Here is a 57,671-nt window from a genome sequence, read left to right on the forward strand (position 1 = left end):
GTCGGCTACCGGCTGGTGGCAGCCCGTCCATGAGCACACCGACGCCATCGCTGCGCCGGCGGGCGACCGTTGCCACGGTCGGCGTGATCGCTGCACTGTTGGTCGTGCTGGGTGTGGCCGGCGACCAGCTGGTCGGCGCACAACTCAACCGGGACCTACGGGCCAGGTCGCCGTAGGCGGTGCCATCCGGAGCGACTATTTGTACCCGGATGTCTTGGCCCTGCAATTGGGTGACGAGGGCGGCTGGACTCACCCCGGCGTCGACCAGATTGGCGGCACGGACGGCGGTGTTGTCGAGCCTGGCCCGTAGGTCCCGGTTGAGTTGTGCGCCGACCAGCTGGTCGCCGGCCACACCCAGCACGACCAACAGTGCAGCGATCACGCCGACCGTGGCAACGGTCGCCCGCCGGCGCAGCGATGGCGTCGGTGTGCTCATGGACGGGCTGCCACCAGCCGGTAGCCGACACCGCGGACGGTGTGCAGCATCCGCGGTCCGTGGGCCTCCAGCTTGCGGCGTAGTCCACTGACGTAAACCTCGACGAGGTTGGCGTCGTAGGCGTCGTAGCCCCAGACCGCCGTCAGAATCCGATCCTTGCTGATTGTCCGGCCACGCTGCTCGGCGAGGTAGCCGAGCAGCTTGAGTTCGGTGCCCGTCAGCTCAATCACGGCACCCGCGCGGCTCACCACCCCGGCGTCCATGTCGACCACCAAGTCGCCGATCTGTATCGCAGATGCCACCCGCCCGCGCCGTCGCAGCACCGCTGCGATACGGGAGACCAGCTCTGCCAGTTCGAACGGCTTGACCACATAGTCGTCGGCGCCGGTGTCCAGCCCGCGCAGTCGATCCTCGAGTGCGTCTTTGGCGGTGAGCAGGATGATTCCGGTGTCGCCGTAGCCGCGCACCACGTCGATCAGAGCGAACCCGTCCCGGCCTGGCAGCATCACGTCGAGCACCACCAAGTCCGGGCGGAACGCAGGCAATACGTCTTCGAGGCCGCGGCCGTCGACTCGTCCACCGCTGACGAATCCGGCGTCGGCAAGCGCCGCCACCACGGTCTCGCGGATCGCGTCGGAGTCCTCAACCACCAGCACCCTGGGTGCGCTGTTGTGCACCTTGCCATTGTGACCGCTCGGTCGCTGAAGCCGAGCTGAGCAAACGGGGTCCTGGCCCATGTTTTCAGCTGGGCTTCAGCATTGCGCCGCAACGTCGGTGGGGCAGTACAAACCTTGGCATTGCAGCGGTGCGCGACTCACGGAGGACACCATGACTGAATCGGAACACATCGAAGCGCCGGAACACATCGAAGTGTCTAGTGCTACCTCGACACCTAACCTGCCGCCCACTCTCGGCAAGCCGGGGCGGCGGGTGAGCAATCGCCCATGGTTCGCCCCGGCCGTCGCCGGTCTCGGCGGCCTGATCGTCGGTGGCCTTGCCGTCGCGGGCTCTGCGGGGCTGCTGGGCGTGGGCGGTCCTGGCCGATTGGCCTCTGCCCCAATCCCGCTCGCTGCCCCAGCCCCGCTTTGGCCGGCGCCGCCACCTCCGCCGTTGCCGCCGGGGCCGCCGCCGCCTCCGCAGGCGTGGGGACCGCCGCCTCCGGCGTGGGGACCACCGCCTCCGGCGTGGGGAGCGCCGACACACCCCGGGCGAGGAGTGCCGCAGCCCCCGGAGGGGGGAGCGCCGCAACCTCCCGGGCCAGGAGCGCCGCCGTCTCCGGGGTGGGGCCCACCACCACCTCCTGGCGGGCCCGTGGCACCGCCGGGACCGCCGCGCTGACCTGGTGATGGTGATGGTGCTGTTGCTCGCGGCGGTGGCCGCCCTGGCCTACTGGCTGGGTGCCCACCGCCGCGCAGACCACGACGACGCGGCCGGCTTGCGGCCGTGGTTACTGGCCGGCGGGGCGGCCTTGGGTGTCATCGTGCTGGTCAGCCTGCTTTCGGGTGGCCCGGGGCCGATCGGCGGGCCCGGGCCGTTGTGGGGGCCGGGCCCGATCTTCGGGCCGTAACGCATCCCGGCGCTGTGCTCAGGGGGCCAGACGCTGCGCCAGCAGTTCGGTGAACTCGGCGGCTTGCGCCGGGCTGTCCAACCCGTAACGGGCGGCGGTTGCACGGTCGCCGTCGTCATTGTGGCGCACCACAATTCCGGCACCCGACAGTTCGGCGACCGCATCGAACGCGTCCTCGTCGGTGATGTCATCGCCGAGAAACAGTGGTGTGCTCACCCCGGCCATTCGATCCAGTAGCCAGTGCAGCGTACGGCCCTTGTCCCAGTCGATCTCGGGGCGCAGTTCGATCACCTCGCGCCCGGTCGTGACCCGCAGTCCGCGGCGCCGACCGGTCTCGCGCACCGCTGCCAGTACCTCGCCGACCCGATCCCGGGCGGCGTTTCGGTAGTGCACGGCGACGGCGAAACGCTTGTTTTCCACCATGATTCCCGGGATCGCGCCGAGTTGATCGTTCAGTGAACCGGCCGCGTCGGCCAGCACCGACACCGCATCGACGGCGGTGTCGTTCTGGTGGTGGGCGCCGTCCGGCCCGATCAGCTCGAAGCCGTGACTGCCCGCATACCAGATCCCGGCCAGCCCCACCCGGGTCCGCACGTCGGCCAGATCGCGACCGGACAGCACCGCGACCGGACATCGGGCGGCCAACGCGGCCAACGCCTCCACCGCGCCGGCCACCGGCCGCGCCGCGTCGGGATCGTCGACGATCTCCGAGAGGGTCCCGTCGAAGTCGAAGAACACCGCCGGGTGATCGAGGTCACGCAACGCTCCGGCGGTCAAGGCCGTCATCGCATCGGGCAAGGCTGACATCGGCCGGTCGCCGGTACGCACGTGCACCGCGCTCGGGTCAGCCACCACCGCGTCGCCGCCGTCGCACCCCACCCCGATCACCAGGGCGAATCCGGCACTGCGAGCGGCGATTACCTGCGATTCGGAGTCGGTGAGCACCACGCAGCGGCCCGGCCGTATCGCCAGTCCGGCGGCGGCAGCCACCAGTTCGGCGCCTGAACCGTCGGAGTCATCGGGGGCCACCGCGGCCACCCGCACGCCGGCCTGTCGCAGCCGTTCGGTCAGTGCTGCCGTGTCGGCGCCACCGTCGAGCCGCAACAGCACCGCGTCATGCCGGCGCGGGTCGATTGTGACCGACATGCCAACCATGTCCACCACGGTGCCACAGCCGCGGTCCTACTAGCGTGGTAGGGGTCTAGAGAGTTCCCCGAACACAAGGAGAGCCCCGTGTCGTCCACTCCCGGAATCCTGGTCGGTGTCGACGGATCGCCGTCGTCGGTAGCGGCGGTCGACTGGGCGGCGCGTGACGCCGCGCTGCACAACCTGCCGCTCACCCTGGTCCACGTGCTGGCCTCCCCGGTGGTGATGACGTTTCCCGAGACCCCGATGCCGTCCGGCTACACCGAGTGGCAGCGTGACCAGGGCGAACGCTACCTGCGCGAGGCCGTTGAGATCGCCGAGGCGGCCGGCGCGACGCAGGTCGCAGCCGAGACCGTCGTGGGCTCCACGGTGCCGATGCTGGTGGACATGAGTCGCGAGGCCGCCCGCCTGGTGGTCGGATCGCGCGGGCACGGGCGGATGCGCCGGCTGCTGCTCGGCTCGGTCAGCTCGTCGCTGGTGCGGCACGCGCACTGCGCGGTCGTGGTCATCCACGAAGACCATCTGCGTCGCGACACCGCACCGGTGGTGGTCGGTATCGACGGCTCTCCGGTGTCGGAGGCCGCAACCGCGCTGGCGTTCGAAGAGGCTTCGTTGCGCGGGGTGGAACTGGTCGCGGTGTATGCATGGCACGACACCGGACTGCTGGACTTTCCCGGCATCGACACGGCGGCGATGGCATCCGAAGGCGAACTGGCCCTGGCCGAAAGACTGGCGGGCTGGCGGGAGCGCTACCCCGACGTCACGGTACGCCGCGTGGTGGTCGATGACCGGCCGGCCGACCAACTCGTCGATCAATCGCAGGAGGCTCAGCTACTGGTGGTGGGCAGCCACGGCCGCGGCGGCTTCACCGGCATGCTGCTGGGTTCGGTCAGCCAGGCAGTGGTGCAGTCGGCGCACGCGCCGGTCGCCGTGGTCCGACCGACCTGACGACGGCGTCAGCCGACCGATACCGGCTCGGACGACGACCGCAGCGTGGCGACCTGCTGCGCCGCCGGCGTCGGCCGCAACGGCACCCGCTGCGGCCACCAGAACCAGCGACCCAGCAGCGCGGCGATCGACGGTGTCATGAAGGAGCGGATCACCAGGGTGTCGATGAGCAGGCCCAGGCCGATGGTGGAGCCCACCTGACCGATCACCTTCAGGTCGGAGACGATCATCGACATCATCGTGAACGCGAACACCAGGCCCGCTGAGGTGACCACGGAGCCACTGCCACCCATGGCGCGGATGATGCCGGTCTTCAGCCCACCGTGCAGCTCTTCCTTCATTCGGGAGACCAGCAGCAGGTTGTAGTCCGAGCCGACCGCCAGCAGGATGATCACCGACATCGCCAGCACCATCCAGTGCAGGTGCAGGCCGATGATGTGCTGCCAGATCAGCACCGAGAGCCCGAACGAGGTGCCCAGTGAGAGCAGCACCGTCCCGACGATCACCGCCGAGGCCACCACCGCGCGGGTGATCAGCAGCATGATGATGAAGATCAGGCACAGTGAGGCGATGCCGGCGATGATCAGGTCATAGTGCGAGCCATCTTTCATGTCCTTGAACATGGCTGCGGTGCCGCCGAGATAGACCTTCGAGCCCTCCAGCGGGGTGCCTTTGAGCGCTTCGTGCACGGCGTGCTTGATCGGCGTGACGTGTGAGATGCCTTCTTCGGACATCGGGTCGCCCTCGTGGGAGATGATGAACCGCACCGAGTGTCCGTCGGGGGACAGGAACATCTTCATGCCGCGCTTGAAGTCGGGGTTGTCGAATGCCTCGGGCGGTAGATAGAACGAGTCGTCGTTCTTGGACTCGTCGAACGCCTTGCCCATGGCGTTCTGGCCTTCCATCATCTTCTCCATCTGAAGCTGCAGGCCCTCCATGGTGGACTGCATCTTCAGCTGGGTGGTCCGCATGTTTTCCATCGTCTCGATCATCGGCGGCATGATCTCGAGCATCCGGGGCATCAGCCGGTCGAGGTTGTCGATGTCGGGCAGCACCTTTTCGAAATCCTCGGTCATCTGGTCGAGGCCGTCCATCACGTCGAAGATCGACCGGATCGACCAGCAGATCGGGATGTCGAAGCAGTGCGGCTCCCAGTAGAAGTAGCTGCGCATCGGGCGCCACATGTCGTCGAAGTCCGCGATCGAGTCGCGCATCTTCTGGATGTCGTCGAGCATGTGGTGCATCTTGAGGTCCATGCTGTGCGTGGTCTCCGACATCGCGCGGGTGACCTCGAGCATCTGCTTCATGCTGTCGATCGAGACCTGCATGTCCTCGCCCATCTTGAGCATGTTGCGCATGCTGTCGAGCTGGTACTTCATGTTCAGTTGCTGGGTGGTGCCCTGCATGCTGATCGCGAACGGGATCGTGGTGTGTTCGATCGGCGTGCCCAGTGGCCGGGTGATGGTCTGCACCCGCCCGACGCCGGGCACCTCGAACACCCGCTTGGCGATCCGGTTGATCACCAGGAAGTCGGCCGGATTGCGCAGGTCGTGGTCGGTCTCGATCATCAGCAGTTCCGGGCTCATCCGGGCCTGGGAGAAGTGCCGGTCGGCGGCGGCGTAGCCGATGTTGGCCGGCACGTAGTCCGGCAGGTACTCCCGGTCGTTGTAGTTGGTCTGGTACCCAGGCAGCGTGAGCAGCCCGACCAGGCAGACCGCGGTGGTGGCCACCAGCACCGGCCCCGGCCAGCGCACGATCAGCGTGCCGATGCGCCGCCAGGTGCGGATCCGCATCGCACGCTTGGGCTCCAGCATGCCGAAGCGGCTGGCCACCGTGACCACCGCGGAACCGAAGGTGAGAGCGGCCACCACAATGACCAACATGCCGATCGCCAGCGGGACGCCCAGCGACTGGAAATAGGGCAGTCGGGTGAAGTGCAGGCAGAAGGTCGCCCCGGCGATGGTCAGCCCGGAACCCAGGATCACGTGCGCGGTGCCGTGATACATGGTGTGGAAGGCCGATTCCTTGTCCTCGCCGAGTGATCGGGCCTCCTGGTAGCGGCCGAGCAGGAAGATCGCATAGTCCGTCGAGGCGGCGATAGCCAGTGTCACCAGCAGATTCACCGCGAACGTCGACAGGCCGATGATGTTGTAGTAGGCCAGCACGGCCACCACGCCGCGGGCAGCGCTCAGCGAGAAGACCACCATGCCCAGCACCAACAGCACGGTGCCGACGGACCGGTAGATACTCAGCAGCATCGTGATGATCACCACGAACGTCAGCGCGGTGATGAGTTTCAGGCTTTTGTCGCCGGCGATGTGCTGATCGGCGTTGAGGGCGGCCCCGCCGGTGACGTAGGCGTGTACGCCCTCGGGGGCCGGGGTGTCGGCGATGATCTGCTGGACGGCCTCGACCGACTCGTTGGCCAGGGTCTCGCCCATGTTGCCGGCCAGATACACCTGAACATAGGCGGCCTTGCCGTCCGGGCTCTGGGATCCGGCTGCGGTCAGCGGGTCGCTCCAGAAGTCCTGGACGTGCTCGATATGGGTGGGGTCGGCCTCCATCTTGGCGACCAACTGGTCGTAGTACTTGTGCGCGTCGTCGCCCAGGGGCTGGTCGCCTTCGATCACGACCATGCCCGAGCTGTCCGACTTGAACTCGTCGAACACCTTTCCGATGCGCATCATCGCGATCATCGACGGAGCGTCGCGGGGGGCCATCGACACCGCGCGCATCTTTCCGACTTCATCGAGCTGCGGCACGATGACGTTCACCAGGACCGTGAGCGCCACCCAGGCCAGGATGATGGGCACAGCGAGCCGCCGGATCCAGGCCGGGATACCGGTGCGCTTGGGTGGTTGCGCGGCAGGCAGCGTGTCGGTGGGGGTGTCGTGGCTGGTGTGGTTGCTCATGCGGATTTCACAATGCAGAAGGTCTGGGCGCTGACGGGGCTGCTGGAGATGCGTTCGTCTTTGACTTCGCCGTCGATGGTGACCCGACAGCCGATGGTGGTGCCGTCACCTTGGGCGACGATGTTGGGGCTCACCGCCGGGTTGGTGGTCGACAGGGTCAGCGACCACGGCAGGCCGGCGCCGTCGACCCGCTGTGGCGTGGCATCGAGGTCCAGGTAGTTGATGTCGGCGTAGGTGCCGTCGGGGCTGAAGATGTCGTAGACCACGACTTTGGGGTGGAACGGCTTGGTGTCCTCGAACGGGGTGGACCCTGAGCCGCTGTCGTCGGCTCCGAAGAAACCGCGGACTCGCTGCACCGTGAACCCCCCTACCACGAGAACGGCGATGATGAGTAGGGGCAACCACGCACGTCTGACAGCGCCGAACATGAAAGCAGTGGCCTTTCGCATCGTGCCGGAATCTGACACAGATTAGTGCATCAAACTTCTTTTTCGCACCCACCCAGGGTTTTATCGCACATATGTTCGATACATTGGAGGGTATGGGCTGGGGTAACGGGCCGCCGAGCTGGGCGGAAATGGAGCGGGTGCTCGATGGTAAGCCTCGTCACACCGGTATTCCTGCCGGTATGTCTGCTGAGCACGGCCCGCCGGCCCCGCAGGTCGAGCCGCTCCGGCCAGCCGGGCGGGTAGTGCCCTACGCCGAGTTGCACGCACACTCGGCGTACAGCTTCCTGGACGGGGCCAGCAGCCCACAGGAGCTGGTTGCCGAGGCTGCCCGGCTGGGCCTGCGGGCGATCGCGCTGACCGATCACGACGGTCTGTACGGAGTGGTGCGCTTCGCCGAGGCGGCCGCCGAGTTGGATATGGCCACGGTGTTCGGCGCCGAGTTGTCGCTGGGGAGGGTGGCGCGCACTGATGACCCGGACCCACCAGGTCCGCACCTACTGGTGCTGGCCCGCGGCCCGGAGGGTTATCGGCGGTTGTCGCGGCAGATCGCCGCCGCGCACCTGGCCGGCGAGAAGGGCAAGCCGCGTTTCGATCTGGATGCGCTGACCGAGGCGGCGGGCGGGCACTGGCACATCCTGACCGGCTGCCGTAAGGGCCACGTTCGCCAGGCGCTGGCCACCGGGGGCCCGGATGCGGCCGCCGCCGCGCTGGCCGACCTGGTGGACCGGTTCGGGGCCGCGCGGGTCAGCGTGGAGCTGACCCGGCACTCCGATCCGTGCGACGACGAACGCAATGCGGCGCTGGCCGGCCTGGCGCCCCGGTTCGGGGTGGGGCTGGTAGCCACCACCGGCGCGCATTTCGCCCGGCCGGACCGGGGGCGGCTGGCAATGGCGCTGGGCGCGGTGCGGGCCCGACAGTCACTGGACGCCGCCGCCGGCCGGCTGGCTCCGCTGGGCGGCTCGCATCTGCGCTCCGGCGCAGAGATGGCCCGATTGTTCGCGGCACATCCGACGGCGGTGCCGGGGGCGGCCGAACTCGGTGAGCGGTGCGCTTTTCCGTTGACGCTGATCGCCCCCCGGCTGCCGCCGTTTGCCGTTCCAGACGGTCACACCGAGGACAGTTGGCTGCGGCAGCTCACCCTGGCCGGCGCGGTCGGGCGCTACGGCCCGCCCGAGCGCATGCCGGATGCCTACGCCCAGATCGAACGCGAGCTGGAAGTCATTGCTCAACTGGGTTTTTCCGGATATTTCCTGGTGGTGCACGACATCACCCAGTTCTGTCGGCGCAGCGACATCTTGTGTCAGGGCAGGGGATCGGCTGCCAACTCCGCGGTCTGCTACGCCCTCGGGATCACCGCGGTGGACCCGGTGGCCAACGGGCTGCTGTTCGAACGCTTTCTGTCGCCGGCTCGCGATGGCCCACCCGACATCGATATCGACATCGAATCGGATGAGCGGGAAAAGGTGATCCAGTACGTCTACGACAAATACGGCCGAGACCACGCCGCCCAGGTGGCCAACGTCATCACCTACCGGGGTCGCAGCGCCGTGCGGGACATGGCCCGCGCGCTGGGCTATTCGCCGGGGCAACAGGACGCCTGGAGCAAGCAGCTGAGCCGATGGGGCCGGCCTGGCCGGGAGGACTCCGATCTGCACGGCATCCCCGAACAGGTGATCGAGCTGGCCGACCAGGTCGCCGACCTGCCGCGGCATCTGGGCATCCACTCCGGAGGCATGGTGATCTGTGACCGCCCGATCGCCGACGTATGCCCGGTGGAATGGGCCCGGATGCCTGGACGAAGCGTGCTGCAGTGGGACAAGGACGACTGCGCGGCAATAGGTTTGGTGAAGTTCGACCTGCTGGGGCTGGGAATGCTGTCGGCATTGCACTACGCGATCGATCTGGTGGCGCAGCATTGCGGCGTCGAAGTGGATTTGGCCGCGATCGATCTGTCCGAGCCGGCGGTGTACGAGATGCTGGCCCGCGCCGACACGGTCGGAGTGTTCCAGGTGGAGTCGCGCGCGCAGATGGCCACCCTGCCGCGGCTGCGCCCCCGGGTGTTCTACGACCTGGTGGTGGAGGTGGCGCTGATCCGCCCCGGGCCGATCCAGGGCGGATCGGTGCATCCCTACATCCGCCGCCGCAACGGTATCGATCCGGTGACCTATGAGCATCCGTGCATGGCGAGGGCGCTGGAGAAAACCTTGGGAATCCCGCTGTTTCAAGAACAGCTGATGACGCTGGCGGTGGACTGCGCCGGATTCACCGCGGGCGAAGCCGACCAGTTGCGACGCGCGATGGGCTCCAAACGATCACCGGAGCGGATGCGCCGATTGCGTGACCGGTTCTACAGCGGCATGGCGGAGTGCCACGGCATCACCGGCGAGGTGGCGGACCGGATCTACGAGAAGCTGGAAGCCTTTGCCAACTACGGATTTCCGGAGAGTCACGCGATGAGTTTCGCGTCGCTGGTGTTCTACTCGGCCTGGTTCAAGCTGCACTACCCGGCGGCGTTCTGCGCCGCGCTGCTCCGCGCCCAACCGATGGGCTTCTATTCGCCGCAGTCACTGGTCGCCGACGCCCGCCGGCACGGGGTTGTGGTGCACCGGCCGGACGTCAACGCCAGCCTGGCGCACGCCACACTGGCCGAAGCCGGCACGCAGGTCCGGCTGGGGCTGAGCGCTGTACGTGGCATCGGTACCGACCTCGCCGAGCGGTTGGTGGCCGACCGTGAGGCCCACGGCCCATTTGCTTCGATGCTGGATCTGACTGCGCGGGTAAAGCTTTCAGTTCCCCAGGCTGAGGCGTTGGCAACCGCCGGCGCATTCGCCGGTTTCGGGGTGTCACGCCGGGAGGCGCTGTGGACGGCCGGAGCTGCGGCGGGGCAGCGGCCGGACCGGCTGCCGGGGGTGGGGGTTGCGACGCATACTCCGGTGTTGCCCGGGATGAGTGAGATCGAGTTGTCGGCGGCCGACGTATGGGCTACCGGGGTGTCCTGCGACAGCTTCCCGACCCAATTCCTGCGTGCCGATCTCGATGCGCTCGGGGTGATTCCGGCGGTGCGGCTGACCACGGTTCCCGACGGCACCCGGGTGCTGGTGGCCGGGGCGGTCACCCACCGGCAGCGGCCGTCCACTGCCCGCGGGGTGACGTTCGTCAACATCGAAGACGAGACCGGGATGGTCAATGTGCTGTGTACGCCCGGGGTATGGACGCGGCATCGCCGGCTGGCGCAGACGGCGACAGCGCTGCTGATCCGCGGGCGGGTGCAGAACGCCAGTGGGGCCATCACCGTGCTGGCCGATCGGTTAGGCGCCCTTGAGCTGGCGGTGAGTTCGCGATCCCGCGATTTTCGGTAGTACCCCGGCGGTCAGCGAGGTTCGACGCAGGAGAGCCGAAGCTGGACCTCCGCAGCAAGCCCGACGGTAACCTCCAGCCATGACCCTCAACTTGTCCGCCGACGAAGTCCTGACCACCACGCGATCGGTCCGCAAACGCCTCGATCTTGACAAGGCTGTTCCCCGCGAGGTGCTGATGGAGTGCCTCGAGATCGCCCTGCAGGCACCCACCGGATCCAACGCTCAGGGCTGGCAGTGGATGTTCGTCACCGACCCGGTCAAAAAGCAGGCGCTCGCCGACATCTACCGCACGAACGCCCTGCCGTACCTGAACCGGATGAAGCCTGACTACGGCGAGGGCGACGTGCGCAGCGAGCGGATGGAGTTCATCAGCGGCTCAGCCAGATATCTGGCCGAGAACCTGCAGGACGTGCCGGTGCTGATGATCCCGTGCCTGGAAGGCAAGCCCGAGACCGGGTCGCTGGGGTTCGGCGCATCGTTCTGGGCGTCGTTGTTCCCGGCTGCGTGGAGCTACTGCCTGGCGTTGCGCAACCGCGGACTTGGTTCCTGCTGGACGACCCTGCACCTGCTCGGGGACGGCGAGCAGCAGGCCGCCGAGGTGCTCGGCATCCCGTACGAGAACTACAGCCAGGGCGGGCTGTTCCCCATCGCCTACACCTTGGGCACCGACTTCAAGCCGGCCAAGCGACTGCCGGCCGAGCAGGTGGCGCACTTCGACACTTGGTGATCGCAAGCGCGGCGGAGCCGGGCGCAGCGGGTCACACCCCGTCGGCGAACCCGTGCTGGCGCCACGCCTCGTAGACCGCGACGGCGGCGGCGTTCGACAGGTTCAGTGAGCGCCGCCCGGCCAGCATCGGGATACGCACCCGCTCGGTGATGTGCGGGTCGGCCAGCGTCGCCTCGTCCAGGCCGGTGGGTTCGGGACCGAACATCAGCACGTCACCGGGCTCATAGCTCACATCGGTGTAGGGGGTGTGGGCGCCGGCGGTGAAGGCGAACACCCGGGCGCCATTGGATACACCCAGCGCCTCCCACGCCGCCGGCAGTGACGAGTGCACGCGCACCCAGGCCAGGTCGTGATAGTCCAAGCCGGCCCGCCGCAGCTTTGGTTCGGACAGGTCGAAGCCCATGGGTTCCACCAGATGAAGCTCCGCGCCGGTCGCCGCCACCATCCGAATCGCGTTGCCGGTGTTGGGCGGGATGCGGGGTGAATAGAACATCACTTTGAACACAACAGCATCCTTATATGACGGCACGCCGTGAAGCGACCGGCCTCCGGTCCCGCAGTCTGTTCGACTATCCCGCTGACGTGAAGTCCGCCCGCATCGCGCCAGATGCGCCTGACGCATGGCGGGAAAGCGCGGCCCGAACGCGGTGAACGCCGGCGTGCCGGAGGGGTACTCCAGGGGGATGTCCAAGCGCCTGAGTCCCCGATCATGGGGTCGACCATCGCCCCCGGCCTGTTTGCTCGACCGAAGTTCGTCAAGACACGCGCAGGTCTCGGAAAGTGTTCTGTTCAGTAAAAATTCTGGTCAGTCCTGCGGGCGACTGGCATACTCGTCGAATTGCTATGCCGTGAAACACACCGCAACCCGTTGTGCGGGTGCGATGTCCCGGAGAGTCCGATGAATGAGGCGCAGACGGTGAATTTCAGCCGAGCGGTCGGCGAATCGGCCGCCGACCGGTGACGCTCTTTGACCACCCGGAAGAGGTGGACCAGGCCTTTGACGCGTCAGCCGAACCAGCCGTGGACGCCCACAAGGCCCACAAGCCGGAAACCGCGGCGGTCAAACGTCCGTCGCGATGGTCGGTGCGCAATTGGCCGGTGCGCTGGAAGGTGCTGGCGATCGCGTTGCTGCCGTTGGCGCTGGCCGGGCTGTTCGGCGGACTGCGGATCTCCAATGCACTCACCGAGGCCAACCGGCTCCGATTGGTCGCCGACCGCGCCGAGATGATTCCGGCGATCACCAATTACATGTCGGCGTTGGGCGACGCGCTGGTGGCCGCTTCCTCCGACGGCGACGCCGAAGGGGCCCGGAAGAACTTCGAGAACCGCAAGTACGAGCTGCAGTCTCGCCTGTCGCACACCGATGTGGCGACCGATGTGCGGTCCGGGGTCGAGTCGCTGATCGAACGGGGCCAGGGGTTGCTGAGTTCGGTCTCGACCACCGGTATGGGCCTGCGCGAGGAGGTGACCGGCTACGCGCCGATCCTGCTGACCGCCGAGGACGCCATCAACGGGTCGGTGCGGGTGGACAGCGAGCGGATCCGGGCGCAGACCGAGGGCCTGAGCCGTGCCGTCGGCGCGCGGGGCCAGATGATGATGCAGGAACTGCTGGTGAATCGGGGTGGCGAGCTTCCCGATCCGGAGCTGCGCACCTCGATGATGACCTTGGCCGGTACCGAGCCGTCGACGCTGTTCGGGATGACCGAGGTACTCGGGGTGGACTCCCCGGACGCCAAATCGCTGCAACAGCAGCTGGTGATCCGGATGTCGATCATGTCCGACCCCGAGCAGGTGCTGCCCAACAACCCGGTGCTGCGCGACTCCATCCGTACCACTGATCAGATCGCCGCCCACCTCATCAGCGAGAACACCGGGGCCGTCACTGCGGCGGTGGAAGACCGGGCCGCGGACCGGCGGGCCGCCGCCCTGCGCGACATCGTGCTGGTGCTGGCCGCGATCGCGACCACGCTGCTGGCGGTGTGGCTGGTGGCGCGCTCGTTGGTGCGCCCACTGCGGACCCTGCGCGACAGCGCCTTGCGGGTCGCTCACGTCGACCTCGAACAGGAGATCGCCCGGTTGCGCGCCGGCGCGCCCGGTTCGGATCGCGACCCCGACCCGCTGCCGGTGTACACCACCGAGGAAGTGGGGCAGGTCGCCCACGCCGTCGACGAGCTGCACGCGCAGGCGCTCCTGCTTGCCGGTGATGAGGCACGGCTTCGGCGCCTGGTCAACGAGATGTTCGAGACGATGTCGCGGCGCAACCGGTCCCTGGTCGATCAGCAGTTGTCGCTGATCGACCGGCTGGAGCGTGATGAGGACGACCCGGACCGACTCGAAAGCCTGTTCCGGCTGGACCATCTGGCCGCCCGGATGCGGCGCAACGGCGCGAACCTGCTGGTGCTGGCCGGTGCGCGGGTGCCGCATGAGCGGGGCCGGCCGGTTCCGCTGGCGACCCTGATCAGCGCGGCCACCTCGGAGGTGGAGGGCTACGACCGGGTGCAGACGGTGCTGGTGCCCGACACCACCGTGATCGGCGCTGCCGCCGCGGACTGCATCCACCTGCTCGCGGAACTGATCGACAACGCGCTGCGCTATTCGGCGCCGACCGAGCCGGTCCGGGTGGTCGCTGGTCTCGAGAACGACGGCGGGGTAGTGGTCGAGGTCGTCGACGTCGGGTTGGGGATGACCGACGCCGACCTGCGGATGGCCAACATGCGGCTGGCGGCCGGCGGCGAGTTCAGCCCGGAGAACGCCCGCCACATGGGTCTGTTCGTGATCTCCCGGCTGGCGGCTCGCCACGAGATCGAGGTCCGGCTGTTCCCGGCCTCGCAGGGATCTCGCGGCATCACCGCCGAGGTGTATCTGCCGCCGCACCTGCTGACCGTCAGGCCCCTCGAGCAGCCGTCGCCGGCACTCGCGTCGCCCGCCGAGCCCTATCTCGCTCCCGCCGAGCAGCCGCAACCCGCACCGCACGGGTATGAAGCCGAACCATACGAGTACGAGTACGAGTACGAGCCCGAGCAGTCGTATGCGCCCTACGAGGAAGCCGAGCCAGCCGAGCCCGGTCCCGTCGTTTCGCTGCTGCCGCGACGTACCCCGGGATCCAGTGGCATCACCGGCGTGCCCGCCGAACAACCGGCGCAGCCGCCCACCGCCCCCGAGCGAGTACGCCGCGAGCTGCCGCAACCGTGGTGGGAAGCTGAGGATCAGGGCGCAGGGCAGTCGGACGCGCCGGCCCCGAACCCGCACCGGGCACCCGCACCGGTGGTCGAGAAGTTCGCGCCCGCTGATACGTCAGGGTATTTCGCCGCGCGTGCCCGGGCCGGCACCCCTGCCCCCGAGCCCGAGCCCGAGCCCGAGCCCGCCACCGAGACCGACTCGATCTATCAGCGGATGCTCTCGGAGTCGGTGGGCATCGACCCCAACGAGCCCAGCCTGCGCGCCGACCTGGACTGGCAGTCGGTCTGGGACCGCGGCTGGTCGGTAGCCGCCGAAGTGGAAAACGTGCCGGTGGTCGCCCACACCGAACACGGTCTTCCGGTCCGCGAGCCCGGCGCCCGGCTGGTGCCCGGCTCAGCCGCGGCAGAGGGGCCGCCGGAGGCGGAGTACGGCCCCCATGCCGGCGCACCCGATCCGGGCGAGGCAGAACAGCCGGTAACATCCAACGGCGTACCGCCTCAGCCCGTCCACGAGCCAGTGGAACGGGATCCCGCGGCGATCCGCACGTCGATCAGCCGTCACTTCGGCGGAGTGCACGCCGCGCGGTCGCATGCCCGGGAAACCGGCCTGGACACGGGCCCGGAAAAGGGCGGGGAAAATGGCCTCGACACCGACCAGGGACAGAACCAGTCATGACTTTCCCAAGCGATCCCACCGCGCAGCGCCGTACCGCCGAAAGCTCGCTGGACTGGCTGGTATCCAATTTCGCCCGCGAGGTGCCCGGGGTGTCGCACGCGGTGCTGGTGTCGGTCGACGGTCTGACGGTGGCGGCCAGTGAGCACCTGCCCACTGAGCGGGCCGATCAGCTTGCGGCGGTGGCCTCCGGGCTGGCCAGCCTGGCGACCGGGGCGTCGCAGTTGTTCGAAGGCGGCCGGGTACTGCAGTCGGTGGTGGAGATGGAACACGGCTACCTGCTGCTGATGCGCGTCGGCGACGGCTCGCATCTGGCGACGTTGGCGAGCGCGTCGTGCGACATCGGCCAGATCGGCTACGAGATGGCGGTTCTGGTGGAACGAGTCGGAGCGGTGGTCTCATCGGCGCGCCGGTCGGCGCCGTCGCGGGGCGGCCACTCGTGAGGTGCCGGTGAATGGTGATGGAAATCCCCGAGCGTTGGTCGCGGCCGCAGACGCCGGAGGGCCCAGAGGCCCCAGAGGCCCTAGAGAACCCGGAAACTGAGGCCAATTTGGTCCGGCCGTACACGCTGACCGCCGGTCGAACCCACACCGACGTGCCGTTGCCGCTGGAGGCCCCGGTGCAGACCCTGCGAGCGGCCCAGCCCAACCAATGGCCGATCAGCGATCCGCGGGGGCGGATCGTCGAACTGTGTCAGGGGGCGCCGTCGGTCGCCGAGATCTCTGCCCGACTGAACCTGCCGTTGGGCGTCGCGCGGGTGCTGGTGGGTGATCTGGTCACGTCGGGATACCTTCGGGTGCGTGCCACACTGACCGAGGCGTCCAGCCGGGACGAACGCCGAGACCTGATAGGAAGGACCCTTCGTGGCCTACGCGCGCTCGGATAGGCCCTCGGACAGGTCCTGGGATAGGCCGGCTCCGCGAGACGCTGCCTCGACGAAGATCGTCATCGCCGGCGGGTTCGGGGTCGGCAAGACCACGTTCGTCGGCACGGTCTCGGAGATCATGCCGTTACGGACCGAAGCGCTGGTCACTGATGCTTCGGCCGGAGTCGACGGCCTGGAGGCCACCCCGGACAAGCGGACCACCACGGTGGCGATGGACTTCGGTCGCATCACGCTGGCCGACGACTTGGTGCTCTACCTGTTCGGTACGCCGGGCCAGCGGCGGTTCTGGTTCATGTGGGATGACCTGGTGCGTGGCGCGATCGGTGCGATCATCCTGGTCGACTGCCGCCGGCTGCAGGACAGCTTCGCCGCGGTGGACTTCTTCGAACACCGCAATCTGCCTTTCCTGATCGCGGTCAACGAGTTCGACGGCGCGCCGCGTTATCCGGTCGCCGCGGTGCGCAAGGCCCTGGCGCTGGCCGAACACATCCCGGTGATCGCCGTCGACGCGCGCGACCCCCGCTCGGCCCGCGACGCCCTCATCGCGATCAGCGAATACGCGTTGTCCACCCTGGCGCCGCAGGCTTGAGCGACGCACCGGAGTGACGCCAACCCAAACGAAGCCCGCTAGCGCTTGAGCCGGATCTTCCACCACACCAGCACGGTGTAGCACACCGACAGCAGCGCCAGCATGCCCATGTCGAGCAGCCAGATGCCCTTGGTGTGGTCCCAGAGCCGGTCTTTGGGGATCTGCGGCGCGTTCATCAGGGTGTTGAAGTCGACGGTCGACCCGCCCGCCGCGTACCCCCAGCGTGCCGGGGTGAGCCAGGACAACTGGTCGAGCCCGGTCCGGCCGCCGACCGGGATCATTCCGCTGGACAGCACCAGCTGCGACATGATCGACACCACCAGCATCGGCATGATCTGTTCGTTGGACTGCGCGAACGCCGACAGGGCCAAACCGAGAATCGCCGAGGCCACGCAGGTGCCGGCCACCCCGAGGAACAGCTCGAAGTTCACGCTGCCGAACAGCAGTGCGTCACGCGCGGGGCCGCCCTTGCCCACCACCACGATCGTGGTGGCGATGGCGGCCTGGATCGTGGCGAATACGCAGAACACCGCGATCTTGGCCAGCAGGTAGGCCACCGTCGACAGCCCGACGGCCTGCTCTCTTCGGAAGATCGGGCGTTCGCCGATCAGGTCGCGGATGGTCAGCGCTGTCCCCATGAAAACAGCGCCGATGTTGAGCAGCACCATGATGTACCGCGGTTCGGTGGGCGCATCGGGGGCCGGTACGCCCAGTCCATGGCTGCCTTCGACGGTCAGCGACAAAATGCCCACGATGAACGGCAGCAGGGCCAGGAAGATCGAGTAGCCACGGTCGGAGACGATCAGCCGGATCTGGCGGCGCGCGATCGTCGAGAGCTGTTTGAGCAGGCTGGTGGCCGCCGGCTTTCCGAGATCGGCGGGTGGCGTCTCGGCCACCGACGCCGAGGACCGCTGGCCGCCCTCGCGCTCCAGGAAGCGCCGGTTGGCTTCGTCGGGATCGGCACCGACGTTGGCGAAGATGTCGGCCCAGTTTTCGGCGCCCATGGCCGGGAAGACTTCTTTGGGCGGGCCGCAGTAGGCCATCTTGCCGCCGGGGGCGAGCAACAGTATCTGGTCGCAGACATCGAGGTAGGCCACCGAGTGGGTGACCACCATGACCACGCGACCGGCGTCGGCCAGGCCGCGCAGCATCAGCATGACCTGGCGGTCCAGTGCCGGGTCCAGGCCTGATGTCGGTTCGTCGAGCAGCAACAACGAGGGCCCGGTCAGCAGTTCCAACGCCACCGAGGCGCGTTTGCGCTGACCGCCGGAGAGCTTGTCCACCCGTGTCTCGGCGTGCTTGGTCATCTCCAGTTCCTCGAGCACCCGAGCGACCGCCTGATCGCGGTCGGCTTGGCTGCTGTCGGGCGGCAACCGTAGCTCGGCTGCGTAGCCGAGCGCCTGGTTGACCGTCAGCTGGCGGTGTACCACGTCGTCCTGGGGGACCATCCCGATTCTGCTGCGCAGCGAGGCGTAGTCGGCGTGGATGTTGTGCCCCTCGAAGAGGGTGGTGCCGGAACTGGGGCTGGTGTAGCCGGCGATCAGCCGGGCCAACGTGGTCTTGCCCGCACCCGAGCCACCGATGATTGCGGTGAGGGTGCCCGGCCGGGCATTCAGGGAGATGTTGTTGAGCAGCCGCTTGCCGCCCTCGACGTCGAAGCAGACATCGCGCACTTCAAGGCCGCCGCTGCCGGGGGTGGCATCGGTGCGACGCACCAGGGTGCCGCCGTGAAACTCCAGGTCGACGTTACCGATAGTGACGATGTCGCCCTCGGACAGGATCGCCGATCCGATGCGGACACCGTTGACGAACGTGCCGTTGATGCTTCGGCTGTCGCGGATCTCGGTGCCCAGCGGCGTCGGGATCAGCATGGCGTGGTGACGGGAGGCCAGCACGTCGGAGATCACGACATCGTTGTCGGTGGCGCGGCCGATGGTCAGTGCTCCGGCCGGCGCGTTGGGTGCTGACGCCGACGACGGCCTCAGGATGTCAATCATGCGGGTGGCGATATTGCCGACTTCGGGCGGCGTCGCCGACACCGGTGCCATCCGGGTGGCGGGCTGGCGCGGGGGGAAAACCTCGGCGGGCGCCACCGGCGCTGCGGGCGGTTGATACCCGGGACGCAGTGCCGCCTCGGGGGCCGGGTTGGGCGAAGCGGACTGATATGCCGGCGGCCGGTGCGGAGCGGGCGGCGCGGAATAGGGTGCTGGACCGGTCGGCGGCCGGTAGGACTGCTGCTGCACACCGGGGTGCCCGGCCGACCGCGGATCTGCATACGGCGCGGGTTCGGGCGGCGCCGGCCAACCCGAGGGCTGAGGCGGCCGGGCCGGGCGTGCGATACCGGGCTGCGGTACCTGGATCGAGACGGTCTGCGGCGGCCGACCGGCCTGGCCCTGGTGGCGTCCCACCTCAAAGGAGACCCGCGGCCCGTCCGGGTTGCCGAGGTTGACGGCCTGTCCGTCGCGGATTTCGACGACGGGCACCCGCTGGCCGTTGACATAAATGCCGTTCAAAGAGCCGTTGTCGATCCCCAACCACCTGCCCTGCTCGAAGCGCAGCAGTAGGTGAGCGCGCGAGACCAGCGGATGCGGGATGCGGACGTCAGCCCGCAGGTCGCGTCCGATGACCACGTCGTGGCCTGCGGAGAACGTGCCTTGTGACCCGTCATGGCGGACGGTCAGCACCGGCGGGGCTGGGTGACTCATTGTCGTCAACTCTAGCGAGTTAGGTCCGGTGCGCCCGTAACGACGCAGTGCGTGCGCCGGTAGATCGTCGGCATGCACTGGTTGCAGTGCGTGCACTCCGACAGCGTCGTCGACTCCTCCGCGATCCGGTTGACCAGGTCCGGCTCGGCGAGCAATGCTCGGGCCATCGCGACGAACTCGAATCCCTCGGCCATCGCCTGATCCATCGTGGCGCGGTTGGTGATGCCGCCCAACAGGATCAGCGGCAGCGACAGTTCCGCGCGGAAAAGTCGCGCACTGTCCAGCAGATAGGCGTCGGTATAGGGGTATTCGCGCAGGAACTTCTTGCCGGTCATCCGCATGCCCCAGCTCAACGGCGGGGGGAAGACGCTCGCGAATTCCTTCACCGGGGCGTCCCCGCGGAACAGGTACATCGGGTTGACCAGCGAGCTGCCCGCCGTGAGTTCCAACGCGTCCAGGCCGCCGTCGTCCTGCAGCCACTTCGCGGTGGTCAGCGACTCATCGAGGCTGATACCGCCGCGGACCCCGTCGGCCATGTTCAGTTTGGCCGTCACCGCGATCTGTCCGCCCACCGCCTTATGCACGGCCGCCACGATGCCGCGGGCCACCTTGGCCCGGTTGGCCAGCGACCCGCCGAACTCGTCGGAGCGGCGGTTGATCAGCGGAGAAAGGAACGAACTCGCCAGGTAGTTGTGGCCGAGATGGATCTCCACGGCGTCGAACCCGGCATCCACGGCGTAGCGTGCGGCGTCGGCGTGCTGGGCGATGACCTGGTCGATGTCGTCGCGGGTGGCCTTCTTGGCGAAACGCATGCCGATCGGGTTGAAGAATCGCACCGGGGCCAGGGCACGGGCCTTGTTGGAGCGCGCGTCGGCGACCGGTCCGGCGTGACCGATCTGGGCGCTGACCAGGGCCCCCTCGGCGTGCACCGCATCAGTGAGCCGACGCAGCCCGGCGACCGCCTCCGGGCGCATCCACAGCCCGTCGTCGGAGGTGCGGCCACCCTGGGAGACCGCGCAGTAGGCCACGGTGGTCATGCCCACGCCGCCGGCGGCCGGCAGCCGGTGATACTCAATGAGATCGTCGGAGGCCAGCGCGCCAGGCGTGCGGTTCTCGAACGTCGCAGCCTTGATGATCCGGTTGCGCAAGGTGATCGGGCCGAGTTTGGCGGGACTGAAGACGTCGGGGACGGGCTCGGGAACGGGCATAGCGGGAGCCTACAATCGGCGCCCGGCGAATAGTCGCCGTGCGCACTGGGAAGATCCGTGCCGTCGCCTCCAACAGGCCGGAACTCAGCGGCTACATGCCACAATGTCCGGCGTGGGTGCGATTACGTTGGACGGCAAGGCCACGCGCGACGAGATCTTCGTCGACCTTCAGGCACGGGTGGCGGCGTTGTCCGCCGCCGGCCGCACGCCCGGTCTGGGCACCATTCTGGTCGGGGACGACCCCGGGTCGCATGCCTACGTGCGCGGCAAGCACGCCGACTGCGCAAAGGTCGGCATCACCTCGATCCGTCGCGACCTGCCCGCCGACTGCAGTCCGGCCCAGCTCAACGACACCATCGACGAGCTGAACGCCAACGACGAGTGCACCGGCTACATCGTGCAGCTGCCGCTGCCCAAGCAGTTGGACGAGAACGCCGCACTCGAGCGCGTCGACCCGGCGAAGGACGCCGACGGGCTGCATCCGACCAACCTGGGTCGGCTGGTGCTGGGCACCCCGGCGGCGCTGCCGTGCACCCCGCGCGGCATCGTGCACCTGCTGCGCCGCTATGACGTGCCGATCGCCGGCGCCCACGTCGTGGTGATCGGACGTGGGGTGACGGTCGGGCGGCCGCTGGGACTGCTGCTGACGCGCCGGTCGGAGAATGCCACCGTCACGCTGTGCCACACCGGGACCCGCGATCTTGCGGAGCTGACCCGCCAGGCCGACATCATCGTCGCCGCGGTCGGGGTGCCGCACATGCTCACCGCCGACATGGTGCGGCCGGGGGCGGCCGTCGTCGACGTAGGGGTGTCGCGTACCGACGCCGGGCTGGTCGGCGACGTACATCCCGACGTGTGGGAGGTGGCGGGCCACGTGTCGCCCAATCCCGGCGGGGTGGGTCCGCTGACCCGGGCGTTCCTGCTGACCAACGTCGTGGAAAGAGTCGAGAGCACGCTGTGAAGCTCGTCGATGTCCGTCGGGTGATCGCCGCGCAGTGGCCGATCCTGCTGGTCGGGCTGATCTTCACAGCGGCATTCGTGCTGGCCGGCGCGAACTTCTGGCGGCGTGGCGCGTTGCTGATCGGGATCGGCACCGGGGTGGCAGCCGCGCTGCGCCTGGTGCTGTCCGAGGACCGGGCCGGGCTGCTGGTGCTACGCGACCGGGGTCTGGACTTCGCGACCATGACGACCGCGGCGACGGTGATGCTCTACGTCGCGGCCACGATCGACCCGCTCGGGACCAGCTAGTCGTTTTTGACCCGTCCGACAATTTCCGCCGGTGCGACGGCGCGTATTCGCCCGTCTCCCAGCCGGATCGGCCGCCGTGTTTGATGGCCCGGCTCTGCGGGAACACGTGTGTCCGGTCGGCCGGTGCGGGTCGGCGGTGTCGGTTGCCGCGTCGTCGATATGACGTGCGCCCCTGAAGTCGCTTTGTGCAGCGGAGGAACAGATGAGCGACGTTGAGCTGATTCCGGATATCGATCACATCCGGTCGCACTACGACCGATCCAACGAGTTCTTCCGGCTCTGGCTGGATCCGACCATGACCTACAGCTGCGCCTATTTCGAGCGCGAGGACATGACGCTCGAACAGGCTCAGATGGCCAAGGTGGACCTGGCATTGGGCAAGTTGGGACTGCGGCCCGGGATGACACTGCTCGACATCGGTTGCGGTTGGGGATCCACCATGCGGCGAGCCGTCGAGAGGTACGACGTCAACGTCATCGGGCTGACACTCAGCGAAAACCAGGTGGTTCATTGCGAACAGAAATTAGCTGAGATGGACAGTCCGCGCCGCAAACAGGTGCGGTTGCAGGGCTGGGAGGAATTCGACGAACCGGTGGATCGCATCGTGTCGCTCGGCGCCTTTGAGCACTTCGCCGACGGCGTCGGCACCTACGAGCGCTACGACGATTTCTTCACCATGTGCCACCGTGTGTTGCCCGACGACGGCGTGATGCTGCTGCATTCCATTGTGGTGCCCACCGCCGAAGAGGGCGAGCGGCGGGGACTGAAAAAGACGATGTCGCTGCTGCGCTTCATCCATTTCATCCTGACCGAGATCTATCCCGGGGGCCGCTTGCCGCAGATCTCGATCGTCGACGAGCACGCCACCCGCTGCGGCTTTTCGATCACTCGCCATCAGTTGATCGGGTCGAACTATGTACGCACGTTGGACACCTGGGCCAAGGCACTCGAAGCGCACAGAGACCAGGCGGTCGAGCTCAAAGGCGAGCAGACCTACGAAACGTTTCTGAAGTACCTGACGGGCTGCCGGGAACTGTTCCGTGACGGTTACACCGACGTCTGCCAGTTCACGATGGAAAAGCCAGTGGCATAAGAGATTCGGAGGACATGGTGACACCGATGACTGATCTCAGGCCGTACTACGAAGAGTCTCAAGCGGCATATGACATCTCCGACGACTTCTTCGGGCTGTTCCTCGATCCGACGATGGCCTACACCTGTGCGTACTTCGAGCGCGACGACATGACGCTGGAGGAGGCGCAGAACGCCAAGTATGACTTGGTATTGCGCAAGCTCAACCTCGAGCCGGGGATGACGGTGTTGGACGTCGGCTGTGGGTGGGGGGCGGGGCTGGTCCGGGCGGTGACGAAGTTCGACGTCAACGTCATCGGAATCACGCTCAGTCGCAACCACTGCGCGCGCAGCGCGGCCACGTTGGCAAGGATCGGTACCCAGCGTCGTGCGGAGGCGCGGCTGCAGGGTTGGGAAGAGTTCGACGAGAAGGTTGATCGGATCTTCACCATCGAGGCGTTCGACGCGTTCAAGAAGGCCCGCTACGCCGCGTTCTTCGAACGCGCCTACGACATGCTGCCCGACGACGGTCGAATGGTGTTCCACAGCATATTCACCTACCCGCAGACCTACTGGCGTGAGCATGGCATCAAGGTGACGATGAGCGATCTGCGTTTCGTCCGATTCCTCGGAAAGGAGATCTTTCCCGGTGGGGAGATGGCGGGGCGCGACGACATCTACGAATACTCGCAAGGCGCCGGATTTCGTATTCAGGACGCCTTTTTGATGCCGGAGCACTACATCCGGACCCTGGACATGTGGGCGGACAATCTGCGGCGCAACCGCGAACGCGCCATCGCCATCCAGTCAGAGGAAGTGTACGAGCGCTACCTGCGCTATCTGACCGGCTGTGCTGACCTCTTCCGCAGAGGAATCAGCAATGTCGGGCAGTTCATCCTGACCAAATAGCGTCGCTGGAAGCGAGGCGCGGACATGGCCCGAATGACTCGGCTCTGCACTGGGAGTGGCCTTCCCGAGGTCGTGGTCACCGGTGTCGCGATGACGACTGCGCTGGCAACGGACGCCGAGGACACCTGGAAGAGACTGCTGGACGGGCAGAGCGGCATTCGTAAGCTCGACGACCCCTTCGTCGAGCGGTTCGACCTCCCGGTGCGTATCGGTGGGCATCTGCTCGAGGACTTCGACCACGAGTTGAACCGCAAGGAACTGCACCGGCTGTCCTACCTGCAGAAAATGGCGGTGGTCCTGGGTCGCCGGGTCTGGGCGAATGCCGGCTTGCCGGAGGTGGATCCGCGCCGATTGCTGGTGTCGATCGGCACCGGTCTCGGCTCGCCGGAAGAACTGGTCTGGGGCTACCAAGGCATGGTGGAACGGGGTATGAAGTCGGTCTCGCCGCTGGGAGTGCAGAAGTACATGCCCAACGCGGCAGCCGCTGCCGTGGGCCTGGAGCGTGGCGCCAAAGCGGGGGTTTTCACCCCGATCTCGGCGTGTGCTTCCGGCGCCGAAGGTATCGCGCAGGCCTGGCGGAACATCGTCTACGACGAGGCCGACATCGCGATCTGCGGCGGAGTCGAGACCAAGATCGAAGCGGTCCCCATCGCGGGATTCGCCGCAATGCGCATCGTGTTGTCCACCCACAACGACGACCCGGCCGGCGCGTGCCGGCCATTCGATGCCGACCGCAGCGGGTTCGTGTTCGGCGAGGCCGGCGCGTTGATGGTCATCGAGACTCTTGAGCATGCAAAGGCGCGTGGCGCAACCATTCTCGCCCGGCTGATGGGCGCCGGTATCACCTCCGACGGCTACCACATTGTGGCGCCCGACCCGCGGGGCGAACGCGCGGGTTGCGCGATCGCCCGAGCGATCGATCTCGCGGGCCTGGCACCGACGGATATCGACCACATCAACGCACACGCCACCGGAACCAAGATCGGCGATCTGGCCGAGGCCCAGGCGATCAACAACGCCATGGGAGCGCATCGAGCCGCGGTGTATGCACCGAAATCCGCTCTCGGGCATTCGGTCGGGGCAGTTGGCGCGGTGGAGGCGATTCTGACGGTGCTCGCGCTGCGGGATGGCGTAGTCCCGCCGACGCTGAACCTGCACCGGCTCGACCCGGAGATCGATTTGGACGTCGTCGCCGGTGATGCACGGGCCGGCGACTACCGGTACGCGATCAGCAACTCCTTCGGATTCGGCGGCCACAATGTGGCGCTTGCATTCGGAAAGTTCTAAAACGGGAGCCGTTTTGAGGTCTCCCGGTCAGCTGCCTCGAGCCTGGCGCCGTGTCACGCGGCTAGAACCCGGGGATAGCGGGAATGGCCGGGACTTCACCGGACAGGCCGGGAATGCCGACCGACATCCCCGGGATCTGCGGCAGATCCGGCACCTGTCCGCTGGCCAGCTGAGAGAGCATCTGGGGGCAGTAGATCTGCACGGCGATCTCGGTGAACATCTGCGCCATCTGGGGCGACATGCTGGGTCCGCCGCCCAGGCCCGCGACTGGGGCTGCCACCGACGCGGCGGTGCCGGCGGGTTCGGTCAGCATCGGGCACACGGATTGGCCCAGAGCAGCCGTTGCGGCGGGGTCACCGACCGGGACGCCGGCCCCGGCCAGATCGGACAGGAACGAGGTGTCTACCGGGCTTGCCTGCGCCGGTGCCGCCAATCCCGCGGTGGCGATCAGACCTACTAGGCCCGCCCCCGTCTTGCTCATGAAGCCTCGCATGCATCCCCCTCGTTATGGTCCGGCGCCGAGCGGAGGCCGGGATTTGTCCGAACGTTCTTGTTGAAATCCTGCATCAAAGCGGTAACACCGGCGAGTCGGCCGGGTCACGGTTTGCCTACGGCGCTATCTCGTCCCGGCCGATGACGCCATTTCGGGACGTTGAGCCGAGTCGAGGCTCAAGGCCGGGACCTGCCGGTCCAACCTTGGTGTTTCCTCTCCAAATCCGGACGGCTAGCAACATAAATTGGATTATGGTCGTCGGCTCGGAGAAAAGCCCTGGTCGATGGAAGTTTCTACAGTAGAAAGTTTGAGTTATTCAGGGTTACTTCAGGATTTCATCATGTAAGCGTTACGGTGCTGCAAGGCAATAAGCCGTCCTGTGCCGGTCGGAGGTCGCCATGAAGGTAAGCCCCACGTTTCACACTCTGGGAGTTGCGGCAGTGGCCGCGACCAGCGCCGCCGCGGTGATCGCTGCACCGGTCATGACGCCGGCCATGGCGTCCGCGATCTCCGAGGCGCGCACGGTGACCGCCGAGGTGGCGCTGCTCGACAACGTCGCCCTGGTCATGGGTGGCACCGGAACCCCCATCCCGGGGACGTGGGACTTTCACTGGGCGGATCAATTCCTCTCCCACCTCGGGTACGACGGCTACACCATGCAGGGCGTGTTCACCCCCGAAGGCCTGTACCCGGGCACCGGGGTCAAGAGCCTGCCACTCGACACCTCGATCGATCAGGGTGTGCGGATGCTCGACGCGACGATTCGCGACCGCATCGCGGCCGGCGACCAGGTGGTGGTCTACGGCGTCTCGCAGAGCGCCGTCATCTCGTCTTTGGAGATGAACCAGCTGCTCAGCTCCGGCAATGCCCCCGACCCTGACCAGTTGTCGTTCGTCTTGATCGCCAATGAGATGTTCCCCAACGGTGGCCTGCTGTCGCGCTTCGCCATTCCCGAAGTCCCGCTGTACATCCCGTCGATGGGGATCGACTTCTACGGGGCCACCCCCGACACCCCCTACGCGACCGACATCTATATCGCCGAATACGACGGGTTCGCCGATTTCCCGCGCTATCCGTTGAACTTTCTGTCGACGCTCAATGCCGTGCTGGGGATCGCGCTGGTGCATGGCCCCGGCTACAGCCGGCCGGATTCCATGGACAGCGCACAGCTGTTGCTGGGATCCACCAACTACGACGGGCCGCTGACCCTGCCCGACGGCGCCTCGGCCGCCCTCAACACCGACTACTACATGATTCCGACGGAGATCCTTCCGCTGCTGCAGCCGCTGCTGGGAATCCCGGTACTGGGCGAGCCGCTGTATGACCTGCTGGAGCCCGTCACCCGGATCCTGGTGGACCTGGGCTACGGCAACGTCGACACCTACGTCGACGGCGTCTTGACCCATGGCGGCTGGGACCAGGGCCCGGCGAATGTGCTCACCACCTACGGCGTGTTCCCGGACATCGACATCATGACGCTGCTGAACTCGCTGTGGCAGGGCGCGCAGCATGGCTTCAACGACTTCATCTACGACCTCGGGCACCTGTCGCTGGGGAATCCGGCCGACGCACTCGGATCGCCGTTAGATTTCGCGCTGCCCAGTCTGCTCGACGTCGTCAACGCGTTCTCCAGTGCGGCCTCCACGCTGTATTCGGTGCTGCTGCCGACCGCGGACATCGTCAACGCCTTGCTGACCACCATGCCCGCCTACGACATCAGCATGTTCTTCAACGCATTCGGCAACGGCGACGACCTGCTGACCACCCTGACGAACGCCATCGGAATGCCGATCGCAGCCGACGCCGGACTGATCCCCACAGCCATCGGGTTCGAACTGATGAGCGTGATGAGCGCGTTCCCGTCGATCGCCGACGACTTTGCCGACTTGTTCAGCGCCTAGCGGTAATCGCCTTCGCCCGAAGGGCTTTGGCTGCGGCTACTTGGCCAAGGTGAACTGGTTGACGTCGAAGCGGCCTTCCCGGAACTCCCTGGCGCAGCCGGTCAGGTAACGCATGTAGCGCTCGTAGACCTCTGCGGACTGAAGCGCGATGGCCTCGCACTCGTGCGCTTCCAGCGCCTGCGCCCAGTGGTCCAGGGTCATGGCGTAGTGCTGCTGCAGTGACTGGATCCGGTTCACCGTGAACCCGGCCTTGACGGCGTGCTCTTTGACCAGCGCCACCGACGGCAGCTCGCCGCCGGGGAAGATCTCGGTCATCAGGAAGATCTGAAATGCCGCCAGGTCGTCCGTCAGCGGCATTCCGTACTCGACCATTTGTTGCGGGGACAAGCCGCAGATGGTGTGCAGCATCATCACCCCGTCGCTCGGCATCACCCGGTGGGCCATCGCAAAGAAGTCGTTGTAGCGGTCGTAGCCGAAGTGCTCGAACGCCCCGATCGACACGATCCGATCGACCGGCTCGTCGAACTCCTCCCAACCGGCCAGCAGCACTCGTCGGCTGCGTGGGGAGTCCATCGCGGCGAACATCGATTGCACGTGGACGGCCTGGTGCTTGCTCAGTGTCAGACCGACCACGTTGACGTCGTACCGTTCGATCGCCCGCGCCATGGTGGCGCCCCAACCGCAGCCCACGTCGAGCAGGGTCATGCCCGGGCGCAGGCCGAGCTTGCCGAGTGAAAGATCGATCTTGGCGAGTTGGGCTTCCTCCAGCGTCAAGTCGTAGCGCCGGAAGTAGGCACAGCTGTAGGTCTGGGTCGGGTCCAGGAAGAGCCGGAAGAAGTCATCCGACAGGTCGTAATGGGCTTGGACGTCAGCGAAATGTGGAGTCAGGCGGCGAGTCATATCGGTTGGCCCTTCGGACGGCCGGGGCCATGTCAGGTGCCAACCGTAGGGCCCCCTGGTTCCGGCCGACCGAAGCGGCATACCCACTGCCGGCCGGCATAAACACTTGCTGGCGCTAGGAATCCGAGCGCGTGGCCCGGGCGCACACCGTGATGTAGGGCAGTGCCAGTCCGGTGGACCCGACCAACGACGGATGGGTGGCCAGCAGGTTGCGAACCTGGTCCAGTGTCTTGGTGCGGACCGCGTCCGGTGAGGTGATGCAGTAGCTGCGGGAAGCGACCAGATCGATCACGGCCTGCGGCGTCAGGTAGTTGGTCCACTCCACCTGGTGGCTTTCGATATCGCCGAACGGCGCGGGCAGACTCACCCCGGCGTCGACCACGTCGCGGGCGTCCTCTCGGCCGATGATCGCGCCGAGTTCCTTTACCCAGCCCAGCCGTTCGTCGCGGGTGTTCCAGACCAGTCCCAGACGGCCGCCGGGCCGCAGCACCCTGACCAACTCGGGGATGGCCCGAGCGGGGTCGAACCAATGCCAGGCCTGGGCCACCAGCACCGCGTCGACGCTGTTGTCCGGCAGTGGGATCTGCTCAGCGGACCCGAGCAGCGCCGGGGTGTCCGGCAGGGCGCTGGCCAGCACCTCGAGCATTTCGGCGATCGGGTCTACCGCCACCACGTCCAGGCCGCGCTCGACCAGCCGGGCGGTGAGCTTGCCGGTGCCGGCGCCCAGGTCCAGGACGTCGCGGGCGCCCGGCGGCAGCAGCCAGTCGATCGCCTCCGGCGGGTAGGACGGACGGCCCCGCTCGTAGGCGGCGGCCTGCGACCCGAACGACAATGAGCGGTCGCGGCGGCCCTGCTCGGACGGGCTCACCGTCGGCGTTCCCGCGCCGAGCTCGCCAAGTCCAAGGTCTGGCGGATCAGCTCGCCGACTCGGGCGGTGTCCAGCAGGAAGCCGTCGTGTCCGCAGTCGGAGTCGAGCACCTGCAGTCCGTCGCAGCCGGGCAGCAGCTCGGCCAACTCGGCCTGCAACCGCAGCGGGTACAGCCGGTCCGAGGTGATCCCGGCGACCACCGCGGGAACCGGGCAACCACGCAACGCTGCGGCCACCCCACCGCGCCCGGCGCCCACGTCGTAGCTGGACAGCGAGTCGCTCAGGACCACGTAGCTGCCCGCGTCGAACCGCGACACCAGCTTGTCGCCCTGATGTTCCAGGTAGCTCTGCACCGCGTAGCGTCCACCGTCGGCCGGATCCTCCCCGTCCTGGGCAGCATTGGCGAATCGCAGGTCCAGCTCTGCCTCACCGCGGTAGGTCAGGTGCGCGATGCGCCGGGCGATGGCCAGGCCGGCGTCGGGACTGCGGCCGGTGCCGTGGTAGTCGCCGCCCTGCCAGTCCGGGTCGGCCTTGATGGCCGCGATCTGGGTGCTCTGGGTGCCGATCTGGTCGGCGGTGGCCCGGGCGCCGACAGCCAGCAGCAAGCCAGCGCCGACCTGATCCGGGTGGCCCACCATCCACTCCAGGCCGCGGGCGCCACCCATCGAACCGCCCAGCACGGCGGCCACCTCGGTGATACCCAGCGCGGACAGCGCGGCGATGTCAGCCTCGACCTGGTCGCGAATTTTGATGGCGGGAAACTTTGAGCCCCAAGGCTTCCCGTCGCGGGCCAGGGATCCCGGGCCGGTCGACCCGCGGCAGCCGCCCAACACATTGGTGGCCACCGCACACCAGCGGTCGGTGTCGATCGGAGCGCCGGGGCCGATCACCCCGTCCCACCAGCCCGGGGTGGGATGGCCCGGCCCGGCGGGCCCGGTGACGTGCGAATCCCCGGTCAGCGCATGCAGCACCATGACGACGTTGTCGCGCTGGGGCGACAGCTCGCCCCAGCGCTGAACGGCGATGTGGACGTCATCGAGCACCGCGCCGCTCTGCAGCGTCAGCGACCCGATGGCGACCACGCCGGTCTCTCCCTCGGCGGGCAGCAGCTGCCTGGACACGTCGGAGATCGTCACCGGGGACCGCCTCAACGGGCCGCCAGCGCCGACGAGTCGCCGAGCTGTGCCGAGGCCGCGGCGAAGCCGAGTTCGAGGTCGGCCAGGATGTCCGCGATGCCCTCGATGCCGACCGCCAGCCGCACCAGGCCCGGAGTGACACCGCTGGCCAGCTGCTCTTCGGCGCTGAGCTGGGCGTGCGTCGTCGACGCCGGGTGAATCACCAGCGAGCGCACGTCACCGATGTTGGCGACGTGGCTGTGCAGCTTCAGTGCGTTGACGAATGCCTTGCCCGCCTCGATACCGCCGGCGAGCTCGAACGACAGCACGCCGCCGACGCCCTTGGGCGCCAGTTGCTGGGCCCTTGCGTGCCACGGCGAGCTCGACAGGCCCGCGTAGTTGACACTCAGCACGTCATCGCGGGATTCCAGGAACTCCGCGACCCGCTGGGCGTTGGCGACGTGACGCTCGACCCGCAGACTCAATGTCTCCAGACCCTGGGCGATCAGGAAGGCGTTGAACGGCGAGACCGCCGAGCCCAGATCGCGCAGCAGCTGCACGCGGGCCTTCAGCGCGAACGCCGGCGCGCCCAGGTCGGCGAAGACCACCCCGTGGTAGCTCGGGTCGGGGGTGGTGAACCCCGGGTGGCGGCCCTGCGTCCAGTCGAAGTTCCCACCGTCGACGATCACGCCCGCGATCGCCGAGCCGTGGCCGCCCAGGTACTTGGTGGCCGAGTGCACCACGATGTCGGCACCGTGGGCCAGTGGCTGGATCAGGTAGGGGGTGGCCACGGTGTTGTCGACGATCAGCGGCACACCGTTGTCGTGGGCCACGCCCGACACACCCGGGATGTCCAGCACGTCGATCTTCGGGTTGGAGATGGTCTCGGCGAAGAAGGCCTTGGTGTTGGGCCGCGCCGCCGCCCGCCAGGACTCCAGGTCGTCGGGGTCTTCGACGAAGGTGGTCTCGATGCCCAGCTTGGCCAGCGAGTAGTGCAGCAGGTTGTAGGTGCCGCCGTACAGGCGCGGGCTGGACACGATGTGGTCGCCTGCGCCGGCGAGATTGAGGATCGCGAAGGTGGCCGCGGCTTGTCCGGAGGACACCAGCAGGGCGGCGACCCCGCCTTCGAGTGCGGCGATCCGCTGTTCGACGACGTCGGTCGTCGGGTTCATCAGCCGGGTGTAGATGTTGCCCGGCTCCTCTAGGCCGAACAGCTTGGCCGCGTGCTCGGTGTTGTTGAACGTGTAGGAGGTGGTCTGGTAGATCGGCAACGCTCGGGCGTTGGTGGCCGCGTCGGGTACCTGCCCCGCGTGGACCTGCTTGGTCTCGAACGACCAGTGCGAACTGGGGTCGATGTTGTTGTCGGCGGTCATTGCTGAATGGTTTCCTCGGTGTGTTGTCGCTGGGTGACGTGCGGATCAGGCGTGGGTTCAGCGACAACAGCAACGGGTGAGCGGGCGCAAGGAGGCACGCATCAGGTTCCCCTGTCTACTCGGGGGGCCCGTTGTGGCGGACCCGCGCTTGCCGCGTAGCCGATAGTGGCTACTCAACCCGGTCATCACCCGGGGCACCCCACCGCGGTTGGAGGGTTGCCGGCCAGCAAGCCGGGGCTTCGCGCTGGCACTCATGACCGTGACGCAGCCTATCGCATGCCATGGAGGTGTCGCCACCTGCTCACCGGCGGCGAGCGCCGCGGAGCGGTGCGCGATACTGATGCCGCCGTGTACAACGCGGGACAATCGAACACCTCAGACCTGACGCCGGGAGAACAGCCATGTGCGCCGACCAGCCGACCATCATCTACACGCTGACCGACGAGGCGCCGCTGTTGGCGACGTACTCGTTTCTGCCGATCGTGCAGGCCTTCACCGGGCCCGCGGGTATCGACGTCCAAGCCAGTGACATCTCGCTTGCGGCCCGCATCCTGGCCGCATTCCCGGACTGTCTGACCGAAGACCAGCGAGTGCCGGACAACCTGGCCGAACTCGGCCGGCTGACCCAGCTGCCCGACACCACGATCATCAAGCTGCCCAACATCAGCGCCTCGGTGCCGCAGCTGGTCTCCGCCATCAAGGAGCTGCAGGGCAAGGGCTACAAATTGCCCGACTACCCCGAGGACCCCAAGACCGACGCTGAGCGCGACATTCACGACCGCTACGCGAAGTGCCTGGGCAGTGCGGTGAACCCGGTACTGCGGGAAGGCAACTCAGACCGTCGCGCGCCCAAGGCGGTCAAGGAGTACGCGCGCAAGCACCCGCACAGCATGGGCGAGTGGTCACAGGCCTCGCGCACTCATGTGGCGACGATGCGCCACGGCGACTTCTATCACGGTGAGAAGTCGATGACGCTGGACCGCGACCGCGACGTCAAGATGCAGCTGACGACCAAGAGCGGCAAGACGATGGTGCTCAAGGAGAAGGTGTCGCTGCTCAGCGGCACGGTCATCGACTCGATGTTCATGAGCGTGCGCGCGCTGCGCGAGTTCTACGAGGAGCAGATGGAGGACGCCCGCAAGACCGGTGTGATGTTCTCCCTGCACGTCAAGGCGACCATGATGAAGGTCAGCCACCCGATCGTGTTCGGCCATGCCATCAAGGTGTTCTACAAGGACGCATTCGCCAAGCACCAGAAGCTCTTCGACGACTTGGGCGTCAATGTCAACAACGGTCTGGTCGACCTCTACAACAAGATCGAGACCCTGCCGGCCTCCCAGCGTGAGGAGGTCATCGAGGATATGCACGCCTGCCACGAGCACCGCCCCGAACTGGCGATGGTGGACTCGGCCAACGGCATCACCAACTTCCACTCGCCCTCGGATGTGATCGTCGACGCCTCGATGCCGGCGATGATCCGGGCCGGCGGCAAGATGTACGGCGCCGACGGACGGCAGAAGGACACCAAGGCCGTCAACCCCGAGTCGACGTTCGCGCGGATCTACCAGGAGCTGATCAACTTCTGCAAGACCCACGGCCAGTTCGACCCGGCCACCATGGGCACCGTCCCCAACGTCGGGTTGATGGCGCAGAAGGCCGAGGAGTACGGCAGCCACGACAAGACGTTCGAGGTCCCCGAATCCGGCGTCGCCGACATCGTGGACCTGGCCACCGGTGAGGTGCTGCTGACCCAGAAGGTGGAGGCCGGCGACATCTGGCGGCTGTGCACGGTCACCGACGCGGCCATCCAGGACTGGGTGAAGCTGGCCGTCCAGCGGGCCCGGGCGTCGGGCATGACCGTGGTGTTCTGGCTGGACACCGAGCGGCCGCACGAGGCGGAGCTGCGCAAGAAGGTCAAGGCCTACCTGGCGGACTACGACACCGAGGGCCTGGAGATCCAGATCATGCCGCAGGTGTGGGCCATGCGGTACACCCTGGAGCGGCTGATCCGCGGTCAGGACACCATCGCCGCCACCGGCAACATCCTGCGCGACTACCTCACCGATCTGTTCCCGATCCTGGAGCTGGGCACCAGCGCCAAGATGCTGTCGATCGTGCCGTTGATGGCCGGCGGCGGGATGTACGAGACCGGCGCGGGCGGTTCCGCCCCCAAGCACGTCAAGCAGCTGGTGGAGGAGAACCACCTGCGCTGGGACTCGCTCGGCGAGTTCCTGGCGCTGGGCGCCAGCTTCGACGACCTGGGTGCCAAGACCGGCAACGTCCACGCCAAGATCTTGGGACAGACTCTGGACTCCGCTATCGGCAAGCTGCTGGACGCCAACAAGAGTCCGTCGCGCAAGACCGGCGAGCTCGACAACCGCGGCAGCCAGTTCTACCTCGCCAAGTACTGGGCCGAAGAGCTTGCTGCCCAGACCGAGGACCCCGAACTGGCCAAGCATTTCGCCGCCCTGTCGGACACCCTGGACAAGAACGAGGACGCCATCCTCAATGAGCTGAACGTGGTGCAGGGCAAGGCGGTGGACATCGGCGGCTACTACGCGCCGGACCACGACCTGACGTCGGCGGTCATGCGGCCCAGCCGGACGCTCAACGCAGCGATCGACGCCAAGGACTGACTCGGCAGCCGAACTGCCGGCGGGCTCACTCCAGGATGCAGAGGACCTCGTCGAGGGTGGCGGTGCCGTCCACGTGGCCCAGTCGTGTGGTGTCGAACATCGCCGGGCCGGTGGCAGCACGGTCGGTCAGCAGGTAGCGGCCGGCATCGGGGGAGCGACGCACAGTGTCCTCGGCGGCGCAGGTGCCGGTCAGCTTTACCGCGTCGGTGAAGTTGATGCCGATCTGGAACACCTGCGGTTCGGCGTGCAGTCCGCCGGTCAGTCGGGTGATGAGGTTCTCCGGGGCAAAGAACCGCCAGCCGGAGTCCAGCCGCAACCAGTAGCGGCCACCGATCCCGGCACTGATCTCCGTACCCGGATCGGTGAACTCCAGAAAGGGATACCGCTGCGCCAGCAGCACCCGATCTTCGGCTGTCAGGCCGGTGTCGATGGCCAGGAAGCGTCCGACGCGCGCCACGTCCAGGCAGCAGTTCAGGAACGAGTTCAGGGTCTGCTCGGTGCCGGCTCGATCGGACCCGGTGCGCACGCTGACCGTCACCTCAGCCTCGGGCGGCCCGGCCACCAGGGTGTGCACCACCGCTTCGGGGTAGCTCGAGGCTGCCTCAAGCATGGCCGGAACCGAAAAGTCTCGGTTGGATTCGATGCGCTGCCGCTCGTCGTCGGGAACGTCGGTGCGCGCCACCAGGCGCCGGCACAGCGTGAACGCTTCGTCGTGGTTGCCCAGCCACGACGCGCACACCGCGCGCTCGTCGGTCGCGCGGAAGTTGTAGACCCCCGCATCGACCCAAAGGTTGTCGTCGGGCATCGGATCTGCTCGGCTTGCCTGGCGAAGAGGTGACCGAGCTGGTAGCGCCCCGCGGAGCGGTAGGCGAACGCCAGGCAATACAGCGGTTCGGCACGGGTCGGCCGAAACTCCCAGGCCCGTAGGTAGGCGGCCTGCACTTCCGGCCACGGTTCGCCGAGCACCTCCATGGCGCCGGCTTTGCGGTACAGCGAGAAGTAGACCTCTTCGTCGTAGCCCCCCATTTGAGTCCGCCGTTCGTACCAGGGGACTGCGGCGGCGTAATCCTCCAGATCGAAGCAGCTCTGCGCCAGATAAAAGACCGACCGCGAGTCCTCGGGATTGCGTTCGACCTCGGCCAGTAGGAGATCCCGGTCGCGCGCGTACTTCTGCGGGTCCAGGTTGCGGGCGCCCAGCCGCCGCGATTCGATCGCGAAGTCGCGGTCGAGGCGGGAAATGACGTGGTCTTCATCGCATTCGACGTACTCGTGGACCACACCCACGTAGCGCACCGGCAGCCCGTCGCGGAACAGCTGCGGGCGCCAGCCTCTGACGGCTTCCTGCCGGATCCGCAGCTCGTAGATGTCGGCGTCCAGGCCGGTGAAATCGGGTGTGCCCACGATCGTGTCGTCGGCGTCGATCACCAGGATGTAGTCGCAGCGGCCCTGCGCCAGGGTCAGTGCCTCGGTGCGGTTGTGCCCGAAGTTGCGCCAGGGCCGTTCGTAGAGCTCGCCCGGAATGCCCAGGGCCGCCATGTGGTCGCGGATCACCTGCGGGGTTCCGTCCTGGGAGCCGGTGTCGACGATCACCCACGCACTGATGTAGGGCGCGGTGGCGCTCAGCACCTCCGCAATGATGTGGGCCTCGTCGCGCACGATCATGTTCAGGCAGATCGTGGGGGTGTTCACCGGATCGGACACGGTCGGCAGATTACCCGGTGCCTGGGGGGCTGGATTTCGCAGTCGGCGGTGGTCAGGGAGTCCGGCGTGCGACAATTCGCTGGTAAGGCGATGACGATGTAGGAATCCGGTGTGAATCCGGCGGTTCAGCCGAAGCTGGGACCGCCGCTTCAATTCCGGAGCGGTCCCGCCACTGTCATCGGGGGAGTGACCTCACCCGAGAGCCAGACACTCACGTCGTCGCAACCTCCGATTCGGGGCGGGTAACCCGAGAGAGCTGACGACCGTGACCGCGCCGATCTGGATCGCGTCTCCACCCGAAGTCCACTCGACATTGCTGTCGGCGGGCCCCGGGGCTGGTCCGCTGTTGGCGTCGGCTGCCGCATGGAGCACGCTGAGCGCCGAATACAGTGCGGTCGCCGACGAGTTGACGGCACTGCTGGGGGCAGTGCAGGCTGGGGCGTGGCAGGGTCCCAGCGCCGAAGCGTATGTCGCGGCGAATCTGCCGTATCTGGCGTGGCTGATCCAGGCCGGGGTCGTCAGCGCCCTGACCGCCACCGCCCAGCAGGCCGCGGCCGCCGCCTACAGCACCGCACTGGCCGCGATGCCGACGCTGGGTGAGCTCGCGGCCAACCACGCCACCCACGCGGTGCTGGTGGCCGCCAACTTCTTCGGTGTCAACACCATCCCGATCACGCTCAATGAGGCCGACTACGGCCGGATGTGGCTGCAGGCCGCCACCGTGATGACCACCTATCAGGCCGCCTCGGGCACCGCGGTGGCGTCGAGCCCGCAGACGTCGGCAGCGCCACAGATCGTCAAGGCGCAGTCCGCGGACGCCAGCCAGCCGCAGCTCCCGCCCGATCGACAGAACGAGATCATGGAATGGCTGCAGAACAGCGGCTACACCGACTTCTACAACAATGTGCTGCAGCCGATGATCGACGAGCTGGCGGCCAACCCGTTCTTCCAGTCGCTATTCGGCGGGTTCGATCCCTGGCTGCCGATCCTGGGCAACCCGCTGAGCTTTCTGAGTCCCTACAACCTCGCGTTCGCGATCGGCTATCCGATGGACTTCGGCTCGTTCGCCGCCTACCTGTCGCAGACCTTCGCCTTCATCGGCGCCGACATCGCGGCGGCGTTCGCCTCCGGTAACCCCAGCACCATCGCGTTCACGCTGATGTTCACCGCAGTGGAAGCGGTCGGCACGATCATCACCGACGTGGTTGCGCTGCTCAAGACGCTGCTGGAGCAGGCTCTGGTGCTGATTCCGGTTGTGCTGCCGATGCTGACCGCCGCATTGGCGCCACTGGCCGCGGCGCCTTTGGCCGGATTGGCGGGGTTGTCCGGCCTGGCTGCGCTGCATGCGGTTCCGGTTCCGGTGGTTCCGGTCATGCCCCCGCCGTTCGCCGGCCTGACGGTCGCTCCGACGCCGCCGGTTCCCGCTCCGGCCCCGGCCCCCGCTCCGGCGCCCGCTCTTGCACCGCCGCCGCCCGCAGCGCCGCCGGCGCTCCCTCCGCCGCCCGCACCACCGCTGACCCCGGGGGACAGTCTGGCCGCGATGTATCTGGTCGCCGGCGCGAGCCAGCAGGCCCGTCGGGCCGCGGGCACCAGTGCTCGCCGACGCAAGGCCGCGGAGCCCGAGGCCGCCGCGGCGCCGGTGGACGCCGTGGTCGCCGAGGAGAAGGTCAAGGCCCGCCGGCGGCGGCGCGCAAAGGCCGACATGCTCGGCCGCGGGTACGAATACATGGACTTGGACGACGCCTCGGATGCCGTGCTGCCGAGTGGACTCACTGCCCTGGCGGCCGACGCCTTCGGCGGCGGTGCCACCACTCCGATGACGCCGGGCACCTGGATGCCGGAGTATCAGCGCGGTCTGCGGTAAGACTCCAGGTAAGACGGCAGCGCGATCGCCGGGTCGAGGTCGGCGGCCGGTTCCGGGCGTCCGGCGACCATTCGCAGCGGGACCACTCCCGCCCAGTACGGCAGAGTGACGTCCTCGGGTTCGTCGTTGGGGCCGCCGTCGCGCACCGAGGCGGACACCTTCACCAGGTCGAGCGCCAGCACCGCAGTGGCCGCCAGTTCCCGGCGGTTGGGCGGCCGGGCGTCGGCGGCCCGGCCGGGTGCGACGTGATCGAGCAGTGCGTCGAGCCCGAGCCGCTTCTCGGCCTCGTCATCGACCAGGCGGGCGGCGCCGATGACGACCACCGAGCGGTAGGCCATCGAATGGTGCAGCGCCGAGCGGGCCAGCACCAGCCCGTCGACCAGGGTGGCGGTGACGCAGACCGGCAGACCGCCCGGGCCGGCCGCCAGCACCGGGCCGCTGCCGGTGGAGCCGTGCAGATACAGCGTCTCGTCGACCCGCGCGTGCGTGGTCGGCAGCACCACCGGATGGCCGTCGCGGGCGTATCCCAGGTGACAGATCAGCGCCTCGTCCAGGATGCGGCGCACGGTGTCGCGGTCGTAGCGGGCCCGTTCCCGATACCGGGTGGGGGTGGTCTGGGGTGTCGGTGCGTAGGACACGGGGTTGCCTCCATTAATGTACTAGTGCAATATAGGAGATGTGCCAGTACAATATAGCATTGCCGGTGGGGGGGCCGAGGCCATCGCGGCGAGCGTCGAGGAGGGCATCGCGCGCGGCGCGTTGGCGCCCGGGGCCGCACTGCCGCCGATCCGCGGGCTGGCCCAGCAGCTCGGGGTGAACCCGAACACCGTCGCCGCCGCCTACCGGCTGTTGCGCGACCGCGGCGCGGTCGAAAGCTCCGGTCGCCGTGGCACCCGGGTGCGTGATCGGCCGGCGACCACACCGCGCTCGCTGCGCGGGCTGGCCGTGCCGCCGGGCGTGCGGGATCTGTCGACCGGAAACCCCAACCCGGCGCTGTTGCCCGCTATCGCCGCTGTGCCGGCGCGCCCCGGACCGGTGGTGCTCTACGGGCATCCGCCGATCGCGTCGGCACTGGCTGAGCATGCCGCGGCCGAGCTGGCCGCCGACGGTGTACCGGCCGACCACCTCGCGGTCACCTCCGGGGCCCTGGACGGAATCGAGCGGGTGCTCAGCGCCCACCTGCGTCCCGGTGACCGGGTGGCCGTCGAAGATCCGGGGTGGCCCAACCTGCTCGATTTGCTCGGCGCGCTGGGGCTGACACCGGAGCCGGTCGGAGTCGATGACGACGGCCCGCTGCCTGCCGACCTGGCCCGGGCGCTGCAACGGGGGGTGCGTGCTGTGGTGGTGACAAGTCGCGCCCAAAATCCGACCGGCGCAGCCGTTTCGGCGGAGCGAGCAGATGCCCTAGGGGCATTGCTGGCAGATTCGGAGGTGCTACTGGTCGAAGACGACCACGGGGCGGCGATCGCCGGGGTGCCGTTGCATCCGCTGGCGGGCGTGAGCCGGCACTGGGCGTTCATTCGGTCGGCGGCCAAGGCGTATGGCCCGGATCTGCGGCTGGCGGTGCTGGCCGGTGACCAGCGCACCGTCGAACGGGTGCAGGGTCGCCAGCGGCTGGGACCGGGCTGGGTCAGCCACCTGCTGCAGAACCTGGCTGTCGAGCTGTGGCGCGACGACGCAGCGACGCGGCGGGTGGCCGAGGCCGAAGCCGCCTACCGCGCGGCCCGCCTCGGGCTGTGCGCGGCGCTGGCCGACCGGGGCGTGATCGCGCACGGCCGGTCCGGGCTCAACGTATGGATCCCGGTGCCCGACGAGGCGGTGGCGATGACGGCGTTGTTCGCCGCAGGCTGGGCCGCGGCCCCGGGGGCGCGGTTCCGGATTCGGGCCACTGCGGGCCTGCGGGTGACCATCGCCGAGCTGGCCCCCGCCGACGTCGACGCGCTGGCCGACGCGGTCGCCGCTGCAGTGCGCGGCCCAGGCCGGGCCAGCGTGTAGTCGCGCTTTCCGGGCGTTGCGCGCCGTAGCGTGCGATAATGCCCCGGTACGGCAACGATGGTGCAGGAAGCCGGTGTGAATCCGGCACGGTCCCGCCACTGTGATCGGGGAGCGACCCTCAACTGCCACGGCTCTGATGGAGCTGGAAGGCGAGGCGAGCGTTGATCCGAGAGTCAGGACACTCACATCGTCGCATCCTGCGACCCGGGGCGGTGTACCCCGAGAGAGCTGACAAACCCCCATGTTGCGCCCTTTTCGGGTGGCATCCGGCGGTGCGCGATGACTGCACCGATCTGGATGGCCTCTCCGCCAGAAGTACATTCAACGTCACTGTCGGCCGGCCCCGGGGCCGGACCACTATTGTCATCGGCTGCGGCGTGGAGCGCGTTGAGCACTGAATACGCCGCGATCGCCGATGAGTTGACGGCGGTGCTGGGTGCGGTGCAGGCCGGCGCGTGGCAGGGGCCGTCCGCCGAGGCGTTCGTGGCCGCCAACGCCCCCTATCTGGCCTGGCTGCTGCGTGCCGTCACCAACAGTGCCGCCACCGCGGCGCAGCAGGAGACGGCGGCCGCGGGCTACACCGCCGCGCTCGCGGCGATGCCGACCATGGCTGAGCTGGTCGCCAACCATGTGACCCACGCGGTGTTGGTGGGCACGAATTTCTTTGGTGTCAACACGATTCCGATCGCGCTGAACGAGGCCGACTACGCGCGGATGTGGGCGCAGGCCGCAGCCGTGATGACCGTCTATCAGGCGGTAGCCGGCGCGGCGGTCGCGACCGCCGCGGCGGCCCAGACCGAGCCGGCGCCGATGGTGCTCAAGACGCCCGGCAGCGCGGCGGACACCGCGCCGGATCCACCGCAGTGGTTCCTGGACTTCGCCAAATGGCTCGAAAGCCTGGTGCCCAGCCCGCCCTATCCCGACAGCAGCCAGTACCCGCTGTACGTCGAGTTGCAGGMGTTCTTCGCCAAGATCGGCTACACCGGTCTCGGCGATCCGTTCGCAGACTTCTTTGCCAGCCTGCAGGCCGGCTCGCCGCTGTTGCCGCCGTGGCCGGTTCCCGGTTCCTGGCTGGGTTGGACCGGCAACCCGTTCAGCTTCTTCAACCCCGCCAGTTTGGCCTATGTCTTCTCGGTGCCGCTGGACCCCGGCTCCTACTTCGCGTTCACCAGCATCGTGATCATCGACGACGTGATCGCGATGATGTACACGGCGCTGTTCAATCCCCAGGCGCTGGGTGTGGTGGTGCCGTTGGCGATGGTCGAGATCGTCACGTCCACCATCGGCAACACCATTCAGGCGCTGAACTATCTGATCACCCAGACGGCGTTGCTGCCGGCGCTGGCCGCCACGATGGCCGGCACGACCGTGCTCGGATCTGCGGGAGTGATCGGCGGTCTGGGTATCGGGGCGATGGCACATCATGCGTTGGCCGCTGCGGTGCCGCCGCCTCCTGCGCCCCCGCCGGGACTGGCGATGGCTTCGCCGCCGGCACCGGCTCCCGCTCCGGCTCCTGCTCCGGCTCCCGCGCCCGCCCCTGCGCCGGCACCGGCAGCAGCTGCCCCTCCGCCGCCCGGAGCGCCGCCGCCGACTCCGGCGGGACCACCGTCGGTCACGATGCCTGCCTACATGTACATGGTCGGGGGCCTGGACATGGGCGCTCGTCGAGGCTCAGGCACCAGCTCGCGTAAGAAGGCGGCGCCGAAGCCGGACAGTGCGGCGGCGCCCGTGGAGGAATCGGCAGAGCAGAAGGCCCCGCAGCGCCGTCGGCGTAAGGCCAAGGTCGGCATGCTCGGCCGCGGCTATGAGTATATGGACTTGGAGCCGGAGCCGAGGGAACTTGCGGGGGCGGTCGCTTCGAGTAGAGGCGTCGGTTCGCACGGCTTCGCCGGTGGGACCCATCGGGTGGCCAGTGCGCGCCCGAGCGGGCTGACCGCCCTGGCCGACAACGGGTTCGGCGGTGGGGCGATCAGCCCGATGATGCCCAACACCTGGCCGGCAGAGCCGGACTAGCCGGACCGGCGGCGTTGCAATTGCAGCCAGGGCTGTGCCCGCCCTCCGCGCACAGCCCTGGCTGCAAAATCAACTGCTCCTAGGTGCCTGGTCTCGCTAACCGCCGGGTTTGTTGCGGCGGTCCAGCTTCGGCTCTCCTTCGTCGAGTCTCGCTAACCGCCGGGTTTGTTGCGGCGGTCCAGCTTCGGCTCTCCTTCGTCGAGTCTCGCTAACCGCCGCAGCGGATCCGGTTCCCGCCGCGGTCCAGCGGGTCCGGCCCCAGGCCCAGGTACTTCTCGCGCAGCTTGTCCCACAGCTCCAGCTGACCCCACTCGGGCTCGTCGCGCATCTGCTGGTCGTTGGTGAGGAACGGGTTCGGCAGCATCACGGTCATCATCTGCTCGTCGCGCCCGTTGAACAGGCGCACGCCCCACGACTGGGGGTTGCCGTCCTTGCCGATGCGCCGGTACAGCTCGGCGCGGGTGCATCTCCGAATGCGGCCCAGCTCGTTTCCGCTGGCCCGGTGCTTGCCGATGCACAGGTGAAAGTGCCAGCGGCCGAAGTCGATGGTGGCGTAGCCGTCGAGCATGCCGATCTTGCGCGGCGCGTTGGGTGCGGCCACTTCCCAGGCCGCGCCTTCCATGATGATGCCGAACCAGATCTCGTTCCAGTACTCGTCGAAGCACAGGTGCAGCAGATCCAGCAGGCTCTGCTGATCGGTCGGCAGCGGCCAGCGTTGTTCGCGACCGCGGTCTTCGGTGTCGACGATCGGGGGATCGGCGACGACGGTGCCGGTGCTCTCGGTCATGGGAATCCCTTCCTTCATGGGTTCAGGCGAACCTGGGGCTTGTGGGTCAATGCGCAATCACCGCACAGTCCGCCGCCGGGCGTGCGATAGAACAGGCAACAGCTGGTCCGCCGATAATCCGTGCTGGAGTCGTCGAAACATACTGTGCCGTTAAGGTATTCGGTCTCGCACATGTTGCGTGCGAGTTCCCAGCTCGGTTCGTCCGCCAGATTTCCACCGTGATGCCAGCACAGGGCGCGGGCGGCACCCAGGGCTGCGGAGGCGGCATTGCCGTCCAGCAGTCGTTGCGAGATCGGACCGAGCTGGCGCACCGCGGCGGCCAATGGTGTCAGGTGCCCAGCCAGGATCATCTCGGCCAGCATCGGCTCCAGATCCTCATTGCCCGACGAGCCCTGCCAGGCCATCGGGTTCGGCAGGTGAAGCCGGATGCTGCCGCCGCAGTCGGAGTACCAGAGTTGATCGGGATCCAGATCGACCAGCAGCCCGTGCTCGGCGAGCCCGCCCAGCCCGATCGACCACAGCCGCGCCGCATATCCGAGGTAGAAGGTGGACACCGCCACGCGAACATCCGATGCGCCGATGCGGTCCTGCACGCCGGCAACCACGCTGGCCAGCAGGTCGGGGTCGGTGTAGAGCTGCGTCACCGGACGCCAGTCGGCGTCGTCAGCGGCCCCGGTCGAGACCGCGAAATAGGAGCTGACGGTGGACAACTCGGCCAGTGCCGTCAGCGTCCGATCCTGGGGGATGCAGCGATGCGAGGTTGCGGGCAGAGTGCGCAGCCGCTGCGTTAGGTCGCGCAGTGCAATGGCCTGGTTGCCGCCGGCGGTACGCAGCGTGATGGCAGCGGGATCGGTTGCTGTGAAAACGATTTCGGCGGGCTCGCCGAGGTCCCAGCCTTCCCGCGACAGCACCCGCGTCAGGGCGGAGCGCAACGGCTCTGCAGCGTCGACGCGGGCGATGCGTGCCGCGCCATCGCTGTCGGCGCGGGTAGTGAGCTCGAACATGCCGCTAGCCGGGTCGAAACGCAGGGTGTCGTTGCCGAACATGTCCCCAATGCGCCCGGACAACATCAGCTCTTCGCCTACGGTGTCCACCAGGGTGCCCGCCGGATCCATCAGCCACACCCGATCAGCCACCCGCAGTGCCAATTCCAGATCGTGGGTGCTCAGCACTACCGCCAACTGCTGGTCGCGGGCGAGCTCACGCAACAGACCGAACAGTGCGGCCCGTGAAGACACATCCAGAAACGCGGTCGGCTCGTCAAGGATCAGCAGACCCGGCTGCTGGGCCAGCGCTCGCGCGGTCAGGACCCGCTGGCATTCACCGTCGGACAGTTCGGCCGCCGGCCGCGATGCCAGATGCTGAGCACCGGTCGCCGCCAACGCCCAGTCGATGATCCCCTCATCGACCGGGCGAAGTCGAGCACCCAGCCCCAGATGTGGGATGCGGCCCAGCCCAACCAGTTCTCGCGCCGACAACAAGCCGGGGTCGACGCGTTCGGTCAGCACCACCGCGACCCGGCGGGCCAGTTCGTCGCGGGGGAGCGCGGTCAGGTCGGCGCCGTCCAACAGAACACGTCCGCCGAGCGCGGGCTGCAACCCCGCCAGGGTGCGAATCAGGGTGGACTTTCCGGCGCCGTTCGGCCCGATCAGCACGGTCAGTTCGCCGCGGCGAGCCTGGGCTGCCAGCCCGGTCGCCACTGTCGTCGACCGGCGCCGGCCGCGGTAGCCGATCGCCAGGCCGGCAAGCTCGACGGCCGGTGGCGTCATGACGGCAACCCCGATCCTCGGCGGGCCCGCAGCAGCACGGCGATCACCACCGGCGCCCCGACCAGCGCGGTGACCGCGTTGATCGGGATGACCAGGTCGCTGCCGGGCACCTGGCTGACGATGCCGCAGGCCAGCGCGGCGATTGCGCCCAGCAAGACCACCGCCGGGACCACCACCCGGTGATCGGAGGTGCCCATCACGATGCGGGCCACGTGCGGCACCACCAGGCCGAGGAACGCGATCGGGCCGCAGAACGCGGTCGTCACACCGGCCAGCAGTGACGCGGAGACGACCGTGACGATCCGGGCCCGGTGCACGTTGATGCCCATAGTCGCCGCGTAACTCTCGCCGAGCAGCAGGGCGTTGAGCGGCCGGATCGTCATCGCCGCGGTCAACAGCCCGACGGCCACCAGCGGCAGCAGCAACTCCAAATCGGCCCAACCGGTCCCGGCGAAGCTGCCCAGGCCCCACAACAGGTACTGCTGCACCCGCTGCGGATCGGAGTACACCAGCGCCAAGCTCACCAGCGCGGTGCTGGCCGCGCCGATCATCACACCGATCAGCAGCAGCGTCGCCGCCGAGCGGGTCCATCGCGACAGCACCAGAACCAGCGTGAGCATGGCCGCCGCCCCCAAGGCCGCTGCGATCACTTCCGCGGCGCGGCTGGCACCGGCCACCGCGGTGGTGAAACCGCCGGCGGCCGCCCCACCGAGTAGCACGACCACCGCAACACCCAGGCTCGCCCCGGAGCTCACGCCCAGAATGTAGGGATCGGCGAGGGTGTTGCGGAACAGGGTTTGCAGCTGCAGGCCGGCGACGCCCAGCGCGGACCCGGCGGCCAGCGCGGTCAGCACCCGCGGCAGCCGCATGTTCCACACGATCACCTGCCAGCGCGGGTCGGAGGGTTCGGCGCCGAACAGCACCTGCACGGTGTCGAGCACCGGCACCCGCACCGGCCCGAGCACCAGCCCGAGCACGGCCAGCAGGACCACCGCGGCGCTCAGCGCGGTCAGCACCAGGGCGATACGCGGCTTCATCGCGGCACCCGCCGGTAGAACTCGAACGCGTGTTCGGTGGCGAGCTCGGGATGCAGGATCGCGACCAAGTCGCCGAGCAGCAGATCCGGTCGGGCCGTGCCGCGTTCCCAATAGAGGTTGCCGCCAAGGGATGTCATTGCCTTGGTCGCCGACCAGACGTGGCCGGTCCGCAGCGCGGTCAGCTCGCCGTAGCGGCTGTCACGGGCCACCGCATCGCCCAGGGTGTGCCAGTCGTCGGTGATCAGCCAGACCGGCGCGGTGCCGGCACGGGCGTACACCGACTCGAAGTTCAGTTGCCGGTTCTCGGCGCCGGTGTCCGACAGCCAGGGGTAGGCGCCGCCGGCGTCGGCAACCAGGCGCCCCGAGTAGCTCTCGCCAGTGGGCATCGACCAGCTGCCCGAGTACATGGTGCCGACCAAGACCTCGACGGGCTTGGTTGCGGCGGCTTGAGCCGCCAAGGCACGGTAACGGTCGCGGATGGCCTGGTAGGCCTGCGCGGCTTGGCGTTCGGTCCCGGTCAGCGCGGCGAACACCTTGATCCACTCGGCGCGGCCCAGCGGGGTCGGTTCCAGCCATTCGGCGTCGGCCAGCACCGGGGTGCCGGCTTCGCGCAGCTTGGGATAGCCGGGGTCGTCGATGCCCTCGGTGACCAGCAGGTCGGGGCCCGCGCCGATCACGCGCTCGATATTGATCTGCCCGCCGGGGGCGTAGCCGACGATCTCACCGGTGTCGATGCGCGCACGGATCTGCGGGTCGGCGACGGCTGCCGGGCTCGCCACTCCGGTGACCACGCCGGCTTGGCCGAGTTCGGTGATCATCGCCAGATGCGTCGTCGAGCCCGAGTAGAGGCTCTGCACCGGGACGGTGATCCGTTGGGCGTTCGCCAGCTCCCCGGTCAGCGTCGGCGTGGGCGCACCGCAGCGCACCAACACCCACGACATCGGCTTGCCGCCGAGGTAGGGCCGCTTGACCGTCAGAACCTGGTAGCTGCCGTGGTAGGTGATGGCGAAGTTGGTGGCTTCGGTCAGCGTCGACTTGTCTGGGAAGTAGTCGGCGGCCGGATCGAAGCCGGTGATGCAGCCGGAACGCGCTTGCAGTGTGCGGGAAGCGGGTTCGCCGGAGCAGCCGGCCAACGACAGCGCGGTGGCCAGCGCTACCAGGAGCGCAGCAACTACCCGCAACACACGGGACATGAGCGTGAGTCAGCTTCCTCGGGGTACACCGCCCCGGTTCGCAGGACGCGTTGACGTGAGTCTCCTGGCTCTCGGATCACTGCTCGCCTCGCCTTCCAACCCCACAAGTGGCGGGCCGTGGCTGATGAGGGTCGCTCCCCGATGACAGTGGCGGGACCGCGCCGGATTCGCACCGGCTTCCTCATTCGTCATCGCCTTACCGGCGACATTGTTGCATGCCGCGCTGCGTTAGGCTGGCCGCCGTCTCGTGGCGTAAGGAAGTCCGGTACTCAAATTCCGGCGCGGTTCCGCCACTGTGTTAGCCAGATACTGGCCGCGGGGCATCCGACTATGCGGGGCGCGAACCCCCGGGAGGAACCGATTATGCGGCGTATCGCCCTGCTCTCCACCTCTGACACCGACCTGCTGTCCGCGCGGGCCAGCGGCGCGGCATACCGGCTCGGGAACCCCGCACGCCACGACATCGAACCGCTGGTCAATGGCTCCGATGTCGTGGTGCTGCGCGTCCTGGGGTCATCGGCCGAGATCGCCGAGGAACTGAAGCTGCTGCGCGCGACCGGCCTGCCGCTGGTGGTGCTCGGCGGGGAGCGCTCGCCCAACGCCGAGCTGATGGAGTGCTCCACGGTCCCGATCGGCCTGGCCGCCCAGGCGCACGCCTACCTCGCCGAAGGCGGACCGGCCAACCTCGCCCAGCTGCACGCGTTTCTGTGCGACACGGTGCTGCTGACCGGTGAGGGCTTCGAGGAGCCGGCGGTGATCCCGGAATGGGGGTTCGCTCAGCGGGAAGGCGTCGAGGCTGCGAACCCGGTACGGATCGGGGTGCTGTACTACCGCGCCCACGAGGTCAGCGGCAACGCCGGATTCGCCCACGCTTTGGCCGATGCGATCGATGCCACCGGCAGGGCGGTCGGGGTGCCGATCTTCGCTGCCTCGCTGCGCAATTCCCCCGAGGAGCTGTTCGCTGCACTGGGCACGCTGGACGCGGTGGTGGTCTGCATGCTGGCGGCCGGCGGGGCGATGAACGCCACCGCCGGGGTCAGTGCCGGTGACGACGACGGCGCGTGGGACATCGAACGGATCGCGGCGCTGGACATCCCGGTGTTGCAGGGTTTGTGCCTGGCGTCCTCCCGCGCGGACTGGGAGTCCAACGACGACGGCGTGACCCCGTTGGATTCGGCCACCCAGATCGCCATCCCGGAATTCGACGGACGGATCATCACGGTGCCGTTCTCCTTCAAGGAGATCGACGACGACGGGCTGCCGCACTACGCCGCCGACCCGGAGCGTTGCGCCCGGGTGGCCGGCGTAGCGGTGAATCACGCGATGCTGCGCCGTATTCCGAATGGGCAGAAGAAGCTGGCGCTGGTGCTGTCGGCCTATCCCACCAAGCACTCCCGGGTGGGCAACGCCGTCGGTCTGGACACCCCGGTGTCGGCGGTGCGGCTGCTGCGGCGGCTGTCGGTGGAGGGCTACGACGTCGGAGACGGCTTTGGCGTGCTCGACGTCGCAGACGAGACGCAGGCCGGCGATCGCCTCATCCACACCCTGATTGAGGCCGGTGGTCAGGACGAGGACTGGCTGTCGGCGGTGCAGCTGGCCGGCGCGCAGGTGCGGGTCACCGCGCAGCAGTATGCGCAGTGGACCGCCGAGTTGCCCGACGGCCTGCGCAATGCCATGGCGACGGCGTGGGGTCCGGCGCCGGGCAAGCTGTTCGTCAACGATGCCGGCGAGATCGTGCTGGCCGCACTGCAATCCGGCAATGTCGTGCTGATGATCCAGCCGCCGCGGGGGTTCGGGGAGAACCCGGTGGCGATCTACCACGATCCTGAGTTGCCGCCCAGCCACCACTATCTGGCCGCATACCGTTGGCTGGCACATGGTTTCGGCGCGCACGCGGTGATACACCTGGGCAAGCACGGCTCGATGGAATGGCTGCCCGGCAAGACCGCGGCGTTGTCTTCCGCCTGCGCCACCGACGCGATGATCGCCGACCTGCCGTTGATCTACCCGTTCCTGGTCAACGACCCCGGCGAGGGCGCCCAGGCTAAGCGGCGGGCGCACGCCACGATCGTCGACCMCCTGATCCCGCCGATGGCACGTGCGGAGTCCTACGGCGACATCGCGCGGCTGGAGCAGCTGCTCGACGAGTACGGCAACATCGCGTCTATGGACCCGGCCAAGCTGCCGGCGATCCGCGGTGAGATCTGGAATCTGATGCGGGCCGCGGAGATGCACCGCGACCTGGGCTTGGATGAGCGGCCCGAGGATGAGGAGTTCGACGACTTCCTGCTTCATGTCGACGGCTGGCTCTGTGAGATCAAGGACGCCCAGATCCGTGACGGCCTGCACGTGCTTGGCGGCGCTCCGACTGGACCGGAGCGGGTGAACCTGGTGCTGGCGATCCTGCGGGCTCCGCAGGTGTGGGGCGGGGTAGACCATGCGGTACCGGGCCTGCGGGCCGCGCTGGGGCTCAAGGAAGACGCCGCTGCGGCGGTCGTCGACGAGATCGAGGACCGCGCTCGCGCATTGGTCGAAGCCATGGAGGCTGGCGGTTGGGAGACCGGCCTGGCTGACACGCTGCATCCCGACCCCGAGGTATGTCGGGTGTTGAGATTCGCTGCCACCGAGGTGGTTCCGCGGCTGGCCGGCACGTCGGCCGAGCTGGACGCGGTGCTGCACGCGCTGTCCGGCGGGTTCGTACGGCCGGGGCCGTCGGGGTCGCCGTTGCGTGGTCTGGTCAACGTGTTGCCCACCGGACGCAACTTCTACACCGTCGACCCCCGCGCGGTGCCGTCCCGGCTGGCGTGGCAGACCGGGCAGGCGATGGCCGACTCGTTGGTGCGGCGCTACCTCGATGACACCGGTGACTATCCGGAGTCGGTCGGGCTGTCGGTGTGGGGCACCTCGGCGATGCGCACCTCCGGCGACGACATTGCCGAAGTGCTGGCCCTGCTCGGCGTGCGACCCGAGTGGGACGAGGCTTCGCGGCGGGTGTCCGGGCTGGCGGTCATCTCACCCGAGGAGCTCGGCCGGCCCAGAATCGACGTGACGGTGCGCATCTCGGGGTTCTTCCGGGACGCCTTCCCGCACGTGGTGTCGATGCTCGACGACGCCGTGCAGATGGTCGCCACCCTCGACGAGCCCGACGACGCGAATTTCGTGGCGGCGCACGCTCGCGCCGACCTAGCCGAACATGGGGATCTGCGCCGCGCCACCACCCGGATCTTCGGTTCGGCGCCCGGGTCCTACGGAGCCGGAATCCTGCAGGTGATCGAATCAGGAACCTGGCGAGACGACAAGGACCTGGCGGAGGTCTACACCACCTGGGGTGGGTTCGCCTACGGTCGCGGACTCGGTGGTGCGCCGGCTGCTGACGACATGCGCACCAATTACCGCCGGATCAAGGTGGCCGCCAAGAACATCGACACCCGCGAGCATGACATCGCCGACTCCGATGACTACTTCGTCTATCACGGGGGCATGATCGCGACCGTGCGTGCGCTGACCGGCTCCGATCCGAAAGCCTATGTGGGGGATTCGACCTCTCCGGATGCCGTCCGCACTCGCACGCTGGCCGAAGAGACCGCCCGGGTGTTCCGCGCGCGGGTGGTCAACCCGCGCTGGATCTCCGCGATGCGGCGACACGGCTACAAAGGTGCGTTCGAACTGGCCGCCACCGTCGACTACCTGTTCGGATTCGACGCCACCGCCGGTGTGGTGCACGACTGGATGTATGAAAAGCTCGCGGCCGAATATGTCTTGGACCCGCAGACCCGGGAGTTCCTCGACAAGTCCAACCCGTGGGCGCTGCACGGCATCGTGGAACGGTTGACCGAGGCCGCCGACCGCGGCCTGTGGGAGCACCCCGACCCCGAGACCATGGCAGCGTTGCGGCAGGCTTACCTGGACGTAGAAGGCGACCTGGAGGATCGGTGAAAGTCTGGATTCTCGGAATCGGCATGGGACCTGCGCACGTCACCGCCGAGGTCGCCAGCGCACTGCGGTCGGCCGACTACATAGTGGCATCCGAGAAGTCCTCCGACGACAGTCTTTTGGTATTACGGCGCACCATCGTCGACACTTACGCCGCCTCGACTCCTATCGTCGCGGTCGCCGATCCGGCCCGCGACCGCTCCCCGGGGCTCACCGAGCCCGGCTACACCCGCGCCGTGGCCGACTGGCATGCGGCGCGGGCGCAGCGCTACGCCGACGTGCTGCGGACCCGCGGCGGCACGGCCGCCTTCCTGGTCTGGGGTGACCCGGCGCTGTACGACTCGACGATCCGCATCGTCGAGCAGGTGAAAGCCCTTGGTGTTGAACTGGATTACGAGGTTCTTCCTGGGATCAGCGCCCCGCAACTGCTGGCCGCCCGGCACCGGATCGTGCTGCACGAAGTGGGCCGTCCGGTACACATCACCACCGGTCGGCGGTTGACCGACGCGGTTGCCGCTGGTCAGGACAACATCGTCGCCATGCTCAACCCGGACCGGCTCGACCTGTCCGCGGTGGCCGACTGGACGATCTGGTGGGGCGCCAACCTCGGCGCGGCGGGGGAGCGGCTGGTCACCGGCCGGGTCTGTGACGTCGTCGACGAGATCGCGACCGCCCGTGATGCGGCCCGGGCGGAGGCGGGCTGGGTGATGGATCTGTTGCTGGTGCGGCGTACCTGATGGCGGGCATCCTGATCGCCGGAACCACCAGCGACGCCGGTAAGACCGTGGTGGCGACCGGGGTGTGCCGGGCGCTGGCTCGCCGCGGCGTGCGGGTAGCGCCCTACAAGGCGCAGAACATGTCGAACAACTCCATGGTGTGCGTCGGCGACGACGGGGTTGCGACTGAAATCGGCCGGGCGCAATGGATTCAGGCCTGCGCAGCGCGCGTTGACCCGGAGCCGGCGATGAACCCGGTTCTGCTCAAACCCGGCAGTGACCAGCAAAGCCACGTAGTGCTCATGGGCCGGCCGTGGGGGACCCTGTCATCGTCGAACTGGATGCACGGCCGCGCAGCGTTGGCCCAGGCAGCCCACGGTGCCTACGACGATCTCGCCGGGCGCTATGACGTGATCGTCGCCGAGGGGGCCGGCAGCCCAACCGAGATCAACTTGCGCGCCGGCGATTACGTCAACATGGGCCTGGCTCGCCACGCCGGGATGCCGGTAGTGGTCGTCGGTGACGTCGACCGTGGCGGGGTGTTCGCGGCGTTCTTCGGCACCGTCGCGCTGCTGTCGGAAGCGGACCAGGCGCTGGTGGCGGGGTTCATCGTGAACAAGTTCCGCGGACAGCTGCGCTTGCTAGAACCCGGGCTGGCCGATCTGGAGCGCCTCACCGGCCGCCGGGTGTTCGGCACCCTGCCGTGGCACCCGGAGCTGTGGCTGGACTCCGAGGACGCGCTCGACCTCGACGGCCGGCGCTCGGCACGCACCGGCGCGCGACGCGTGGCGGTGATCCGCTTTCCGCGGATCAGCAACTTCACCGACCTGGACGCCCTCGGACTCGAGCCCGATCTGGACGTGGTGTTCGCTGCCGACCCGCGCGGGGTGTCCGGCGCGGATCTGGTGGTGCTGCCCGGAACCCGCGCAACCATCAGCGACCTGGCCTGGCTGCGGTCGCGCGGAATCGATACCGCGATCGCCGCGCACGCCGCCGCAGGCAAGCCGGTACTGGGTATCTGCGGGGGCTTCCAGATGCTGGGGAGAATGATCCGCGATCCCGAGGGAATCGAGGGAGCACCCGGCGAAGTAAGCGGTCTGGGCCTGCTGGATGTCGAAACATGCTTTGCCGCGGACAAGGTGCTGCGGCTGTCCGACGGCGGCTACGAGATCCACCACGGCCGGATCAGCCGCGGAGACGTCGCGGCTGCTTTTGCCGGCGGCGTCCGCACCGGCCAGGTTTTCGGCACCATGCGCCACGGCTGTTTGGAGGTCGACGCGCTGCGTGCGGCATTCCTGGCCGAAACTCTCGGGCTGCCGCCGACGCAGGTGTCGTTTCCCGCCGCCCGGGAACGCCGGCTCGACCTGCTCGGGGATCTGATCGAAGAGCACCTGGATATCGACGCCCTGCTGGATCTGGCAGGCGGCGGACCACCGTCCGGGCTGCCATTCCTACCGCCGGGGGCACCGTGACGCGCGTGCTGCTGCTCGGCGGCACCGCCGAAGCCCGGGCACTCGCCGATCGGCTGGTCGCTGCGGGCGTCGACGTCACGACGTCACTGGCCGGCCGCGTCACCGACCCGCGGCTGCCGGTCGGGGCGGTGCGGATCGGCGGTTTCGGCGGGATCGACGGTCTGCGAGCGGCATTGGCCGACTACGACGTCGTTGTGGACGCCACCCATCCCTTCGCGACGACCATGTCGGCCAACGCGGCCGCCGCGTGTGCCGCGGCCGGCCGACCACTGCTGCGGCTGGAGCGGCCCGGCTGGTCGCAGCGCGCCGGGCAGTCCTGGCATTGGGCCGATTCGCACGAGCGGGCCGCCCAGATCGCAGCCCGGCTGGGGCGGCGGCCGGTGCTGACCATCGGACGTCAGCAGTTGGCGTCGTACCTGCCGGCGCTGGCCGACGCGGCGGTGCTGGCGCGGGTGGTCGAGGCACCGTCCATCGGCATGCCACCCAGCTGGTCGGTGGTCAAGGACCGGGGACCCTACGGTCTGCCCGGAGAACTCGCGCTGCTGCGCGATCACCGCGCCGACGTCGTCGTCACGAAAGACTCTGGGGGCGAATACACCTGGCCGAAGATGCGGGCAGCCGAGGAACTCGGCCTGCCGGTGGTCGTCGTGCGCCGACCGGCGCAACCGGAGGGTGTGGCCACGGTGACCGACGTCGAGGGCGCGTTGGCCTGGGTGCTAACCGGCGACTAAGGCGAGTTGCAGTGCGGCACCCGCGGTCAGCAGTGCGGCGACCTTGACCACTTCCAGCCCGGCGTAGGCGTAGTGGGCGCGGGAGCGCTCGATCATCCCACCGGGCGGGGCGCTCTGCGCGGCCAGCACCGCATCCGAGCGGCGGCGCAGCCGGGGCCGGACCACCAAGATCTGTACGGTCAGCACCACCACCGCAGCCCCCACCCCGGCCACCGAAATCGGTCCCGGCGCGTCGGTGGCCACCACCAACACCACCACCATCGCCAGCACGACCTCCACCGCGTTGAGGGCCCGGAACACCAGTCGGCCGATACCCAACCCCAGTGGGATGGTGATCCCCGGCGCGCGGAACTTCAGGGGCGCTTCCAGAAATGAGATCGCCAGCACCATGCCCAACCAGGCAAAGACGACTGCCGCCGCGAGAGCGCTCATCCCGTCACCTCCAGGTATCTGTGTCTGTCAGTCGCAGATAACGTATCTGTGTCATTCGGTAACAGACAAGAGTCTTTAGGCGGTAATCCTCGCCACCCGCCGTCGGGCAGACTGACAGGCGTGATTGTGGAACATGGAGTACTGCCCATCCGGCCAGGCAGCGAAGCCGATTTCGAAGCGGCCTTCGCCAAGGCGCGGCCGTTGATCGCCGCCCAGCCCGGATTCCTCGGGATTTCGATGTCCCGGTCGGTCGAGTCGCCGAACCTCTACCTGTTGCTGGTGCAGTGGGAGAACATTGAGGCGCACACCGAGGGGTTCCGGAAGTCGCCGGAATTCGAACAGTGGCGTGCGTTGTTGCACGGTTTCTACGAGTCACCGCCGGTGATCGAGCACTTCGTGGATATCGACTAAGGAGATGGTCGTCCGTGGACACAGCGCGCACCCTGGAATTCAACGCCCGTAACATCGCGGAGTTTCGCAGCAGCGGCGGAAAACTGGGCGGACCGTTCGAAGGGGCCCCGGTCCTGCTGCTGACCACCACCGGGGCCAAATCCGGGCAGCAGCGCACCAGCCCGATGATGTATCTCCCGGAGGGCGACCGGATCATCGTGTTCGCGTCCAACGAGGGCAAGGACAACCATCCGAGCTGGTACCACAACCTGCGGGCGAACCCTTCGGCGACCGTCGAACTCGGCACCGACACTTTCGCGGTCACGGCCACCGAGATCACCGGCGCCGAACACGACCGGCTCTATGGGATCCAAGCCGAGCGCTACCCGGGTTTCGCCACCTATCGCGAACGCACCCAGCGGGTCATCCCGGTGGTCGAGTTGATCAAAGGCGAGCCGTGACGTGCAGGGCAGCGATCAGGACTCGGCGAACTCGCGGAGTACGCGGCATCGACGGTCACAAGTTCAGACCGCATCAAGGCGGCCAGGAGTGATCAGCCGAGACCGGCCTGGCTGTTGTTCTCGCTGAATGTCCTGTCGAAAGCCCAGGCAGTGCGCCGCTACCACTCGCTGCGCCGGTCGGCGCGGTTCCTCTGCTGCCAGGTCACGATGACCCCGACGGTGGCCAGGTCGCCCACGATCAACGCCACCCAGGATTGCGGAGGCATGGCGCTGACGCTAGGCATTCTCCCGCTGGCCCGCCTCCACCGAAAGCCCCATAAGCCGCACCGGTGAAATCCCAACTGTGGATGAAGCGTTGGGCGCCGACGAAAAGTCGTGATCAGTCCCGGATATGCGCCAGCCGGCTGGGGCGCTCCATATACGTCGCGTCCGGGGCAGCGAAGCCGAATTGCTCATAGAGGCCATGCGCGTCAGCGGTGTGCAACGTCCAGCGGAAATCCCGACCGGGGCCCTCGTCGATCATCGTCCGCAACAACCCCTTGCCGATCTCGCCGCCCCGTTGATCGCGCGCGACATAGACGTCCGCCAGGTACGCGAAGGCCGCACCGTCGGAGACCGCCCGGCAGAAACCGATCATCGCGCCGTCGTCGGCCCGGTAGGCGCCCACCATGCGCCATGCGCTGTCGAGCTGACGGTCGAACATGGCGCGGGTGCGGTACTTCGCCCAGTAGGTGTGCTCGACCAGCTCATTCCAGAGCCAATCCCGATCCACCCGCGCAGGATCGGTCGAGAACTCGACACCGTCGAGGGCCGCCACCGCTACCTCCTCATCCGCCTCGGGTCAGACACCACGTCACCGCGGTGATCAGCGCGCCCACGCCCACTCGCCGGGCCAGCCGCGTCGTCCGGAAAATGTCGGACGGCACAGGCGCCCGACCGTAGCCCATCCGCGCGCGATCTTCACGCCGATTTCCGTAGTAGGTATTGACCCCGCCGAGCTGCAGTCCCAGCGCCCCAGCGAAGGTGGCCTCGACCACCCCGGCGTTGGGGCTGGGGTGGTGGCGGGCGTCGCGGTGCCACGCCCGCAGCGCGCCGGCGCTATCAGGGCCCAGGGCACTCGCCAGCACACCGCTCAATCGGGAGGCCGGCAATCCCAGCACGTCATCCAAACGGGCTGCCGCCCAGCCGAACCGTTCGTAGCGGGCGCTGCGGTGCCCGATCATCGCATCCATCGTGTTGGCGGTGCGGTGCGCGACCAGTCCTGGAACGCCTGCCACCGCACCCCACACGAACGACGCCACCACGGCGTCGGAGGTGTTCTCCGCCACCGACTCGACTACGGCCCGCGCGACCTCGTCTGGACCCAACGCGGTCGTGTCGCGACCGACCAGGTTGCGCACCCGGGTCCGGGCTGACTCCAGGTCGCCGGCGGCCAGGAAGGCGTGCACGGCTTCGGCTTCGCGTTCCAGGGATCGGCCGCCGAGCACCGCCCAGGTGGCGAGGGCGGTCAGTGCCATGCGCGCCATCGGATTCCGAGCCCATCGCTCGGCGAGAAACGCCAACCCGGTCGCGCTTCCGACCAGTGCCAGAACATGGGCGACTCCGCTTGCCCGATCGTCGCGGTAGATCCGACGCTCCAACGCCAGCGCACACGTCCCGAATCCGGCGACCGGATGCAGCCGCCGCGGATCACCCCAGGTGCGGTCAGCGGCGTAGCCGAGCGCCAGCCCGAGTGCCCGGGCCGCGATCACCGCCGCGTCCGGTCTAGTACGGCCAGCAGCCGATCGGTCAGGTCGGGAGGACGGACCGCGATCCGCACCCAGCTGTCATCCAGGCCCGGAAAGGTGTCGGCACGTCGCACGGCAACACCGTTCTCACGCAACGTCTTATGCACGCCGCGACCGACCTGGGCCAGTACAAAGGGCGCCAACCCTGCGACGAATCGCACCTCACGCTCGGCGAGTCCCTCACCCAAGTGCGCCCGCCAGGAGACCAATTGCTGCGCCCGGCGTTCACTTTCGCACACCGCCCGCTCATCCGAGCAGGCCGACATGGCGGCCAGCGCTGAAGCGGAAACCGACCAGGGAATCTGCAGGCGTGCCGCGTCGGCGAGCAGCGCGGGATCGCCGAGCAGATACCCGGCGCGAATCCCGGGTATCGACCAGTGCTTGGTCAGGCTGCGGCTCACCAGAAGCCCCGAACACCGCTCCCCGCAAAGGGTTTCCGGCTCACCGGGGATCGCATCGAGGAACGCCTCATCGACCAGCACCACCCGTCCCGGACGCAACAACTGACGCAGCGTCTGCGCCGGGTGCAACACCCCGGTGGGATTGGTCGGGTTGCCGACGACGACGAGGTCGGCGTCGGGGGGCACCGCATCCGGGTGCAGTGCGAACCCGTCGTCGGCCCGGCACAGCACCGTGCCGACGGTGCGACCGGCGGCGGTCAGCGCGGCATGCGGTCCGGTGTACTGCGGATGCACCACCACCGGAAAGCGCCACGGTCGCATGCGCGCCACCAGGTCGAAGGCCTCCGACGCGCCCGCAGTGGGCAGCACCTCCGCGGGGGTGCGACCGTGCCGGGCTGCCAACG

47 protein-coding genes, 3 pseudogenes and 4 riboswitches (1 of these 54 running past the window's edge) are annotated in these 57,671 nt (G+C 68.0%); of the genes and pseudogenes, 24 read left to right on the plus strand and 26 right to left on the minus strand.

From position 1 onward, the window contains the following. Together EJK91_RS00005 and EJK91_RS00010 are read right to left on the minus strand one after the other, a co-directional pair. Positions 1-436, minus strand: a pseudogene (locus EJK91_RS00005) (hypothetical protein); the annotation flags it as partial. After that, the gene (locus EJK91_RS00010) at positions 433-1,173 is read right to left on the minus strand and encodes a response regulator transcription factor (RefSeq protein WP_125077929.1); all 741 of its coding nucleotides are present in this window, start codon (positions 1,171-1,173) and stop codon (positions 433-435) included. The pseudogene EJK91_RS00005 and the gene EJK91_RS00010, both read right to left, overlap by 4 nt. A 614-nt stretch (positions 1,174-1,787) precedes the next feature. On the opposite strand from EJK91_RS00010, the gene EJK91_RS00015 reads away from it, so the two are divergent. Further along, on the plus strand, positions 1,788-2,003 hold the full coding sequence (locus EJK91_RS00015) for a hypothetical protein (protein WP_125077930.1): 216 nt from the start codon (positions 1,788-1,790) through the stop codon (positions 2,001-2,003). Positions 2,004-2,021: 18 nt separating this feature from the next. Here EJK91_RS00015 and otsB read toward each other — a convergent pair whose 3' ends face one another. Further along, complete coding sequence (otsB, locus tag EJK91_RS00020) at positions 2,022-3,149, minus strand: trehalose-phosphatase (protein WP_125078023.1); 1,128 nt, start codon at positions 3,147-3,149, stop codon at positions 2,022-2,024. Positions 3,150-3,236: 87 nt separating this feature from the next. Between otsB and EJK91_RS00025 the strand changes: the two genes are divergently transcribed. Beyond that, on the plus strand, positions 3,237-4,097 hold the full coding sequence (locus tag EJK91_RS00025; RefSeq protein ID WP_024440366.1) for a universal stress protein: 861 nt from the start codon (positions 3,237-3,239) through the stop codon (positions 4,095-4,097). Positions 4,098-4,105: 8 nt separating this feature from the next. Here the strand turns inward: EJK91_RS00025 and EJK91_RS00030 are convergent, their stop codons facing one another. After that, positions 4,106-7,009 carry an MMPL/RND family transporter gene (locus EJK91_RS00030; protein WP_024440367.1) on the minus strand — a complete coding sequence of 968 codons (2,904 nt, stop codon included), beginning with the start codon at positions 7,007-7,009 and terminating at the stop codon, positions 4,106-4,108. Then, positions 7,006-7,437 carry an MmpS family protein gene (locus tag EJK91_RS00035; protein WP_024440368.1) on the minus strand — a complete coding sequence of 144 codons (432 nt, stop codon included), beginning with the start codon at positions 7,435-7,437 and terminating at the stop codon, positions 7,006-7,008. The genes EJK91_RS00030 and EJK91_RS00035 overlap by 4 nt, the downstream gene beginning before the upstream one ends. Positions 7,438-7,550: 113 nt before the next feature. On the opposite strand from EJK91_RS00035, the gene EJK91_RS00040 reads away from it, so the two are divergent. Both EJK91_RS00040 and EJK91_RS00045 read left to right on the plus strand, forming a co-directional pair. Further along, positions 7,551-10,817, plus strand: coding sequence for an error-prone DNA polymerase (locus EJK91_RS00040; RefSeq protein ID WP_125077931.1), 3,267 nt, complete (start codon positions 7,551-7,553; stop codon positions 10,815-10,817). Positions 10,818-10,896: 79 nt separating this feature from the next. Then, positions 10,897-11,544 carry a nitroreductase family protein gene (locus EJK91_RS00045; protein WP_024440370.1) on the plus strand — a complete coding sequence of 216 codons (648 nt, stop codon included), beginning with the start codon at positions 10,897-10,899 and terminating at the stop codon, positions 11,542-11,544. Positions 11,545-11,575: 31 nt separating this feature from the next. Here the strand turns inward: EJK91_RS00045 and EJK91_RS00050 are convergent, their stop codons facing one another. After that, a complete protein-coding gene (locus tag EJK91_RS00050; RefSeq protein ID WP_444850781.1) occupies positions 11,576-12,037 on the minus strand; it encodes a tRNA (cytidine(34)-2'-O)-methyltransferase in 462 nt (153 codons plus the stop codon). A gap of 464 nt (positions 12,038-12,501) precedes the next feature. Here EJK91_RS00050 and EJK91_RS00055 point away from each other — a divergent pair, with 464 nt between their 5' ends. Genes EJK91_RS00055 through EJK91_RS00070 form a run of 4 tightly spaced genes read left to right on the plus strand, consistent with a single transcriptional unit; the run spans position 12,502 to position 16,871 of the window. Beyond that, positions 12,502-15,399, plus strand: coding sequence for an ATP-binding protein (locus EJK91_RS00055; protein ID WP_125077932.1), 2,898 nt, complete (start codon positions 12,502-12,504; stop codon positions 15,397-15,399). Beyond that, the gene (locus tag EJK91_RS00060) at positions 15,396-15,839 is read left to right on the plus strand and encodes a roadblock/LC7 domain-containing protein (RefSeq protein ID WP_125077933.1); all 444 of its coding nucleotides are present in this window, start codon (positions 15,396-15,398) and stop codon (positions 15,837-15,839) included. The genes EJK91_RS00055 and EJK91_RS00060 overlap by 4 nt, the downstream gene beginning before the upstream one ends. A gap of 17 nt (positions 15,840-15,856) precedes the next feature. After that, the gene (locus EJK91_RS00065) at positions 15,857-16,282 is read left to right on the plus strand and encodes a DUF742 domain-containing protein (protein ID WP_125078024.1); all 426 of its coding nucleotides are present in this window, start codon (positions 15,857-15,859) and stop codon (positions 16,280-16,282) included. 55 nt (positions 16,283-16,337) lie between these two features. Then, complete coding sequence (locus EJK91_RS00070) at positions 16,338-16,871, plus strand: GTP-binding protein (RefSeq protein WP_036457631.1); 534 nt, start codon at positions 16,338-16,340, stop codon at positions 16,869-16,871. Positions 16,872-16,909: 38 nt separating this feature from the next. On the opposite strand, the gene EJK91_RS23135 is transcribed toward EJK91_RS00070, so the two are convergent. The 4 genes and pseudogenes from EJK91_RS23135 to EJK91_RS00080 all read right to left on the minus strand — a co-directional run bounded on the left by EJK91_RS23135 (position 16,910) and on the right by EJK91_RS00080 (position 20,784). Continuing rightward, positions 16,910-17,986 (minus strand): ABC transporter permease, encoded by a 1,077-nt coding sequence (locus EJK91_RS23135; protein WP_444850782.1) that lies wholly within the window; start codon positions 17,984-17,986, stop codon positions 16,910-16,912. Next, a pseudogene (locus tag EJK91_RS23140) lies at positions 17,975-18,586 on the minus strand (ATP-binding cassette domain-containing protein); the annotation flags it as partial. The pseudogene EJK91_RS23140 and the gene EJK91_RS23135, both read right to left, overlap by 12 nt. 27 nt (positions 18,587-18,613) lie before the next feature. Continuing rightward, positions 18,614-19,576, minus strand: a pseudogene (locus EJK91_RS23145) (FHA domain-containing protein); the annotation flags it as partial. Between the two features lie 11 nt (positions 19,577-19,587). Further along, the gene (locus EJK91_RS00080) at positions 19,588-20,784 is read right to left on the minus strand and encodes an NADH:flavin oxidoreductase (protein WP_125077935.1); all 1,197 of its coding nucleotides are present in this window, start codon (positions 20,782-20,784) and stop codon (positions 19,588-19,590) included. 112 nt (positions 20,785-20,896) lie between these two features. Between EJK91_RS00080 and EJK91_RS00085 the strand changes: the two genes are divergently transcribed. From EJK91_RS00085 to kasB, 5 genes are all read left to right on the plus strand, one after another. After that, entirely contained in the window at positions 20,897-21,745 is an 849-nt protein-coding gene (locus EJK91_RS00085) for a bifunctional methylenetetrahydrofolate dehydrogenase/methenyltetrahydrofolate cyclohydrolase (protein ID WP_024441990.1), read from the plus strand. Next, positions 21,742-22,032, plus strand: a complete 291-nt coding sequence (locus EJK91_RS00090; RefSeq protein WP_024441989.1) for a DUF3017 domain-containing protein — start codon at positions 21,742-21,744, stop codon at positions 22,030-22,032. Before EJK91_RS00085 ends, EJK91_RS00090 begins: the two co-directional genes overlap by 4 nt. 202 nt (positions 22,033-22,234) lie before the next feature. Then, on the plus strand, positions 22,235-23,125 hold the full coding sequence (locus EJK91_RS00095) for a cyclopropane mycolic acid synthase family methyltransferase (RefSeq protein WP_125077936.1): 891 nt from the start codon (positions 22,235-22,237) through the stop codon (positions 23,123-23,125). 26 nt (positions 23,126-23,151) lie between these two features. Beyond that, complete coding sequence (locus EJK91_RS00100; RefSeq protein WP_024441987.1) at positions 23,152-24,012, plus strand: cyclopropane mycolic acid synthase family methyltransferase; 861 nt, start codon at positions 23,152-23,154, stop codon at positions 24,010-24,012. Between the two features lie 33 nt (positions 24,013-24,045). Continuing rightward, positions 24,046-25,299 carry a 3-oxoacyl-ACP synthase KasB gene (kasB, locus tag EJK91_RS00105; RefSeq protein ID WP_125078025.1) on the plus strand — a complete coding sequence of 418 codons (1,254 nt, stop codon included), beginning with the start codon at positions 24,046-24,048 and terminating at the stop codon, positions 25,297-25,299. A 61-nt stretch (positions 25,300-25,360) separates the two neighbouring features. On the opposite strand, the gene EJK91_RS00110 is transcribed toward kasB, so the two are convergent. Further along, complete coding sequence (locus tag EJK91_RS00110) at positions 25,361-25,780, minus strand: DUF732 domain-containing protein (RefSeq protein WP_125077937.1); 420 nt, start codon at positions 25,778-25,780, stop codon at positions 25,361-25,363. Positions 25,781-26,232: 452 nt separating this feature from the next. Here EJK91_RS00110 and EJK91_RS00115 point away from each other — a divergent pair, with 452 nt between their 5' ends. Next, the gene (locus EJK91_RS00115; RefSeq protein WP_024441984.1) at positions 26,233-27,693 is read left to right on the plus strand and encodes a PE-PPE domain-containing protein; all 1,461 of its coding nucleotides are present in this window, start codon (positions 26,233-26,235) and stop codon (positions 27,691-27,693) included. Between the two features lie 36 nt (positions 27,694-27,729). On the opposite strand, the gene EJK91_RS00120 is transcribed toward EJK91_RS00115, so the two are convergent. The 4 genes from EJK91_RS00120 to EJK91_RS00135 form a co-directional block, all read right to left on the minus strand. After that, the gene (locus tag EJK91_RS00120; protein ID WP_024441983.1) at positions 27,730-28,593 is read right to left on the minus strand and encodes a cyclopropane mycolic acid synthase family methyltransferase; all 864 of its coding nucleotides are present in this window, start codon (positions 28,591-28,593) and stop codon (positions 27,730-27,732) included. Between the two features lie 115 nt (positions 28,594-28,708). Then, entirely contained in the window at positions 28,709-29,461 is a 753-nt protein-coding gene (locus tag EJK91_RS00125; RefSeq protein WP_024441982.1) for a class I SAM-dependent methyltransferase, read from the minus strand. Then, positions 29,458-30,597, minus strand: a complete 1,140-nt coding sequence (gene metX, locus EJK91_RS00130) for a homoserine O-acetyltransferase MetX (RefSeq protein ID WP_125077938.1) — start codon at positions 30,595-30,597, stop codon at positions 29,458-29,460. Before metX ends, EJK91_RS00125 begins: the two co-directional genes overlap by 4 nt. Positions 30,598-30,608: 11 nt before the next feature. Further along, positions 30,609-31,949 (minus strand): bifunctional o-acetylhomoserine/o-acetylserine sulfhydrylase, encoded by a 1,341-nt coding sequence (locus EJK91_RS00135; protein ID WP_024441980.1) that lies wholly within the window; start codon positions 31,947-31,949, stop codon positions 30,609-30,611. A gap of 139 nt (positions 31,950-32,088) precedes the next feature. Continuing rightward, positions 32,089-32,208, minus strand: a riboswitch (SAM riboswitch). A gap of 142 nt (positions 32,209-32,350) precedes the next feature. Between EJK91_RS00135 and EJK91_RS00140 the strand changes: the two genes are divergently transcribed. Then, a complete protein-coding gene (locus EJK91_RS00140; protein ID WP_024441979.1) occupies positions 32,351-34,585 on the plus strand; it encodes an NADP-dependent isocitrate dehydrogenase in 2,235 nt (744 codons plus the stop codon). Positions 34,586-34,610: 25 nt separating this feature from the next. Here EJK91_RS00140 and EJK91_RS22220 read toward each other — a convergent pair whose 3' ends face one another. Together EJK91_RS22220 and EJK91_RS22225 are read right to left on the minus strand one after the other, a co-directional pair. Then, positions 34,611-35,195 (minus strand): hypothetical protein, encoded by a 585-nt coding sequence (locus EJK91_RS22220; RefSeq protein WP_241178588.1) that lies wholly within the window; start codon positions 35,193-35,195, stop codon positions 34,611-34,613. Next, entirely contained in the window at positions 35,120-36,286 is a 1,167-nt protein-coding gene (locus EJK91_RS22225) for a glycosyltransferase (protein ID WP_241178589.1), read from the minus strand. The genes EJK91_RS22220 and EJK91_RS22225 overlap by 76 nt, the downstream gene beginning before the upstream one ends. Positions 36,287-36,341: 55 nt before the next feature. Further along, positions 36,342-36,521: riboswitch (cobalamin riboswitch) on the plus strand. 30 nt (positions 36,522-36,551) lie between these two features. Between EJK91_RS22225 and EJK91_RS00150 the strand changes: the two genes are divergently transcribed. Then, entirely contained in the window at positions 36,552-38,150 is a 1,599-nt protein-coding gene (locus tag EJK91_RS00150; RefSeq protein ID WP_125077939.1) for a PPE family protein, read from the plus strand. On the opposite strand, the gene EJK91_RS00155 is transcribed toward EJK91_RS00150, so the two are convergent. Beyond that, the gene (locus EJK91_RS00155) at positions 38,132-38,788 is read right to left on the minus strand and encodes a pyridoxamine 5'-phosphate oxidase family protein (RefSeq protein WP_046300219.1); all 657 of its coding nucleotides are present in this window, start codon (positions 38,786-38,788) and stop codon (positions 38,132-38,134) included. The genes EJK91_RS00150 and EJK91_RS00155 overlap by 19 nt on opposite strands. A gap of 40 nt (positions 38,789-38,828) precedes the next feature. Here EJK91_RS00155 and EJK91_RS00160 point away from each other — a divergent pair, with 40 nt between their 5' ends. Together EJK91_RS00160 and EJK91_RS00165 are read left to right on the plus strand one after the other, a co-directional pair. Further along, positions 38,829-40,145 carry an aminotransferase class I/II-fold pyridoxal phosphate-dependent enzyme gene (locus tag EJK91_RS00160; protein WP_024441975.1) on the plus strand — a complete coding sequence of 439 codons (1,317 nt, stop codon included), beginning with the start codon at positions 38,829-38,831 and terminating at the stop codon, positions 40,143-40,145. 21 nt (positions 40,146-40,166) lie between these two features. After that, a riboswitch (cobalamin riboswitch) is annotated at positions 40,167-40,349 on the plus strand. A 75-nt stretch (positions 40,350-40,424) separates the two neighbouring features. Next, positions 40,425-42,158, plus strand: a complete 1,734-nt coding sequence (locus EJK91_RS00165; RefSeq protein ID WP_125077941.1) for a PPE domain-containing protein — start codon at positions 40,425-40,427, stop codon at positions 42,156-42,158. Positions 42,159-42,366: 208 nt separating this feature from the next. Here the strand turns inward: EJK91_RS00165 and EJK91_RS00170 are convergent, their stop codons facing one another. The 4 genes from EJK91_RS00170 to EJK91_RS00185 are packed head-to-tail and all read right to left on the minus strand — an operon-like array spanning position 42,367 to position 46,944. Then, entirely contained in the window at positions 42,367-42,945 is a 579-nt protein-coding gene (locus EJK91_RS00170; protein WP_024441973.1) for a DUF7676 family protein, read from the minus strand. A gap of 14 nt (positions 42,946-42,959) precedes the next feature. Then, on the minus strand, positions 42,960-44,714 hold the full coding sequence (locus EJK91_RS00175) for an ATP-binding cassette domain-containing protein (protein ID WP_125077942.1): 1,755 nt from the start codon (positions 44,712-44,714) through the stop codon (positions 42,960-42,962). Next, positions 44,711-45,751 (minus strand): FecCD family ABC transporter permease, encoded by a 1,041-nt coding sequence (locus EJK91_RS00180; RefSeq protein ID WP_046300222.1) that lies wholly within the window; start codon positions 45,749-45,751, stop codon positions 44,711-44,713. Before EJK91_RS00180 ends, EJK91_RS00175 begins: the two co-directional genes overlap by 4 nt. Further along, positions 45,748-46,944 (minus strand): ABC transporter substrate-binding protein, encoded by a 1,197-nt coding sequence (locus EJK91_RS00185; protein ID WP_125077943.1) that lies wholly within the window; start codon positions 46,942-46,944, stop codon positions 45,748-45,750. The genes EJK91_RS00180 and EJK91_RS00185 overlap by 4 nt, the downstream gene beginning before the upstream one ends. A 38-nt stretch (positions 46,945-46,982) precedes the next feature. Continuing rightward, positions 46,983-47,169: riboswitch (cobalamin riboswitch) on the minus strand. 138 nt (positions 47,170-47,307) lie between these two features. Between EJK91_RS00185 and cobN the strand changes: the two genes are divergently transcribed. From cobN to EJK91_RS00205, 4 genes are read left to right on the plus strand one after another with little or no spacing between them, the layout of a single operon-like run. After that, positions 47,308-50,880, plus strand: coding sequence for a cobaltochelatase subunit CobN (gene cobN / locus EJK91_RS00190; protein ID WP_206430371.1), 3,573 nt, complete (start codon positions 47,308-47,310; stop codon positions 50,878-50,880). Further along, positions 50,877-51,614: a precorrin-6A synthase (deacetylating) gene (cobF, locus tag EJK91_RS00195; RefSeq protein WP_125077944.1), complete on the plus strand. Its 738-nt coding sequence runs from the start codon at positions 50,877-50,879 to the stop codon at positions 51,612-51,614. Before cobN ends, cobF begins: the two co-directional genes overlap by 4 nt. Then, positions 51,614-53,065, plus strand: a complete 1,452-nt coding sequence (locus EJK91_RS00200; protein WP_046300226.1) for a cobyric acid synthase — start codon at positions 51,614-51,616, stop codon at positions 53,063-53,065. Before cobF ends, EJK91_RS00200 begins: the two co-directional genes overlap by 1 nt. Further along, entirely contained in the window at positions 53,062-53,796 is a 735-nt protein-coding gene (locus EJK91_RS00205) for a cobalt-precorrin-6A reductase (RefSeq protein ID WP_024441966.1), read from the plus strand. Before EJK91_RS00200 ends, EJK91_RS00205 begins: the two co-directional genes overlap by 4 nt. Here the strand turns inward: EJK91_RS00205 and EJK91_RS00210 are convergent. Further along, a complete protein-coding gene (locus EJK91_RS00210; RefSeq protein ID WP_024441965.1) occupies positions 53,782-54,228 on the minus strand; it encodes a hypothetical protein in 447 nt (148 codons plus the stop codon). The two genes, EJK91_RS00205 and EJK91_RS00210, sit on opposite strands and share 15 nt — an antisense overlap. A gap of 120 nt (positions 54,229-54,348) precedes the next feature. On the opposite strand from EJK91_RS00210, the gene EJK91_RS00215 reads away from it, so the two are divergent. Continuing rightward, on the plus strand, positions 54,349-54,639 hold the full coding sequence (locus EJK91_RS00215) for an antibiotic biosynthesis monooxygenase family protein (RefSeq protein ID WP_024441964.1): 291 nt from the start codon (positions 54,349-54,351) through the stop codon (positions 54,637-54,639). 14 nt (positions 54,640-54,653) lie between these two features. Next, a complete protein-coding gene (locus EJK91_RS00220; protein ID WP_024441963.1) occupies positions 54,654-55,079 on the plus strand; it encodes a nitroreductase family deazaflavin-dependent oxidoreductase in 426 nt (141 codons plus the stop codon). Positions 55,080-55,458: 379 nt separating this feature from the next. Here EJK91_RS00220 and EJK91_RS00225 read toward each other — a convergent pair whose 3' ends face one another. The 3 genes in view from EJK91_RS00225 to EJK91_RS00235 are tightly spaced (at most 10 nt apart) and all read right to left on the minus strand, a layout consistent with a single transcriptional unit that may run on beyond the window. Further along, positions 55,459-55,896 (minus strand): GNAT family N-acetyltransferase, encoded by a 438-nt coding sequence (locus EJK91_RS00225; RefSeq protein WP_024441962.1) that lies wholly within the window; start codon positions 55,894-55,896, stop codon positions 55,459-55,461. 10 nt (positions 55,897-55,906) lie between these two features. Continuing rightward, positions 55,907-56,830: an adenosylcobinamide-phosphate synthase CbiB gene (gene cbiB / locus EJK91_RS00230; RefSeq protein ID WP_046300227.1), complete on the minus strand. Its 924-nt coding sequence runs from the start codon at positions 56,828-56,830 to the stop codon at positions 55,907-55,909. Then, positions 56,827-57,671, minus strand: partial view of a cobyrinate a,c-diamide synthase gene (locus tag EJK91_RS00235; protein WP_241178590.1) — the final stretch only. Its footprint extends 1,510 nt past the window's final position; the window shows 845 of its 2,355 coding nt (coding positions 1,511-2,355); the start codon falls outside the window, past its right edge; it ends in the stop codon at positions 56,827-56,829. Before EJK91_RS00235 ends, cbiB begins: the two co-directional genes overlap by 4 nt.

This window comes from Mycobacterium sp. P7213 (assembly GCF_900604305.1).
Taxonomy (GTDB): Bacteria; Actinomycetota; Actinomycetes; order Mycobacteriales; family Mycobacteriaceae; genus Mycobacterium.

Coding starts and splice junctions, on each gene's coding strand:
- EJK91_RS00080 (WP_125077935.1), bottom strand. CDS start 20,784: ATGCCCGTTCCCGAGCCCGTCCCCGACGTCTTCAGTCCCGCCAAACTC.
- EJK91_RS00175 (WP_125077942.1), bottom strand. CDS start 44,714: ATGACGCCACCGGCCGTCGAGCTTGCCGGCCTGGCGATCGGCTACCGC.
- EJK91_RS00010 (WP_125077929.1), bottom strand. CDS start 1,173: ATGGGCCAGGACCCCGTTTGCTCAGCTCGGCTTCAGCGACCGAGCGGT.
- EJK91_RS00045 (WP_024440370.1), top strand. CDS start 10,897: ATGACCCTCAACTTGTCCGCCGACGAAGTCCTGACCACCACGCGATCG.
- EJK91_RS00030 (WP_024440367.1), bottom strand. CDS start 7,009: ATGAGCAACCACACCAGCCACGACACCCCCACCGACACGCTGCCTGCC.
- EJK91_RS00210 (WP_024441965.1), bottom strand. CDS start 54,228: ATGAGCGCTCTCGCGGCGGCAGTCGTCTTTGCCTGGTTGGGCATGGTG.
- EJK91_RS00200 (WP_046300226.1), top strand. CDS start 51,614: ATGGCGGGCATCCTGATCGCCGGAACCACCAGCGACGCCGGTAAGACC.
- EJK91_RS00120 (WP_024441983.1), bottom strand. CDS start 28,593: ATGACTCGCCGCCTGACTCCACATTTCGCTGACGTCCAAGCCCATTAC.
- EJK91_RS00100 (WP_024441987.1), top strand. CDS start 23,152: ATGACTGATCTCAGGCCGTACTACGAAGAGTCTCAAGCGGCATATGAC.
- EJK91_RS00185 (WP_125077943.1), bottom strand. CDS start 46,944: ATGTCCCGTGTGTTGCGGGTAGTTGCTGCGCTCCTGGTAGCGCTGGCC.
- EJK91_RS22220 (WP_241178588.1), bottom strand. CDS start 35,195: ATGCTTGAGGCAGCCTCGAGCTACCCCGAAGCGGTGGTGCACACCCTG.
- EJK91_RS23135 (WP_444850782.1), bottom strand. CDS start 17,986: ATGGTGGTCACCCACTCGGTGGCCTACCTCGATGTCTGCGACCAGATA.
- EJK91_RS00035 (WP_024440368.1), bottom strand. CDS start 7,437: ATGTTCGGCGCTGTCAGACGTGCGTGGTTGCCCCTACTCATCATCGCC.
- EJK91_RS00110 (WP_125077937.1), bottom strand. CDS start 25,780: ATGAGCAAGACGGGGGCGGGCCTAGTAGGTCTGATCGCCACCGCGGGA.
- EJK91_RS00015 (WP_125077930.1), top strand. CDS start 1,788: ATGGTGCTGTTGCTCGCGGCGGTGGCCGCCCTGGCCTACTGGCTGGGT.
- kasB (WP_125078025.1), top strand. CDS start 24,046: ATGACTCGGCTCTGCACTGGGAGTGGCCTTCCCGAGGTCGTGGTCACC.
- EJK91_RS00065 (WP_125078024.1), top strand. CDS start 15,857: ATGGAAATCCCCGAGCGTTGGTCGCGGCCGCAGACGCCGGAGGGCCCA.
- EJK91_RS00040 (WP_125077931.1), top strand. CDS start 7,551: ATGGGCTGGGGTAACGGGCCGCCGAGCTGGGCGGAAATGGAGCGGGTG.
- EJK91_RS00180 (WP_046300222.1), bottom strand. CDS start 45,751: ATGAAGCCGCGTATCGCCCTGGTGCTGACCGCGCTGAGCGCCGCGGTG.
- EJK91_RS00135 (WP_024441980.1), bottom strand. CDS start 31,949: ATGACCGCCGACAACAACATCGACCCCAGTTCGCACTGGTCGTTCGAG.
- EJK91_RS00095 (WP_125077936.1), top strand. CDS start 22,235: ATGAGCGACGTTGAGCTGATTCCGGATATCGATCACATCCGGTCGCAC.
- EJK91_RS00060 (WP_125077933.1), top strand. CDS start 15,396: ATGACTTTCCCAAGCGATCCCACCGCGCAGCGCCGTACCGCCGAAAGC.
- otsB (WP_125078023.1), bottom strand. CDS start 3,149: ATGTCGGTCACAATCGACCCGCGCCGGCATGACGCGGTGCTGTTGCGG.
- EJK91_RS00140 (WP_024441979.1), top strand. CDS start 32,351: ATGTGCGCCGACCAGCCGACCATCATCTACACGCTGACCGACGAGGCG.
- EJK91_RS00170 (WP_024441973.1), bottom strand. CDS start 42,945: ATGACCGAGAGCACCGGCACCGTCGTCGCCGATCCCCCGATCGTCGAC.
- EJK91_RS00050 (WP_444850781.1), bottom strand. CDS start 12,037: ATGTTCTATTCACCCCGCATCCCGCCCAACACCGGCAACGCGATTCGG.